Source organism: Gammaproteobacteria bacterium (assembly GCA_024235095.1).
Lineage (GTDB): Bacteria > Pseudomonadota > Gammaproteobacteria > Competibacterales > Competibacteraceae > UBA2383.
On sequence record JACKNC010000001.1, the window covers coordinates 2119564 to 2177234 of the forward strand.

The 57671-nt window shown below is 57.0% G+C and carries 49 protein-coding genes (2 of these 49 only partly in view); 37 read left to right on the forward strand and 12 right to left on the reverse strand.

Going from position 1 to position 57671, the window contains the following annotated elements; all coding sequences use genetic code 11:
• Both H6973_09380 and H6973_09385 read right to left on the reverse strand, forming a co-directional pair.
• Window positions 1–505, reverse strand: partial view of a wax ester/triacylglycerol synthase family O-acyltransferase gene (locus H6973_09380; protein MCP5125824.1) — the start only. Its footprint begins 932 nt before the window's first position; the window shows 505 of its 1437 coding nt (coding positions 1–505); the start codon lies at window positions 503–505; the stop codon falls past the left edge of the window.
• Window positions 489–2042 (reverse strand): wax ester/triacylglycerol synthase family O-acyltransferase, encoded by a 1554-nt coding sequence (locus tag H6973_09385; GenBank protein MCP5125825.1) that lies wholly within the window; start codon window positions 2040–2042, stop codon window positions 489–491. Before H6973_09385 ends, H6973_09380 begins: the two co-directional genes overlap by 17 nt.
• A 249-nt stretch (window positions 2043–2291) precedes the next feature.
• Here H6973_09385 and H6973_09390 point away from each other — a divergent pair, with 249 nt between their 5' ends.
• The 4 genes from H6973_09390 (at window position 2292) to H6973_09405 (ending at window position 8440) form a co-directional block, all read left to right on the forward strand.
• A complete protein-coding gene (locus H6973_09390) occupies window positions 2292–4277 on the forward strand; it encodes an SDR family oxidoreductase (protein MCP5125826.1) in 1986 nt (661 codons plus the stop codon).
• Between the two features lie 41 nt (window positions 4278–4318).
• Window positions 4319–4780: a peroxiredoxin gene (locus H6973_09395; protein ID MCP5125827.1), complete on the forward strand. Its 462-nt coding sequence runs from the start codon at window positions 4319–4321 to the stop codon at window positions 4778–4780.
• 66 nt (window positions 4781–4846) lie between these two features.
• Window positions 4847–5704 (forward strand): serine/threonine-protein phosphatase, encoded by an 858-nt coding sequence (locus H6973_09400; GenBank protein ID MCP5125828.1) that lies wholly within the window; start codon window positions 4847–4849, stop codon window positions 5702–5704.
• Window positions 5705–5752: 48 nt separating this feature from the next.
• Entirely contained in the window at window positions 5753–8440 is a 2688-nt protein-coding gene (locus H6973_09405) for an SUMF1/EgtB/PvdO family nonheme iron enzyme (protein MCP5125829.1), read from the forward strand.
• A gap of 1 nt (window position 8441) precedes the next feature.
• On the opposite strand, the gene H6973_09410 is transcribed toward H6973_09405, so the two are convergent.
• The gene (locus tag H6973_09410; protein ID MCP5125830.1) at window positions 8442–8900 is read right to left on the reverse strand and encodes a MaoC family dehydratase; all 459 of its coding nucleotides are present in this window, start codon (window positions 8898–8900) and stop codon (window positions 8442–8444) included.
• A 237-nt stretch (window positions 8901–9137) separates the two neighbouring features.
• Between H6973_09410 and H6973_09415 the strand changes: the two genes are divergently transcribed.
• The 3 genes from H6973_09415 to H6973_09425 all read left to right on the forward strand — a co-directional run bounded on the left by H6973_09415 (window position 9138) and on the right by H6973_09425 (window position 12753).
• Window positions 9138–9887, forward strand: coding sequence for an electron transfer flavoprotein subunit beta/FixA family protein (locus H6973_09415; protein MCP5125831.1), 750 nt, complete (start codon window positions 9138–9140; stop codon window positions 9885–9887).
• A gap of 18 nt (window positions 9888–9905) precedes the next feature.
• A complete protein-coding gene (locus H6973_09420; GenBank protein MCP5125832.1) occupies window positions 9906–10853 on the forward strand; it encodes an electron transfer flavoprotein subunit alpha/FixB family protein in 948 nt (315 codons plus the stop codon).
• Window positions 10854–10959: 106 nt separating this feature from the next.
• On the forward strand, window positions 10960–12753 hold the full coding sequence (locus tag H6973_09425) for an acyl-CoA dehydrogenase C-terminal domain-containing protein (protein MCP5125833.1): 1794 nt from the start codon (window positions 10960–10962) through the stop codon (window positions 12751–12753).
• 267 nt (window positions 12754–13020) lie between these two features.
• Here the strand turns inward: H6973_09425 and argH are convergent, their stop codons facing one another.
• From argH to H6973_09440, 3 genes are read right to left on the reverse strand one after another with little or no spacing between them, the layout of a single operon-like run.
• A complete protein-coding gene (gene argH, locus H6973_09430) occupies window positions 13021–14427 on the reverse strand; it encodes an argininosuccinate lyase (GenBank protein ID MCP5125834.1) in 1407 nt (468 codons plus the stop codon).
• Between the two features lie 23 nt (window positions 14428–14450).
• Window positions 14451–15623 carry a lipase family protein gene (locus H6973_09435; protein ID MCP5125835.1) on the reverse strand — a complete coding sequence of 391 codons (1173 nt, stop codon included), beginning with the start codon at window positions 15621–15623 and terminating at the stop codon, window positions 14451–14453.
• 27 nt (window positions 15624–15650) lie between these two features.
• On the reverse strand, window positions 15651–16040 hold the full coding sequence (locus tag H6973_09440; protein ID MCP5125836.1) for a carboxypeptidase regulatory-like domain-containing protein: 390 nt from the start codon (window positions 16038–16040) through the stop codon (window positions 15651–15653).
• A gap of 308 nt (window positions 16041–16348) precedes the next feature.
• On the opposite strand from H6973_09440, the gene H6973_09445 reads away from it, so the two are divergent.
• From H6973_09445 to H6973_09500, 12 genes are all read left to right on the forward strand, one after another.
• Window positions 16349–16594 (forward strand): type II toxin-antitoxin system CcdA family antitoxin, encoded by a 246-nt coding sequence (locus H6973_09445; GenBank protein MCP5125837.1) that lies wholly within the window; start codon window positions 16349–16351, stop codon window positions 16592–16594.
• A complete protein-coding gene (locus H6973_09450; GenBank protein ID MCP5125838.1) occupies window positions 16594–16911 on the forward strand; it encodes a CcdB family protein in 318 nt (105 codons plus the stop codon). The genes H6973_09445 and H6973_09450 overlap by 1 nt, the downstream gene beginning before the upstream one ends.
• Window positions 16912–16964: 53 nt before the next feature.
• The gene (gene hemC, locus H6973_09455; protein ID MCP5125839.1) at window positions 16965–17894 is read left to right on the forward strand and encodes a hydroxymethylbilane synthase; all 930 of its coding nucleotides are present in this window, start codon (window positions 16965–16967) and stop codon (window positions 17892–17894) included.
• Between the two features lie 2 nt (window positions 17895–17896).
• A complete protein-coding gene (locus H6973_09460; GenBank protein ID MCP5125840.1) occupies window positions 17897–18730 on the forward strand; it encodes a uroporphyrinogen-III synthase in 834 nt (277 codons plus the stop codon).
• Between the two features lie 6 nt (window positions 18731–18736).
• On the forward strand, window positions 18737–20296 hold the full coding sequence (locus H6973_09465) for a uroporphyrinogen-III C-methyltransferase (GenBank protein MCP5125841.1): 1560 nt from the start codon (window positions 18737–18739) through the stop codon (window positions 20294–20296).
• A complete protein-coding gene (locus H6973_09470; protein MCP5125842.1) occupies window positions 20293–21576 on the forward strand; it encodes a hypothetical protein in 1284 nt (427 codons plus the stop codon). The genes H6973_09465 and H6973_09470 overlap by 4 nt, the downstream gene beginning before the upstream one ends.
• Window positions 21577–21835: 259 nt before the next feature.
• Window positions 21836–22402 carry a hypothetical protein gene (locus H6973_09475; protein MCP5125843.1) on the forward strand — a complete coding sequence of 189 codons (567 nt, stop codon included), beginning with the start codon at window positions 21836–21838 and terminating at the stop codon, window positions 22400–22402.
• Window positions 22403–22473: 71 nt separating this feature from the next.
• Entirely contained in the window at window positions 22474–24036 is a 1563-nt protein-coding gene (locus H6973_09480) for an MCP four helix bundle domain-containing protein (protein MCP5125844.1), read from the forward strand.
• A gap of 187 nt (window positions 24037–24223) precedes the next feature.
• Entirely contained in the window at window positions 24224–24571 is a 348-nt protein-coding gene (gene yajC / locus H6973_09485; protein ID MCP5125845.1) for a preprotein translocase subunit YajC, read from the forward strand.
• Between the two features lie 58 nt (window positions 24572–24629).
• Window positions 24630–26483 (forward strand): protein translocase subunit SecD, encoded by a 1854-nt coding sequence (gene secD, locus H6973_09490; protein MCP5125846.1) that lies wholly within the window; start codon window positions 24630–24632, stop codon window positions 26481–26483.
• A 20-nt stretch (window positions 26484–26503) separates the two neighbouring features.
• Window positions 26504–27442, forward strand: a complete 939-nt coding sequence (secF, locus tag H6973_09495; GenBank protein MCP5125847.1) for a protein translocase subunit SecF — start codon at window positions 26504–26506, stop codon at window positions 27440–27442.
• An 83-nt stretch (window positions 27443–27525) separates the two neighbouring features.
• A complete protein-coding gene (locus H6973_09500; GenBank protein ID MCP5125848.1) occupies window positions 27526–28737 on the forward strand; it encodes a response regulator in 1212 nt (403 codons plus the stop codon).
• Window positions 28738–28941: 204 nt separating this feature from the next.
• Here the strand turns inward: H6973_09500 and H6973_09505 are convergent, their stop codons facing one another.
• On the reverse strand, window positions 28942–29553 hold the full coding sequence (locus H6973_09505) for an NUDIX domain-containing protein (protein ID MCP5125849.1): 612 nt from the start codon (window positions 29551–29553) through the stop codon (window positions 28942–28944).
• Between the two features lie 108 nt (window positions 29554–29661).
• Between H6973_09505 and H6973_09510 the strand changes: the two genes are divergently transcribed.
• From H6973_09510 to lipA, 8 genes are all read left to right on the forward strand, one after another.
• Entirely contained in the window at window positions 29662–30108 is a 447-nt protein-coding gene (locus H6973_09510; GenBank protein MCP5125850.1) for a hypothetical protein, read from the forward strand.
• 15 nt (window positions 30109–30123) lie between these two features.
• Window positions 30124–32379, forward strand: a complete 2256-nt coding sequence (locus H6973_09515) for a copper-translocating P-type ATPase (protein MCP5125851.1) — start codon at window positions 30124–30126, stop codon at window positions 32377–32379.
• Between the two features lie 73 nt (window positions 32380–32452).
• Window positions 32453–32800: a hypothetical protein gene (locus H6973_09520; protein MCP5125852.1), complete on the forward strand. Its 348-nt coding sequence runs from the start codon at window positions 32453–32455 to the stop codon at window positions 32798–32800.
• A 94-nt stretch (window positions 32801–32894) separates the two neighbouring features.
• Window positions 32895–34286, forward strand: coding sequence for a hypothetical protein (locus tag H6973_09525; GenBank protein ID MCP5125853.1), 1392 nt, complete (start codon window positions 32895–32897; stop codon window positions 34284–34286).
• 12 nt (window positions 34287–34298) lie between these two features.
• Window positions 34299–35915, forward strand: a complete 1617-nt coding sequence (locus H6973_09530; GenBank protein ID MCP5125854.1) for a PAS domain-containing protein — start codon at window positions 34299–34301, stop codon at window positions 35913–35915.
• Window positions 35884–36504 (forward strand): response regulator transcription factor, encoded by a 621-nt coding sequence (locus tag H6973_09535; GenBank protein MCP5125855.1) that lies wholly within the window; start codon window positions 35884–35886, stop codon window positions 36502–36504. Before H6973_09530 ends, H6973_09535 begins: the two co-directional genes overlap by 32 nt.
• A gap of 62 nt (window positions 36505–36566) precedes the next feature.
• Window positions 36567–37904 (forward strand): nicotinate phosphoribosyltransferase, encoded by a 1338-nt coding sequence (locus H6973_09540; protein ID MCP5125856.1) that lies wholly within the window; start codon window positions 36567–36569, stop codon window positions 37902–37904.
• A 31-nt stretch (window positions 37905–37935) separates the two neighbouring features.
• Window positions 37936–38937: a lipoyl synthase gene (lipA, locus tag H6973_09545; GenBank protein ID MCP5125857.1), complete on the forward strand. Its 1002-nt coding sequence runs from the start codon at window positions 37936–37938 to the stop codon at window positions 38935–38937.
• A 68-nt stretch (window positions 38938–39005) separates the two neighbouring features.
• Here the strand turns inward: lipA and H6973_09550 are convergent, their stop codons facing one another.
• From H6973_09550 to H6973_09560, 3 genes are read right to left on the reverse strand one after another with little or no spacing between them, the layout of a single operon-like run.
• Window positions 39006–39593, reverse strand: coding sequence for a BON domain-containing protein (locus H6973_09550; protein ID MCP5125858.1), 588 nt, complete (start codon window positions 39591–39593; stop codon window positions 39006–39008).
• Entirely contained in the window at window positions 39584–40189 is a 606-nt protein-coding gene (locus H6973_09555; protein MCP5125859.1) for a phosphoheptose isomerase, read from the reverse strand. The genes H6973_09550 and H6973_09555 overlap by 10 nt, the downstream gene beginning before the upstream one ends.
• Window positions 40190–40225: 36 nt before the next feature.
• A complete protein-coding gene (locus H6973_09560) occupies window positions 40226–40924 on the reverse strand; it encodes an electron transport complex subunit E (GenBank protein ID MCP5125860.1) in 699 nt (232 codons plus the stop codon).
• Between the two features lie 303 nt (window positions 40925–41227).
• Here H6973_09560 and argE point away from each other — a divergent pair, with 303 nt between their 5' ends.
• The 4 genes from argE (at window position 41228) to pbpC (ending at window position 49617) form a co-directional block, all read left to right on the forward strand.
• Entirely contained in the window at window positions 41228–42379 is a 1152-nt protein-coding gene (gene argE, locus H6973_09565; protein ID MCP5125861.1) for an acetylornithine deacetylase, read from the forward strand.
• A gap of 111 nt (window positions 42380–42490) precedes the next feature.
• Complete coding sequence (locus H6973_09570) at window positions 42491–43804, forward strand: aminotransferase class I/II-fold pyridoxal phosphate-dependent enzyme (GenBank protein ID MCP5125862.1); 1314 nt, start codon at window positions 42491–42493, stop codon at window positions 43802–43804.
• Between the two features lie 115 nt (window positions 43805–43919).
• Window positions 43920–47432 (forward strand): PAS domain-containing protein, encoded by a 3513-nt coding sequence (locus H6973_09575; protein MCP5125863.1) that lies wholly within the window; start codon window positions 43920–43922, stop codon window positions 47430–47432.
• Between the two features lie 85 nt (window positions 47433–47517).
• A complete protein-coding gene (gene pbpC, locus H6973_09580) occupies window positions 47518–49617 on the forward strand; it encodes a penicillin-binding protein 1C (GenBank protein MCP5125864.1) in 2100 nt (699 codons plus the stop codon).
• Between the two features lie 122 nt (window positions 49618–49739).
• Here the strand turns inward: pbpC and H6973_09585 are convergent, their stop codons facing one another.
• Entirely contained in the window at window positions 49740–50021 is a 282-nt protein-coding gene (locus tag H6973_09585) for a hypothetical protein (GenBank protein ID MCP5125865.1), read from the reverse strand.
• Between H6973_09585 and H6973_09590 the strand changes: the two genes are divergently transcribed.
• The 6 genes from H6973_09590 to H6973_09615 all read left to right on the forward strand — a co-directional run bounded on the left by H6973_09590 (window position 50011) and on the right by H6973_09615 (window position 57268).
• Window positions 50011–50796, forward strand: coding sequence for a GGDEF domain-containing protein (locus tag H6973_09590; GenBank protein MCP5125866.1), 786 nt, complete (start codon window positions 50011–50013; stop codon window positions 50794–50796). The two genes, H6973_09585 and H6973_09590, sit on opposite strands and share 11 nt — an antisense overlap.
• Window positions 50797–50914: 118 nt before the next feature.
• A complete protein-coding gene (locus tag H6973_09595) occupies window positions 50915–52360 on the forward strand; it encodes a nodulation protein NfeD (GenBank protein ID MCP5125867.1) in 1446 nt (481 codons plus the stop codon).
• Window positions 52357–53112 carry a slipin family protein gene (locus tag H6973_09600; GenBank protein MCP5125868.1) on the forward strand — a complete coding sequence of 252 codons (756 nt, stop codon included), beginning with the start codon at window positions 52357–52359 and terminating at the stop codon, window positions 53110–53112. Before H6973_09595 ends, H6973_09600 begins: the two co-directional genes overlap by 4 nt.
• A gap of 239 nt (window positions 53113–53351) precedes the next feature.
• Window positions 53352–54200, forward strand: coding sequence for an NYN domain-containing protein (locus tag H6973_09605; protein ID MCP5125869.1), 849 nt, complete (start codon window positions 53352–53354; stop codon window positions 54198–54200).
• A 67-nt stretch (window positions 54201–54267) separates the two neighbouring features.
• The gene (locus tag H6973_09610) at window positions 54268–56370 is read left to right on the forward strand and encodes a carboxy terminal-processing peptidase (protein ID MCP5125870.1); all 2103 of its coding nucleotides are present in this window, start codon (window positions 54268–54270) and stop codon (window positions 56368–56370) included.
• Window positions 56371–56395: 25 nt separating this feature from the next.
• Window positions 56396–57268, forward strand: a complete 873-nt coding sequence (locus H6973_09615; protein ID MCP5125871.1) for an ATP-binding protein — start codon at window positions 56396–56398, stop codon at window positions 57266–57268.
• On the opposite strand, the gene H6973_09620 is transcribed toward H6973_09615, so the two are convergent.
• On the reverse strand, window positions 57250–57671 hold the 3' portion of the coding sequence (locus H6973_09620; protein MCP5125872.1) for a TIGR00645 family protein. Its footprint extends 109 nt past the window's final position; the window shows 422 of its 531 coding nt (coding positions 110–531); its start codon lies off the right edge, out of view — the gene reads right to left on this strand; it ends in the stop codon at window positions 57250–57252. The genes H6973_09615 and H6973_09620 overlap by 19 nt on opposite strands.

Here is a 57671-nt window from a genome sequence, read left to right on the forward strand (position 1 = left end):
TGCCGTCAGCGATGCAGTGATGGACCTGGAACACCACCGCGCCTCCCGCGCCGGCGTTGTCCACAGCGACGCAACGCCACAGTGGCCGGTTGAAATCCAAAGGCTGGCTGGCCAGTTCGCCGATCAGCGCCTCCAAAGTCCTTGCATCGCCCATCTTCGGCAACTGCCGCCATTCCAGATGGTTATGGAGATCGAACGTTGCATCCTCGACCCAGGCATAACGAACACCGCGCTGGACCAGGCGTTGTCGAAACCGGTCAAAGGGAAGTAGTCGATCCCGCAGAATCGCCTTGAACTGTTCCGGCTCCAGCGGCGCGTCCAGCAACAGCATGACGGTGACCACCATCGGCTGGTTCGGCGTATCCATTCGCGCCCAGGTCACATCGCTCCAGGCGGTCCATTCCCAGGCAGAACCACGGTCGGACAGATCATGGACCATGGGTAACCGTTCAGTCCCCCCCTTTGGCAAAGGGGGGTGAGGGGGGATTTTAGCCTCGTTGCCCATGCGGAATCCCCCCCGGTCCCCCTTTTTCAAAGGGGGGAGGTGAATGCTTACGGCCATGGGAGCTTGACTCAGCGCCGCGATCCCGTCCATACCACGCCGTGAAAGACTGCTCAACCTGGCGCGCATCCAGTTCCTGATCCCAGGGACTCATCAGGGTCACGAAGAGCAGTTTCTCGAACTCCCCGGCAAAGCGACTGATCACGGCGCCAGGATCGTCGATCAGTTTACGGTCGGCCACCAATCCGAAATGCACGCGGTTATGGTAACTGAGGATGCTGACGCCCATGCCGATCTGACCGGATTGCGGCACCCAGAACATCATCTCGGCCAAGCGCGCTCCGCCCAGATAAATCGCCTCCCGCGGACCGGGCACGTTGGTCATCACCGCCGAGGCTTTTTTGCTCAAAATCTCCAGCAACGACTGTTGCAACAAATTGGGACCCATACCCGCGGCTCCCAGTAAACCCAGGGCGAGAATCGGCTGATAAGAATCCTTTAGTGCGTTCATCCGCCGCCGCACCTCGTACACCCGCTCCAGCGGATTGGCGATGCCCACCGGCATCGCCAGGAACACCAGCCCGAAGAAATTACCCAGATTAGCGGCTTTCTCTAGCGGCCGCAGATTGACCGGAATCACCGCCCGCACTTCCAGGTTTCCGGGAACCGGATCGCCCTGTTCTAGCAGGTAGTCGCGCAAGGCGCCAGCGACACAGGCCAGCAACACATCATTGACCGAGCCGCCGAGCGCTCTGGCGACCGCCTTGACTTCAGGCAGGTTCAGCGGTTCAGCCCAGGCGACCCGCTTGGTCACGCCTAGCTTGCCCTTGAAGCGGGTGGGGGAATCGTCGTTCATTAAGGCCAGTCGGGCGATTTCCGCCGCCAGTTGTGCGCCGTTGCGGGCATAATCCAGCGCTTGCGTGGGATGCCGGACTAGGTCAAAACCCTCGCCAACCAGTCCGCGCCCCACTTTCAGAGCGCTCATCAATTTATCGACCGGTTCAAAAAAACGCCGGAAAATCCCATCCTCTTCGATACGCTCGACTGCTTCGGCAGGTGAAGATTGCGCATCGGGCGCGGGATCGGTGAGGGATAACAAGACGTGAATCAGGGCGATGCCATCGGCGTAGCAATGATGGATGCGCAGGATGATAGCGCTGCCGCCCTGATAGTCTTCAACCAGGTGGAACTGCCATAGCGGTTTGGAGAAATCCAGCGGCGTACTCATCAGATCGCTGGCCAGGTATTGCAATTCCGCCTGGTCAGCCCGACCAGGCAGCGCGGTGCGCAGCAAATGCCGGCGGATATCAAAGTAGGGGTCGCTTTCCCAGAAAGCGCCGGCGCTCTTCTGAACCGCCCGTTGGGTGAAGCGGCGATATTTGAGAAATCGGTTTTCGATGACCGTTCGCAACCGCTCATAATCCAGTCGCTCGGCGAAGATCATCACTCCGGTGATCATCATTAGATTGGTCGGCTGCTCCATGCGTAACCAGGCCGTGTCAATCCCGGAGATGCGTTCGCTTTCTTCTTTCCTGGGCATGAGGAAATCTACCCTTGGTGGGAGCTGGGTTGATGCCATCCGGTCACCGGATAAACATGTATTCTAAGCCTATAGTTTACCGAGAGCTTTGCTGAATTGGCCGCTGATTGTATCGATAGAGAGGTTGCTTATGCGCATTGGCGCCGGGCTATTCTGCAGGCGACTTGCATAGTTAAAGATTTTCGGCATCGTAAAATCTATAATTGTAAAACCATTAAAAAAACGCCACCCCCGTGGAGCTGCAACGACATGAATTACTTTGTTACCGGCGCTTCCGGCTTTATCGGCCGACGTCTTGTCGAAAAATTACTGCAACGTCAAGATAGTACGGTTTATTATCTGATTCTGGAGCGTGAGCTGCCTATCGTAGAAACATTGCGTGAGCGCTGGGGCCAGAACGCCGACCGCACCGTGCCGATCCTTGGCGATCTCACGCAACCGCGCCTGGGGGTGGCGGACAGCGATGTCGCCCGGCTTAAGGGCCAAATCGATCACCTCTTTCATCTGGCGGCGATTTACGATCTCAAGGCCAGCGCCGAAGTCCAGGAAAAGGTCAATATCCAGGGTACCCGTCATGTCGTTGCCTTCGCCGAAACGGTCGAGGTGGGCTGTTTTCATCTGACTAGCTCGATCGCCGCCGCTGGCCTGTATGAAGGCGTATTCCGCGAGGATATGTTCGACGAAGCCGAGGCGCTCGATAATCCTTACTATCGCACCAAGCATGAATCGGAGGGGATTGTACGCCGCGAATGCTCCCAGCCCTGGCGGGTCTACCGGCCCGGTGCAGTGGTGGGCGATTCCCGCACGGGCGAAATGGACAAGATTGACGGCCCGTACTACTTTTTCAAGCTGATTCAGAAAGTGCGCAATCTGTTGCCGCCCTGGATGCCCATGATTGGCATCGAAGGCGGTCGGCTGAACCTGGTGCCGGTCAATTTCATTGTGGACGCCCTGGACCACATCGCGCATCAACCGGGTCTCGATAGCCAATGCTTCCATCTGGTCGACCCAAAACCGCACCGGGTCGGCGATATCCTTAATCTGTTCGCCCGTTCCGCCCATGCCCCGGAAATGACGCTGCGGTTTAACGCCTTGATGTTCGCCTTTGTGCCCGAGATCATCAAAACTGGACTGTCGCAACTGAAACCGGTGCGGCGGATCAAGAACCAAATTCTCAAGGATCTCGGCATTCCCGCCGATGTGTTGGGGTTGATCAATTACCCAACTCGCTTCGACTGTCGTCAGACCCTGAAGGCGCTCGAAGGGACGGATATCGCCGTGCCTCCGCTGGAAACATACGCCTGGAAATTGTGGGATTACTGGGAGCGTCATCTCGATCCCGATCTGTTCGTCGACCGCACGCTGAGCGGAGCGGTGAAGAACAAAGTCGTGCTGATTACCGGCGCATCCTCCGGCATCGGCAAGGCCGCCGCGCTGAAGGTGGCGGAAGCGGGCGCTAAAACCCTGATTGTCGCTCGCACCGAAGAAAAGTTGCTGGATACCCAGCGGGAAATTCAGGAACGTGGGGGGATTGCCCACGTTTACACGGCGGATGTCGCTGATATTGCGTCCTGTGATGCGCTGATTCAGCAGGTGCTGGCCGAGCATGGCAGGGTGGATATCCTGGTTAATAATGCCGGTCGCTCGATTCGCCGGGCCATTGAGAATTCGCTGGATCGCTTCCACGATTACGAACGCACCATGCAACTCAACTATTTCGGGGCGCTGCGGCTGATTATGGGTTTCATCCCGAGCATGATGGCGAAAAAACATGGGCACGTCATCAACATTTCCTCAATTGGCGTACTGAGCAACGCGCCGCGTTTCTCGGCTTATGTTGCCTCCAAGGCGGCGCTGGACGCTTTCGCCCGCTGTGCAGCCGCCGAATTCTCCGATAGCGGCATCGAGTTCACGACCATCAACATGCCCTTGGTGCGCACCCCGATGATCGCGCCGACGAAAATTTATCAGCATGTGCCGACGCTCAGTCCGGACGAAGCCGCCGATTTGATTGTTCAAGCCATTATTGACCGACCGGAGCGCATCGCGACCCGGATCGGCGTGTTTGCCCAGGTGCTCCATGCCCTGGCGCCTAAGGTGTACGCGGTTATCATGAACACGGCCTTTCGGCTGTTCCCCGAATCAGCAGCCGCTAAAGCGCCGAACCCTGAATCCCAGGAACCCTCGCTGGAACAAATTTCCTTTGCGCAGTTCACACGAGGTATTTACTGGTAATCCGCGTCCATTTAGTCACAACGACCCGTGAGAGAAGAGCCATGAAATTAAAAATTGGCGACCCCGCCCCCCAGTTCACCGCGACGACCACCGATAACAGTGCTGTCAAATTGTCCGATTATTTTGGCCGCAAACTGGTGCTGTATTTCTACCCCATGGACGATACTCCTGGTTGCGCCAAACAGGCTTGCTCCCTGCGCGACCATTACCAGGAAATTCAGGACAAGGACGCTGCGATTCTGGGCGTTTCCACCCAGGATGTGGGTTCCCACCAGCGCTTCACCGAAAAGTACAATATCAGCTTCCCGCTGATTGCCGATACCGATGGCGCGGTCAGTCGCGCCTATGGCGCCATGGGCGGCGGAGTGATGGGAACAGCCGCCAGCCTGTTTGGCGTGGCGAACCGCATTACTTACCTGATCGACGAGAGCGGTCATATTGCCCATATCATCGACAAGCCGAATTGCGCGAACCATGCGGAGGAAGTGCTTAAGCTGTTGTAAGTTTTTCTTACGTTTGTTCTGTTCGGTTGCAGACGAATCCATGCCACCATAGTGATCATAAAACGAATGACTACCGGCGCTACCCCATCCTTACAGCCGTCCATCCAGGAATCCGCTCCTACTCTCCCATGGGAGAATGGCGCGGCCAGCCAACAGGGAGGTCGCCATGAACAACAGGATCGCTGGGGACTTTTCCAGCTACACAACCAGGAAGGACTGCTGGCGATTGTGGCCGATGGCATGGGCGGGCATCGGGAGGGCGCGCTGGGGGCGCAAATCGTTATCGACACCGCCCGGGATTTCATTCTGCATCCGCCGTTGTCCCTGGAAACGGATCCTCCCGCCGCGCTCAACCAGTTGAGCCGGCGCATGCATGAAATAATCAACAGCCGGTCGGAAACCGCTCGCAGTACGCTGGTCATGGTCTGGCTGGCGGGCGGGCGGGCCTACTGGCTGAATATCGGCGACAGCCGCCTCTATCATTTCCGGCAGGGCCATCGCTTGATGCGCACTCGCGATCATTCCGTGGTCCAATTGCTGACCGATCTTGGTGAAATCCAGGAGTCCGAGATGGGCGCGCATCCAGCGCAAAACCGGCTTTACCGCTGCCTGGGCGGCGAAGAATTGCCGCGACCGGACCAGGGTAACTTGGCCATCGAAGCCGGTGATCTGTTGGCGCTCTGCTCAGATGGCGTCTGGGAGCATGTGACCGAAAGCGAGTTTTGGATGACCACCCGGGATCATGGCCTGGCAGTCGCCGCTCATCGATTGATTGAGATGGCTGTGCAGCGCGGTGGCGCGGATGCTGATAACGCAACGCTGGTGCTGTTGCGCATGGATCCAGGCGCCGCGAGCGATGCTCCGCGCTGGCTGCGCTGGCTATCGGCGGGGTTCAGCTCGTTGCTCAACCGCGACCGGCGCTAGGCAGGTCCACCGATTGCGCCAACAACGTCCACTGCAAAGGGCAGCTCGATGACTGAAGAAACCAACGCCCTGCCCAATGGCTATAACCTGCACCGCTATCAGATCGAAGGGGTGTTGGGCGCCGGCGGTTTTGGCATCACCTATCGGGCCATCCACGAAGCCCTGCAAAACGAGGTCGCGATCAAGGAGTATTTCCCGGCGGAATGGGCCTATCGCGATCACAATGGCGTCAATGTCCGCCCGAATGCCCAAGGACAAATCCCCGCCCGGCAGAGCGAGCCTCCCTGCTACCAGTGGGGCCTGGAACGCTTCCTGGATGAAGCCAAGATTCTGGTGCAAGTTAATCATCCCGGCGTGGTGCGGGTGCGCGATTACTTTGCAGCGAACGGCAGCGCTTATATCGTGATGGAATATGAGGATGGCGAATCGCTGAGCGCTATGTTGCAACGTGGCGGTATTCTCCCCGAGCATGAATTGCACCGCCTATTGAACGACGTTATGCCGGCGCTGGAAGCCGTGCATAGTCAGAATTATCTGCACCGGGATCTCAAGCCGAGCAATCTTTACATTCGCAGTCGCGACGGCCATGTCATGCTGCTCGACTTCGGCGCCGCCCGACAAGCGTTGGGGCGGCGCACCCGTAGCGTTACCAGCGTCGTGACGCCGGGTTACTCACCCATCGAGCAATATGTGACCGTTGGCGAGGATTACGGTCCCTGGACCGATATCTATGCCCTTGGCGCGGTCATGTACCGCTGCATCACCGGCGCACCACCTATTGAAGCGCCAGGCCGGGTACTGAAGGACCCTGTCCAGCCGGCCATGGAAGTTGGTGCGGGTCTTTATTCGCGTGGATTGTTGCAAGTCGTCGACCAAGCGCTGGCGGTTCGACCCGAAGACCGTTTTCAGAGCGTGGCCGCCATGCGGCAGGCGTTGCTGCAAGCGACTGACCAATCGAACAGTCAGGTTGATTTCTCTCCGGTGCCGCCCATCCGGTCCGATTTGCTGGATTTACCCTCATCAACTTCTCTGCGCTTCGAACCCCTTACACCGCCGCGGCCGGGATCGGCGCCGCCAGCGCCCCATTGGCCTGATAAGCAAACGCCGCCAGCGCCCAAGCGACCTTCTACCCCTTCGCATCCTTTAGCGCCCATCCATGAACCGCCTGAGTATGAGTCGCTCTCCCCGACCGTTGAATCGCTGCCTGACTTGACACTGGATCAGATCGAACCGCGCGCGCCATCACGAGCGATTGACAGCGAACCCTCCTCTGCGCCGCTTCAGTCTACGGAGAGTGATCTTTCTTTGCCGATGCTGGAGAACATTTGGGAGCATCTGGACGAGGGCCAATCTGAAGTTTCTCCGGCAAAACCGGCCATGCAAGCCCCTCAGCAACCGCCCCTGGAACCGTCGAAGTCTTTGCTCAAGCGATCGCCTAAATCGGCGCTGGAACATCTTAAAAAAGTCTCGGCCAAGCGGGGAAACTCGATGAGCATCCCTGTCGAGCAGGTAGAACCTCTTTCATCGCCGCGATCGCGAACCCATCCTATCGCAGAAGAAGCGGTTGCTCAGCAAGCGCTGGCGGCGGCTCCGCAGATCGCGCCTGAGCCAGGTAAACCGGCGCCTGACACCCAAAGGATCAATTGGAAACGAGCGTTATTGGTTGCATTTGGTATCTCGGCATTTCTTGGAGTCGGTTTGCTTTCCTATGAGTACTACCAGGCTATCCAGGCGCGGCAGCAGCTTGAAGCCGCCGCCCTGAAAAAACAGGAGGAGGAAGAAGCAGCCCGTCGCGCTCAGGAAGAAGCCCGACAACGCGAAGCGAAACTCACGGGTTATATCAATCAGGCTCGTGAATTCATCGCCAAACGGGAGTGGCGTCAGGCTCACAGCGCCCTGGAGCAAGCAGCAGCGATCGATCGCCAGTATCCAGCGCTAATAGCGGCTCAAAGTGAATTGATCACGGCGGAACGCTCGGTGCCTCCCCCCCGGACATTCACCGATCCTATCACTGGCATCGAGTTGAACTGGGTTGAAGGCGGCTGTTTCAACATGGGCAGCCCATCGATCGAACGAGATCGCGGTAGCGACGAATCCCTTCATCAGGTCTGTGTAGCGGGTTTCTGGATCGGCAAAACCGAAGTGACTAACAGCCAATTTCGCCGTTTTAAACCCAGGCATGATAGCGGCTCTTTCCAGGGGCGTTCCCTGGATACGGACCTGCAACCGGTAGTCAACTTAAACTGGGACGACGCGCAGGCTTTCACCGAGTGGTTGACCTGGGAATCGGGCGCAGGCAAACGATTTCGACTGCCGACCGAAGCAGAATGGGAATACGCGACCCGGGCTGGAACCGATACCCGGTATTATTGGGGCAACACCATTGATCCTCGCTATGCCAACTTCTCCGACCGTAACGATCCAACTGGCGCGTCCATCGGCAATTTGGACGATGGCCAGTCGGTCAGCGCGCAGGTGGGGAGTTATCTACCGAACGCCCTCGGGTTGCATGATGTGGCGGGGAATGTCTGGGAATGGACTTGTTCTGAATATTACTCAAATTACTCAGGCGAGGAGCAACGCTGTTCCGCCAAACGGTCCGGCCAGGGTCAACGGGTTGCGCGGGGAGGATCCTGGAATAATGGCGCGGGCGATTTGCGCTCGGCCAAACGTTTGCCCCGAAAACCGGGCGACCGCGATGCGCTGACCGGTTTCCGGGTGATCATGGAGGAATGAGCTAGGCTTTGGGGCGGCGGCTAACCAGGAAAGTAGCGGTTCCCTCGACCACCACCTTGTCGCCGACCGTGCAGACCGTGCTCATGACAACGCGCCGGCGTTCCTGGACAATCTCCTGAACGGTGCAAAGCGCGGTGACAGTGTCTCCGATGCGCACCGGGGCCTTGAAACGCAATTGTTGATCCACGTAGACCGCGCCAGGGCCGGGCAGGCGGGTGCCCGCCACGCAGGAAATCAGGCCAGCGCAGAACATGCCGTGGGCGATACGGCTTTTAAACTGGGTCTGAGTAGCAAACACTTCATTGCAGTGGATGGGGTTATTATCGCCGGTCAATCCCGCAAACAGGACAACATCGGTTTCAGTAACGGTTTTAGCGTGAGAAGCACCCATGCCAACCGCAAGGTCTTCCAGATAATAACCATGCAAGGTATCGTTATAACCTTCATGAGTGGGATACATGTTTTCATCATCTCCGAATGGATTGAATGTTCCACTGGCCAGTCGCCGAACGGGAAACGCATGGCCTACACGTAAACGTGTGGATTCAGGCGAAATACCGAACTTGCGCACCGACCGCCTAACCAATAATCAATAAAGACATTGCATTGCCGGGGGCGACTAAATACCATAACTTAAAAACGCTTAACCCGATGGGTTCATTTCAAAATCACGAGCAACCCCAAGCAAAGGTCAACAATGAAAATTTTAGTCGCCGTAAAACGGGTCGTAGACTACAACGTCAAGGTTCGAGCTAAAGCCGATGGTTCCGGCGTGGAAACCGCTAACGTCAAAATGTCCATGAATCCCTTCGATGAAATCGCCGTGGAAGAAGCCGTGCGCCTGCAGGAAGCTGGCAAGATCAAGGAGATCGTCGCCGTATCGCTGGGCGTCCCCACCTGCCAGGACACCATCCGCACTGCGCTGGCCATGGGCGCTGATCGGGGCATTCTGGTGGAAACCGATGTCGAACTGCAACCGCTGGCGGTCGCCAAGCTGCTCAAGGCTGTGGTGGAAAAGGAAAAGCCGGACATGATCATTCTCGGCAAGCAGGCCATCGATGACGACGCCAATCAGACCGGCCAGATGCTGGCCGCGTTGCTGGGGTGGCCACAGGGCGCGTTCGCCTCCAAGGTTGAAGTAGGCGAAGGAACGGTCAACGTGACCCGTGAAGTGGACGGCGGTCTGGAAACCGTAGCTTTGAAACTGCCTGCCGTGATTACGACCGACCTGCGTTTGAATGAACCGCGTTTCGTCAAGCTGCCCAATATCATGAAGGCTAAGAAGAAGCCCCTGGAAGTGCTGAAGCCGGCGGATCTGGGCGTGGACCCTGCACCGCGTCTGACCACCCTCAAGGTGCAGGAACCGCCCAAGCGCCAGGCCGGCATCAAGGTCGACAGCGTTGCCGCGCTGGTCGACAAGCTGCACAAAGAAGCCCACGTCATCTAAGGCCCGCGAGTACCGATCATGAGCATTCTGGTTATTGCCGAACACGATAACGCCGTCCTCAAGGCGGCGACGCTGAATACCATTACCGCCGCGGCGCAATTAGGCGACGATATCCACGTCCTGGTCGCGGGTCAGAGCTGTGGCGCGGTCGCCGAGGCCGCCGCCCAGGTCGTGGGGGTCAAAAAAGTCCTGGTGGCCGACGCCGCGCACTATGCCCATCAACTGGCCGAGAATGTCGCAGCGCTGGTGGTCAGCCTGGCAAGCGGTTACAGCCATATCCTGGCCCCGGCCACCGCCGCAGGCAAAAACATGCTGCCGCGCGTGGCCGCCCTGCTGGACGTGGCGCAAATCTCCGACATTATCAAGGTCGAGAGCGCTGATACGTTCATCCGTCCCATTTACGCCGGCAACGTGCTGGCCACCGTTCAAACCAGCGATGCGGTCAAGGTGATCACCGTGCGCGGCACGGCGTTCCCAGCGGCGGCAACGGGCGGTTCAGCGAGCGTTGAATCAGTCAACCTAGCGGCGGATGCCGGCGTCTCCAGTTTTGTCGGTCAGCAACTCACCCAGTCCGACCGGCCGGAATTGACCGCCGCGCGCATTATCATCTCGGGTGGACGCGGCATGGGCAACGGCGAGAATTTCAAGTTGTTGGAGGATGTAGCCGACAAACTCGGCGCGGCGGTGGGCGCTTCCCGCGCCGCCGTGGACTCCGGTTTCGTGCCTAATGATTACCAGGTGGGCCAAACCGGCAAGGTGGTCGCTCCAGAACTGTACATTGCGGTCGGCATCTCCGGCGCCATTCAGCATTTGGCCGGCATGAAGGACAGCAAGGTTATTGCCGCCATTAACAAGGACGAGGAGGCGCCGATCTTCCAGGTCGCTGATTATGGTCTGGTGGCTGACTTGTTTACCGCCGTGCCTGAATTATCCACAGAGTTGGACAAGCTAAAAGCGGCGGGTTAAAACCACTGTCGTTCCCTGTCATCCCTTCCCCGGCCCCTCTCCCTTTCTATCAGGGGGAGGATGCTAACCCCCTTCCCCGAATCTCCAGAAATTTTAAGGAGGCGTTATGACCGCCTATTTCGCCCCAACCCGCGACATGCAGTTTGTGATCAATGAACTTGCTGGACTGAACGAGGTTACGGCATTGCCAGCTTTCGCTGAACAGGAAGTGAATCCTGAACTGGTGGAAGCCGTGCTGGAAGAAGCCGCCAAGCTGGCCACTGAAGTGCTGGCGCCGCTGAACAAGACCGGCGATATTCTGGGCGCGCGCCTGGATCCACAGAAAGGCGTCATTCCTGCGGATGGCTTCGCCGAGGCTTATCAGAAATTCATCGATGGCGGTTGGAACGGCTTGGCCAGTTCAGTCGAACACGGCGGCCAGAGTTTGCCGGAATTGATCAACACCGCGACTCAGGAGATGTGGAATTCCGCCAACATGTCTTTTGCCCTGTGTCCGATGTTGAATGGCGGCGCGATCGAGGCGATCAGCCGCGTCGGTTCCGCCGAGCAAAAGGCGCTCTATCTGCAGCAATTAGTTAGCGGCGAGTGGACTGGCACCATGAACCTGACCGAATCGCAGGCCGGCTCCGATCTGTCGGCGGTGCGCACCCGCGCCGTGCCGGAGGGTGATCATTACCGGATTTTCGGCCAGAAAATTTTTATCACCTGGGGCGAGCACAACATGGCGCCCAACACCATTCATCTGGTGCTGGCCCGCACCCCGGACGCGCCCGAAGGCGTGAAGGGCATCTCACTGTTTATTGTCCCCAAGTTTCTGGTGAACGCCGACGGTTCGCTGGGCGCGCGTAATGATGTCCACGCCGTATCCCTGGAACACAAGCTGGGCATTCACGCCAGTCCAACCTGTGTCATGGCGTTTGGCGACCAGGATGGCGCAATCGGCTATCTGGTCGGCGAGGAGAACAAGGGCCTGGCCTATATGTTCATTATGATGAACGAAGCGCGCTTCAAGGTCGGTTTGCAGGGCCTGGCGATTGGCGAGCGCGCTTATCAGGGTGCGCGGGAATACGCCAAGGATCGGGCGCAGGGCCGTCCGGTCGGGGTCAGGAGCGGTGACCGGGTCACTATCATTCATCATCCGGATGTGCGGCGGATGCTGATGACTATGAAGGCGCAGAATGAAGCGATGCGAGCGCTGGCCTATGTCACCGCGCAGCACATGGATCTAGCCCGTCATCATCCCGATCCGGCGGTGCGCCAGACACATCAAGCGCGGGTGGATCTGTTGATCCCGGTGGTGAAGGGCTGGGAGACTGAGTTGGGTATTGAGATTGCCTCGCTGGGCGTGCAGGTGCATGGCGGCATGGGTTTTGTCGAGGAAACCGGCGCCTGTCAACACTTGCGCGATTCGCGCATCGCCACCATTTATGAAGGCACCACCGGTATCCAGGCTGCCGATCTGGCGGGGCGCAAGCTAAGCATGGATCAGGGTGCGGCGATGCGGGCGCTGATTGCCGAGATGGACACAATCGCCAAAGAGCTAGGTTCAGCCTCAGGCGATGATCTGGCGACGATCCGCGCGGGTTTGGACGAAGGCGTCCGATCGCTGACCGAAGCGACCCAGTGGATGCTGGCCAGCCGGGACCCGAACGCCGTGATGGCGGTGTCGGTGGATTACCTGATGCTGGTCGGCTACGTCTGCGGCGGCTGGCAAATGGCCCGCGCGGCTCAGGTGGCGCAAAACAAGCTGATGACTGGGCAAGATCCGGTGTTTCATGAAGCCAAGTTGATCACTTCCCGCTTCTACATGGAACATGTGCTGCCCAAAGCCAGCGCGCTGTTGCGTTCGGTCCAGCAGGGCGGCGTTTCGATCATGGCGTTGACCGAGGAGCAGTTTTAGGAGCTTTCCCGACTTGCCGAAAGGGGAGACCGAAGAACATTCAGTGTTCTCGGTATAGGGCATCGTACTCTCTACAGAGAAATCCCCAGTCTAAAGGCCCAGGGCCGTTAAGTTCTGCTGATTCTGATGGGTAGGGCGGGTTAGCGTAGCGTAACCCGCCACCGCCGAAGTCCAGCAAAATCGGCGGGTTACGAGCTGACGCTCTAACCCGCCCTACACAGAATTTAACAGCCCTGTGGTCTAAAGGCCGGGGAGGATGTCAAAAAATCACCTCTGCGCCACCCAGGTCAGCGCCGCCGCCGCCGCTTCCCGAACCCGGTTGGAGGCCGTGCCGCCCAGCACATCGCGGGCCGCCACGGAACCTTCTAAAGTCAGCACTGCAAACACATCTTCCTCGATCAACGGTGAAAAGCGTTGCAGTTCCGCCAGCGTCATTTCCGCCAGATCCCGTCCGGTCTTCACGCCAAGCCGCACTGTCTGACCCACGACTTCATGGGCGTCGCGGAACGGCAACCCCTTGCGCACCAGATAATCCGCCAGGTCGGTAGCGGTCGCAAAACCGCGCCGGGCGGATTGCAACATCTTCTCGCGTTTCGGGCGCAAGGCTGGAATCAGATCGGCAAACGCCCGCAGGCAACCGAGAACCGTGTCCACTGTATCGAATAACGGTTCCTTGTCTTCCTGATTATCCTTGTTATAAGCCAATGGCTGACTTTTCATCAGGGTCAGCAACGCGATCAAATGCCCGTTTACCCGCCCGACCTTGCCGCGCACCAGCTCCGGCACATCGGGATTTTTCTTCTGCGGCATGATCGAGGAGCCGGTGCAGAACCGATCCGGCAGTTCCACAAAATCGAATTGCGCCGAGGACCACAGCACCAACTCCTCGGCCATCCGTGAGAGATGGGTCAGCAGAATCGCCGCAACAGCCGTGAATTCAATGGCGAAATCCCGGTCGCTGACCGCATCCAGCGAATTGGCGCAGGGCGCAGCGAACCCAAGCAGTTCGGCAGTGTAGGCGCGATCCAGCGGATAACTGGTTCCCGCCAGCGCTGCTGCGCCCAGCGGCATGATGTTCACTCGCTTGCGGCAATCCATCAACCGTTCGTAATCTCGCTTCACCATCTCGAACCAGGCCAGCAGGTGATGGCCGAAGGTCACCGGCTGGGCGACTTGCAAATGGGTGAATCCCGGCATGATGGTCTCCGCTTCGCGCATCGCCAGTTCCGCCAGCCCGCCCAGAAACCGCTTCATCTCAGCCAGAATCGCGTCGATGACGTCGCGCAGGTAGAGGCGAATGTCGGTCGCAACCTGGTCATTGCGCGAACGTCCAGTATGCAGGCGCTTACCAGCGTCGCCAATCCGCTCGGTCAGGCGCGCTTCAATGTTCATGTGGACATCTTCCAGCGCAGTGGACCAGGCGAACTCGCCGCGTTCGATCTCGCCGCGAATCGCCTCCAGTCCCTCGACAATCGCTGCGCAATCCGCCTCGGACAGGACGCCAATCCGCGCCAGCATCCGGGCATGGGCAATGGAGCCTTGAATATCCTGCCGGTACATGCGGCGGTCAAAATCCACCGAGGCGGTGAACGCTGCGACGAAGGCATCGGTGCTCTCGGTGAATCGCCCACCCCAGGTCTGATTGGTTTGTTGATTAGTTTGTTGGTCGCTCATGGCATCGCCTGTGTTTGCGATAATTATCGACCGACCAGGGCGACTGCGCCCAAAGCAGCGCTCCGCAGTCTCTGGAATAGCAAATCGAGCACAAAGCTAATAAAAACCAGGGTCAAGGACATGCCCTTGACCAGTGGACGGCCAAGAAATTTGAAGATAACGACAATCAGATTCTCGACATAGCCAGCGACTTCCTTGGAAAATTGCGCCGCTTGATGCAGCATCCAGGCCAGATGGTCAAGCAGGGTGGCGGTTGCTGTCAGCACCAAGCCGACCGTCCCCACGACCAGCGCGCCGACTTTCGAGAGAATCCAGTAGATCGCCTTGCCAATCATTTTCAGCACAAAGGCGCTGCCGACGATCACTGGGTTGCCGCCAGCCGCAGCCGAGTTCAACCAGGATTCGATTTTTCCCGGCGACAGTTCTGCTTCCCGTGACGCCGCTTCCAGGCCCGACCAACTGAGCGAAGCGACAGCGCTGGTGTAGCTAGGCATCAAATGAGCATCGATGCTGATCAGACCGCGATTGCCATTTCTGACCGACAGTCCCTGCTTGCCGACAGGCGCATGTTGAAAAGGGAAAACCGGAATCATGGGCACCGGATCGGAGGTGTGATAGGCGCGGAACATGTTGTCAACGCCAACCCGTGATGACAGGCTTTCGGCGAACAGCCCTATCCCGGTGCGGGGAGCGCCGAAAGTATAGAGCTTAACGGCGCCGGCCTGAGCAGCCGAAAGGCAGTCGGCGCCAAGATTGGCGAGCGCGCCGCCCAGGCTGTGGCCTACGCAATGAATGAGGGTCGGATTGCGGTTGCGGAGGAACGTCATGATGTCCGGCGCAAAGGATTTCCACACCTCATTGAAGCCCGCATGCACCGGGTAGCCGCCAGGTCCTAGTTGCAGTCCAATATTCAGGTTGCTCAACCAGTCGGGTTTGCTTTGCGTGCCGCGCGTCGCGAGCAACACCTCGCCTTGGTAGTTTCCCTGGCCGGCAGCGATATAGCCAAAGCCGGTAATTTCTTTCCAGGCAATCAGACCGCCTGATTTACCGGTAAAACGTGATGAGTCATCAATGGCAAACATATCCTCGCAACCCAGTTCGCCACCGCGAGCCTGTAATTCCGATATGGAGCGACTCATCAAGCGATAGACGCCTGTCGCAATAGCCGCCGCCTGTTGCGGATTCAAAGTACTCATGATTTCTCCTGTTGGACTTTTGGCAATTCAACGAATATCGCAAATGCCATAAATCTCGCCTTTGCGGCTCGGCTCGTTTTCAAGGCGGCAGACCAGGGAAATCGGTTTACCCTGAAGTTCGCCATTCTCCTCATAGTTCATCTTATCGAACATCCATGCCTTGTATTCCTTACCCTGGTGCAGGATGAGCAAGGTCTGTTCAATAAATGGTTGGTGGGGCAGAAATGAACCGAGCAAAGAACTCCTGAAAATAGCAGGCAGGCGGAATTCGCCATTTGCATCAGTCACGGCCTCATCGCTGCCGGTTTCCTTGCCCCAGGCCCAGATGAATTTGCGACTAATAACCGCGCCGGCGACTGGCTGATTCTGGCTAAGGACGACCCCTTGAACTGCCGAAAATATACAAAGCTTACCCATCGCGTTGGCCTTTTCGATCACGGTAAAGAATAACAGGGCGAAAATCAGACTTCCCCCCAAGCATTGAAGCATGACCTGCTTTTTCATAGAACCCCTGGATTCTTCAAATAACCATAGCGGCGCTGTCGGTGAATCGTCCGCCGCGGATTTGCCTGGTTGGTCGCGCATGGCGTCGCCCGTGTATTGAAAACAGAAGGGATGCTACACAAGACTATGGAGGCCAGCAACGACCTGCGGCGCGTCAATCCATTGCTTGCGCCTGCTAATGCGCATATTCTTTGCGCATGACCGACCCAAGAGTATTCACCATGTTTGCCCTCTATGATCCATCTGCCCCGAAAAAACCGACTAATCTGAGCATTAACAGTGATCTGCTCAAAAAAGCCCGAGAACAGGAAGTCAATCTGTCCGCGACTCTGGAACAGGCGCTGGCGGAACAACTTCGACAGCGTCAGAAGGCGCACTGGCTGGCTCAGAACCATGAGGCGATCACGGCTTACAATGACTATGTCGATCAACAGGGGGTCTTCAGCGACGGGTTGCGGAGCTTCTGATGGCCCAATTCACGGTCTACCGCAACGCCAACCGCCGCACCCGTAACACCATCCCTTATCTGCTCGATGTACAAAGCGACCTGCTAGCCGATCTGCGTACGCGAGTGGTGATCCCGCTCGCGCTTTCCGCCCATCTCAACGATCGGTCGATGACAACGCTAACGCCGACCTTTGAACTGAAAGGTCAAACCCTCGTGCTGCTGACCCCGCAGCTGGCCGGTATTCCCCTCCAGGAACTGGGTGAACCCATCACCGATTGGACAACTCATCGCGACCGGATTATTGCTGCTCTGGATTTTCTACTCACCGGCATTTAACGCCGACCTGCTCTATGCTGTTATATAGATAACCCTACGATCCATATCAGATCATGCTCACCGATACCCTGCGCATTGCCACCCGTAAAAGTCCTCTCGCCCTCTGGCAGGCTGAACACGTTGCCGAGCGTCTCCGCCAGGCCCATCCTGGTTTATCCGTGAAACTGGTGGGCATGGTGACCCAGGGCGATAGAATTCTCGACAGCCCGCTGGCCCGGATCGGCGGCAAGGGCTTGTTCGTCAAAGAGCTGGAGCAGGGATTGCTGGACGGTCGCGCCGATATCGCCGTGCATTCCATGAAGGATGTGCCGGTCGCCTTCCCGGAGAAGCTGGGTCTACCCGTCATTCTGGCCCGCGAAGATCCCCGCGATGCTTTCGTATCGCGCCATTATTCCCATCCCGACGCCTTGCCCATCCATGCCCGGATCGGCACTTCCAGCCTGCGCCGTCAGTGCCAGTTCACCGCCCGCTATCCCGGTTGGGAAATTCGCAGCTTGCGCGGTAATGTCGGCAGCCGGCTGGCCAAACTAGATGCCGGTGAGTTTGACGCCATTCTGCTGGCCGCCGCCGGTTTAAAACGACTGGGTCTGGAAGAGCGCATCACGCTGGCGCTGGCGCCGGAATTCAGTCTGCCAGCCATTGGCCAGGGTGCGATTGGCGTGGAATGCCGGCTGGATGATGGCCGAACCCGGGAACTGATTGCCGCGCTAGATGATCCCGCCACTCACATTCGGGTTGCGGCGGAACGCGCCTTTAATGCCCGCTTGCAGGGTGGTTGCCAGGTTCCCATCGCTGGCCATGCGGTGCTGAACCAGGAACGCATCTGGTTAAGGGGTCTGGTGGGCGAACCGGATGGCAGTCGAATCGTTGTCGGCGAACGGGAAGGTCCGGCAACGGCGGCGGAAGCGCTGGGGGTGGAACTGGCCGAGGAACTGCTCGAACGCGGGGCTGGGGCTATTTTGCGCCGGTTAATGGCGACATGATCATGGATGCGCCCTCTCCCTCAACTCCTCTCCCGCTTGCAGGTGAAGGGGGACGATGCCTGAACGGCTTGCGGGTGCTGGTCACTCGCCCGGAACATCAGGCTGATCCGTTGTGCCGACTGATCGAGCAACACGGTGGCGTCGCCATTCGTTATCCGACGCTGGTTATCGCGGAACCGCGCGACTGGAAGCCGACGCTGGCGATTCTAGACCGATTGGCCGATTACGACCTGGCGATTTTCACCAGTGTGAATGCCGTGGATCGCGCACTACCGCTGATTCAGGAACGTGGGGGCTTCCCGGCTCGGCTCGACATCGCCGCTATTGGCCAGGCGACTGCGCGGGCGCTGGAACGGCAAGGCGTTACCCGCTGTTTGCGACCCGAACAGAGTTTTACCAGTGAAGCCCTGCTGGCGCTGCCTCGTCTGCGCCAGGTCAACGCACAAAACATGGTCATCGTTTGCGGCGAAGGGGGCCGGGAATATCTGGCTGACACCCTGACCGCGCGCGGCGCGCAAGTCGATCGGGCTGAGGTTTACCGCCGCGAACCGCCTGCTACAGATACCAAATCGTTTATGGATTCCTGGGCGCGCGATGGAATCGGCGTCATTGTCATCACCAGCACCGAGAGCCTGCGCAATCTTTTTGATATGCTAAAGACCGTCGGGCAAAACAAATTGCGTGACACGCCTCTGGTCGTGGTCAGCGCCCGCATCCGGCAAATCGCTGTGGAATATGGCTGCCGCTATCTCCTGCTTGCCCAGGAAGCCAGCGATGAGGCCCTCCTTGCCGCTCTGTTCGGCCTGACGACGAATCCACCACCACCTCTTTGGTAACGCGACATGACAGATCAAAAATCCGACACTGACAGCACACCAACCAGTCCAACGCTCGACAAACCCACACAGCCTGCAAGCTCAGTGACTGCATCAAGCACACCGGCGGCGCCCCCTTCTCCACCTGCGCCTAAAAGCGGCCGGGGATTAGCGGCGTTCTCCTTGCTCATCGCCTTGGGTGCGGCGGGCGGCAGTGGCTATCTCTGGTATTTGTGGCAACAGGAACAGGCGACTCAGACCAGCAAACTGGATCAGGCGGTCAAGCAGGCGATCGCGCAGCGCGACACGGAATTTCAAGCGCTCAAAACTACGATCGGCGAACTACAGGCGCTCAAGGGTCCGATTGACCAGAACAAGGAGGCTGTGGGGCAATTACGCACCGAAGACCAAAATCTCAGGGAAAAATTGCTGGGGTTGACCGGCGACCTGCAACCTTTGAAAAACGCTCTTGAGCTGCAAAAAGGCGAAGCGGAAGTCGTCAACAACGAGATCAAACTGTTGCGAGAGAGCCATGAGGCGCACAAGAGTTCAACGCAAAAGGAACGGCGGACGCTTGACGAGAAAATCCAGGAACAGCAAACCCTCCTGGCCCAATTGAGCGAGCATCTGCAAAATCTGCAACTCAGCCATAACGGCCTGACAGACCATCTGGAAACCGTCAAAATGATCGCTTCCAAGGGCGGCGACATCAATGCTTTCCCCTTGGCGGAGGTTGATTATCTGCTGCGTCTGGCCGACACCAAGCTCAAGCTGGAGCGGAATGTGGATGCCGCTCGCCTCGCATTGAGCGCTGCTCAACAACAATTGCAGACGGTGGACGAAAAAGGGCTGGCGCCGGTGCAGACCATGGTCGGCGAAGCCATCGCCAGCCTGCGCGGCGTGCGACTACCCAATATTACCGCGCTCGCCCACAAACTGGTCGAGATGGAAACGCAAGTTAACGGCTTGCCATTAAAACTCAATTCGGATACGCCGGATATCAAGGATCGCGTGAAGCCTGCCAACACGGTCGCTTTAAGCGATGATGCCGAACGCTCCCAGTGGGATCGCATCAGCGAGGCGGTCTGGAATCAGTTCAAGGACATCGTCGTCATTCGCCACCAGCGCACCGAAGCGCCGCCGCTGATTGCTCCCGAAGACGAATTTTTCCTGCGCCAGAATTTACGGTTGGAATTGGAAACCTTGCGCACTGCTCTGTTGCGGGGCGATGCCCAGACCTTCCAGGATTCGTATAATCAGGTGCGCGACTGGACAGAGCGCTACTTTGATGTCGATGACCAAAAGGTCGGTGCATTCCTGGCTGAGTTGCAAGGTTTGCAAGCCGTGCAATTTAATCCCTATATTCCCGATTTAGCCGGTCTCAGAAAAGCATTCCAGGAGTTTATCACCCAACGATTGCCCATTCGCGCCATGCGCCCGGCATCGGCGGCTTCCGTTACCGCACAACCCGCGCCAGAAGCGGCGCAACCTGTCACAGCATCCACCGAGTCCGCGCCGGGAGCGGCGCAACCTGCCATGGAGTCGACTGAATCGCCGACGATGAAGAATGAGGAGGCGCAACCATGAGATTATTGCTCGGCATCATTATTACGTTATTCATCTCGGTGTGGATGGCGCTCTCGCTGCGGGAAGATCCCGGTTATGCCATGTTTAGCATGGGAGAATGGACGGTTGAAACCAGCCTGACTTTTTTTGTGATCTTCCTGGTTTTCGCCTTTTTTATCTTCTACTTGCTCGTGCGTTTGGCCATCCGGCTTTGGCAAACGCCCACCCAGACGCTGGAAGCCAATCAGCGACGGTTACAGAAAAGAGCACGCCGATTGTTTGATCTCGGCATTCGGCAACTCTCCGCCGGTCAATGGGCGGCGGCTGAGAAAACCTTGCTTAAAGGCGCAGATTCCAGCGAAAGCCCGGCTCTACACTACTTGGGCGCGGCGCGGGCCGCCCATCATCTCCACGATGTCAAGTGGCGGCGCGATTTGCATCTGCGCCGGGCCGAGGACTTGCCGGAATCTGACAAAACCACCGTGCAACTAACCCGTGCAGAATTCCTGTTGGAAGATGGAGATGCCGAACAGGCCCGCGCTATTTTGGAATCGTTGTACACCCTTAACCCTCGCCATCCCGGCATCCTGCAATGGCTGGCCAAGACCTATCAATCTCTGAAAGCCTGGGAACCGCTGCAAAAACTGTTGCCGGAAGTGCAGAAACAGAAGGCGCTAGGCGCTGAACTGTTCGCGGAGCTACAGGCCCAAACCTATCATGCGTTGTTGGAGATTACCGCTGCTGGCGGTTCCCTGGAAGCGTTGCGCGCATTGTGGAAACAAGCGCCGGTTGTGCTGCGCGAAGAGGATGAAGCCTTTCTGGTTGCTTACGCCACGGCTCTGTGCGAATGCCAGGCTATTGAGGATGCCGAGGCGCTGTTGCGCGAAGCGATTGATCGGCGCTGGAACGCGAAACTGGTGGTGGGCTATGGCATGCTGGGAAGGGGCAACGCCACGGCGCAACTGGCGACTGCCGAAGGCTGGCTGGAACGGCATGGCGACGATCCGTATTTGCTGCTGACCTTGGGCCGACTAGCCAAGCGTTGCCAGCAAAACGCCAAGGCGCGCAACTATCTGGAACGCAGCATTCAGATTATGCCCACGCCGGATGCTTACCAGGAACTGGGCGATTTGCTGGAGTCTTTGCACGAACTGACTTATGCTGGCCAGTGCTTCCACGCTGGGTTGCGGTTGCTGGTTGGCAAGCCGCGGGAACAGCATGGCGCAATGTTGCCCGCGACTGATCAGGCGCAGCTTGAAGGGCCAGATCAGGCTCCTGCAACGGCAGCGGCGGCGGCCTGACGCCATACCATACCGGCGAGTCGTCGGCGAGTCGTTGAAAAAGCGGGTCGCCGGATTTTTTTTGGTTCTTCGAGGGTTCTTGTGGAACCTACACCATAGGTCGGGCATAAGCGCCGCGTTGCCCGACAACGCGCATGTCGGGTACGTCCTGTATCCGACTTACCGACTGACCCTTAGGTCAGGGAATGCGTGTGTCTGGAGCAAGCCAAGCAAGAATCTGAACGAAAATTAATGACTATTAGTCACAGAGGAGGTAATTATGCGGTATTCAAGAGTTTTTTTTGGAGCAATCGTCCTGCTGGCCTCTATCGTGGCGTGGGCGGCTTTCGAAGTAACCCCTGCGGTACAGAAGGAACTCGATCAAGCGGCTGAGGCTGTAAAAGGGTGGGCAGCCGATCCCGTCATTGTCAACGCCGTGGCGGCGCAAAACCAGAAAGGACCTATTTCTGGTATGGACAATGCCAAGTGGAAATCGGTGCGTCGCAGCGATGCTCTGATCAAGGAGTTTCAAAGCAACGACGCAGCTCAATGGCTCAAGCAAAAACTCGATGCCTCGCAAGGTTTGTACAGCGAAGCTTTCCTCAACGCCAACCAAGGCGAAAAAGTCGCGTTTGTGGCAAAGACCAGCTCTTATCTTCACAAAGGCAGCGCCAAGTTCGAGAAACCTTTCACCACAGGTCAAACCTGGCAAGGTGAACCTGAATTTGATGAAAGCTCGCAGACTCACCAAATTCAGATATCGGCTCCGGTGCTGGCCGACGGCAAACCCATTGGCGTCCTGGTTGTCGGCGTCAACTTGACCAAATTAGCCGAGCTGTCCAAGTAATGGGCAAGTGACCTCGCTTGCGCCCGGCCAGCGAGGCTGGGCGTTATCTATGGACTAGAGGTAAAGATGCTATGCGTCTGAAAATGAAAGTATGGGGAATAAAAGCCCGCCTGGTTTCTGCCTGTGCGCTGATCGTATTGCTGGGAAGCGGGATGGGTCTTTGGAATCTGAGCAATTTCCGCTGGGCAGGCGCCATGTTCCAGGTCGCCAGCCACGAAGCTCTACCTGCTGTTGACTACCTCACTGAGGCGGATCGTGACATGCAGCAGGCGCTGGTCGCCGAACGCAGCCTGATGTTTGTGCGGCAGGCATCTGAGAACGCGACCAAGTTGCGTAAGTCGCATGAGGAAAACCTGCAACAGGTAAAAAGTCGCTGGCAAAAATATCAGGCCATTCCGGCAAACGCCGAGGAGCGCCAATTCTGGCCCGAATTCGAGAGCGCTTTGGCTGAATGGGAGCAGACATCCAAGGAAATTCTGTCGCTCTTAGCTCAGGATTCGCCGGCCGAACGGCTGGACGCCATCGATATTTCACTCAGCGAAGGCGCCGCCAAGTTCGAGGCGGCGCGGGATATTCTAAGCAAGCTGACGGAATTGCGCTTGCAGAAAGCCCATACCTTTGCTGAACAAGTCCAAGCAGCGATCACGCGGACCACTCGCTGGACGCTGGGATTGGTCGCGGCCTTGCTGATAGCAGGCGGATTACTCGGATTTCTGCCGGCCCGCTCGATCGTTCGCACCCTTAATCAAATGGTGGCGGGAACCGAACAGGCGGCAACCGGTGATTTAACCGTGCAAGTGTTGGTGAAAAAAAAGGATGAACTCGGCCAGATGGGGGAAGCCATAAACCAGATGATGTCTCGTTTTCGTGATAGCATGATGCAAATTCAACAGGCGGCTCGCCGGACAACCGAGGCTTCTCATCAGTTAGCGCAGGGTAGCGAACAACTCGCCGATGGCGCTCAGCAACAAGCCGCCTCCCTGGAGCAAACCGCAGCCTCTCTGGAAGAAATAACCAGCACGATCAAACAGAGCGCGGATAACGCCCATCAGGCAAACCAGATGGCGGTAACCACTCAATCGAGCGTAGAGCGGAGTGGCGTAGTCGTACTGGAGGTAGTCGAAGCGATGACGGCCATCCGTCAAAGCAACCAAAAAATTAACGATATCGTGGGGGTCATCGACGAATTTGCCTTTCAGACCAACCTGCTGGCGCTCAACGCCGCTGTAGAAGCAGCGCGCGCCGGCGAGCAGGGGCGGGGTTTTGCCGTCGTCGCCGGGGAAGTGCGCAAGCTGGCTCAGCGCAGCGCCGATGCCGCAAAAGAGATCAGGGCACTGATTGTGGATACCACCGCCAAGATCAAAACCGGCTCGGACATGGCGAATCAGGCGGGCGCAGTGTTAAACGAAATCATGGATGGTGTGAGAAAGGTCGTTGACCTCATTGGTGAAATCAGCATTGCCGCTCAAGAGCAGGCCCAAGGGATCGAACAGATCAACCGGACCATGATTCAGGTCGATTCCATCACTCAAAAAAATGCAACACAAACAAATCATTTTGCCGCCATTGCCAAGACACTGTCGACCCAGGCGAGTGAGTTTGAAAATCAAGTCGATCATTTTAAGCTGTGTTAGGGCAATGTCTGATGACGTCGTTTGACCAAAAATACGGTCAAACGCTTTTGCCCGTGTATAATGACGCGCTTTGAAACTGTCTCAAATAACAACTTTCGCCCCTTGCCGACCATCCGGCGCCGACCGATGGGCTTTTTTTACCGTAAGTACGGGACGAAGGCTGAAAAGCAATCAATGAGGAATCTCCATGGAAAGCATTTTGAACCTGCTGATCCCCCCAGCTTCAGCCCAGGCCGCCGGTGGCGCTGGCGGAGGAATGGGCCTGTTGAATCTATTATTCCCGATTATTCTGATTGGCGCCTTTTACTTCCTGCTCATTCGTCCGCAGACCAAGCGCGCCAAGGAACACAAACAGATGGTCGACGCGCTCAAGAAAGGCGATGAGATCGTGAGCGGCGGCGGTATGCTGGGCCGGATTACCGAAGTCGGCGAGAACTTTGTACAAGTCGAACTCGCCGAGAATGTCCAGATCAGGATCCAGAAGCAGGCGATCAGTTCCCTGATGCCCAAAGGCACCTACAAGGGCAGCCTGTAGATCGATCATCGCCCTCTGCGGCCTTCACGGAAACCGCTGTTTCATGTCTACCTATACTTTGAATCAATATCCCTGGTGGAAATACCTGCTGATCGGGCTGGTCATGCTCTGGGGATTTATCTTTGCCCTCCCCAACCTGTTTGGCGAAGATCCCGCTGTACAGATTTCCGGGGCGCGAGAGCACGTCACTATCGATGCGTCGCTGCAAAACCGGGTCGTGGGGCTGCTCAGCGCTGAGAACTTACCTTACAAACGACTGGAACTAGAAGACAGCCGTTTGCTCGTCCGCTTTACCGATCCTGATGAACAACTCAAGGCCGCCGATATCCTGAAGGACCGGCTGGGCCGCGACTACATTGTCGCGCTCAATCTGGCTTCCTCCGAGCCGGGGTTCCTGCGGGCGCTGGGGTTAAGTCCCATGTATCTCGGTCTCGACCTGCGCGGCGGGGTGCATTTCCTGATGCAGGTCGACATGGACGCGACGCTCAAGCAGGTCGAAGAAAGTTATGTCGAGGAAATCCGCGCCCAGTTACGCAGTGAGAAAATCTTCTACGCTTCGGTCGGTCGCGCCGCGAGTGGCGGAGTGTTGGTGGAATTCAAAGACACCGGTGAACGCGACAAAGCAGCGCAGGCGTTGCACAAGAATCTCCCGTCTCTGCAACAGGACGAACCAGGTCCGCTGAGCCTGAAATTGACGCTTGGCGAGCCGGAAATCCGTGAAAAACGCGACTTTGCCCTGCAACAAAACATCACCACTCTGCGCAACCGGGTCAATGAACTCGGCGTGGCTGAACCGATTATTCAGCAACAAGGCAACGACCGCATCGTCGTTCAACTGCCCGGCGTGCAGGATACCGCTCGCGCCAAGGAAATTCTCGGCGCAACGGCAACCCTGGAATTCCGGCTGGCCGACGAGGAAAACGACTGGTATCAGGCCGAGTCCACCAAACGCATCCCGCTGAACTCCCGGTTATACAAGGACCGCGAAGGCCGCCCGGTGCTGCTGCAAAAACGAGTGATGCTGACCGGCGATTCCATCGTCGACGCCGCCTCCGGCCTGGACTCGCAAAGCGGTAGCCCGGCAGTATTCGTCACCCTGGATGGAAAAGGCGCCAAACGTTTTGAAGACGCCACCAAGGACAACATTGGCAAACGCATGGGGGTGGTGTTCATCGAGAACAAGACCGAAACCAAGCGAGTCGATGGCGAATTAAAGAAAACGTCTTATACCGTTGAGGAAGTCATCAACGTCGCCACCATCCGCGACCGACTCAGCCGCCGTTTCCAGATCACCGGCCTGGACAGCACCCGCGAAGCTCGCGATCTGGCGCTGCTGCTAAGAGCCGGCGCGCTGGCCAGTCCGATTGAGATTATCGAAGAACGCACGGTGGGTCCCAGCGCCGGCAAGGAAAACATCGACCAGGGTTTCCGCGCGGCGATGCTCTCGCTGGTAGTGATCGCCGCTTTCATGATTGGACGCTACAAATGGTTCGGCGGCATTGCGACCGCCGCCCTGGCTGCCAATGTGGTGCTGATTGTCGCCGCGCTGTCGATGTTGCAAGCCACTTTAACCTTGCCGGGCATTGCCGGCATCGTGCTGACCATGGGCATGGCGGTGGACGCCAATGTGCTGATCTACGAGCGCATCCGCGAAGAATTGCGGAATGGCAACACCCCACAGGCCGCGATTCACGCCGGTTTTGACCGGGCTTTTGATACGATTATCGACTCCAACCTGACCACGCTGATTGCCGCGATCATGTTATTCGGCTTTGGCACTGGCCCGATCAAGGGCTTTGCAGTCACGCTGAGCATCGGCATCCTGACATCCATGTTCACCGCGGTTACCGGCTCGCGGGCCTTGGTCAACTTCTTCTATGGCGGCCGCAAGCTGCAAGCACTGTCGGTCTGAACCAGGCTAGGAAAACCGTCATGTGGCGTTTCGACTTCTATAATACGAATATTGACTTTCTGCGTTGGGGCAAACTGGCGATTGGCGGATCCATCATGGTGCTGCTGATCGCCATTGGCTCGCTGGTCTTTCGGGGTATGAACCTCGGACTGGATTTCACCGGCGGTACGGTGATTGAAGTGCAATATTCTGAGCCAGTGGATATCCCCAAAGTCCGCGAGACCTTGCGCCAGGCCGGTTTCGGCGACGCTCAGACGCAGCATTTCGGTACTTCCCGCGATGTGTTGATCCGTATCCCGCCGCGTGAAGAGACGAATTCAGCAACCCTGAGCAACGATGTGTTGCATGTCCTGCAAGGTGCAGAGGGTGGATCTGGTGCAACGATGGCGCGCGCCGAATTTGTGGGACCCCAGGTTGGCGCGGAATTAGTAGAGCAAGGGGGACTGGCGGCACTAGGCGCGTTGATCGGCATCCTGGTCTACGTGATGTTCCGTTTTGAATGGCGCCTGGCGGTCGGCACCATTGCCGCTACCGTTCACGATGTTATTTTTACCGTCGGCTGGTTCTCGCTGTTCCAGATTGAGTTTGATCTGACCGTGTTGGCGGCGGTGCTGGCGGTAATTGGTTATTCGGTCAATGACACGGTCGTGGTGCTGGACCGCATTCGCGAGAATTTCCGCAAGCGGCGCAAAGGTTCCACTCTGGAGGTCATGAACCGTTCGATCAATGAAACGCTGTCGCGCACGATCATGACCAGTGTAGCCACCCTGTTATCCGTCATCGTGCTATATTTTCTGGGCGGCGCGGTAATGCGTGGATTTTCGATTGCCATGATCGTTGGCATCCTGGTCGGCACTTACTCATCCATTTACATCGCCAGCGCCAGCGCGCTCTATCTGGGGATCAGCCGCGAGGATTTGTTGCCGCGCCCCAAAGAAACCGCAGATGAACGGCCATGATGGGATGAAAAAACTGCATTTCTCGCATAATATCGGATGATTGCTCTAACGCATCAAAAGTTCTCATGCCGTAGGAGGCTCGCATGGACATAAAGAAGGCGCTGGTAGTGGATGACTCCAAGGTCGCCCACCTGACTTTACGCAAGCTGCTGCTTGAACGCAGTATCGAAGTCGACTGGGTCGGGTCGGGCGAAGACTGCATTAAATACCTGGATGGCAAGAAACCCGATATCATCTTCATGGACGTGATGATGCCTGGTATGGATGGTTTCGAAACCAGTCGAACTATCACGAGCCAGCACCCTCATGATTCAGCGCCGATCATTATGTGTTCCGCTAACGCCACGGAAGAGGACAAGCGAGATGCTCAGCAAAGCGGCGCAATCAGCTTTCTTTCCAAGCCCTATACGCCCGATCAACTGGATAGCATCCTGAAATCCGTTAGCGAAGGCACCGCCGCTATTTCCATTGGTGAACAACCTCTCGCAGGCGAGCCAGTCGCTCCTCTACCTCAAGTGGTCGAAAAAGAACCATCGATTGCCCCTCCATTAACCCCAATCGAGATTACCCCGGCCCCGGCCCCGGCGATGACCGAAACTCCGATGGCGCCGCCACGTGTGGAAATCGAAAAAGGTGCGGTTCTTTCAGTAGGCGATGTCGAGCAAATCGCCGAACGCGCTGCCTGGGCGTCGGCGGAAAAAGTGGCCCGCGACATCATTCAGGAGCTGGTGCCCAACTTGGCGCGGGAAGCCGCGGTCCAGGCGGCGCGCGGGGTCGCCGAGGATTTGGGGCGGCGCGCGGCGCATGCGGCGGTTCGCGCAGCGCAGGAAGCCGCCAAGCAGGTTGCCACCGAAATTGCCCGAGGTACCGCCGAACGCACAGCGCGCACCGCTGCTCAGGAAAGCGCGCGCTCAGTGGCTGAACAGGCGGCGCGCGAGGTCAGCGAGGGCGTTTCGCAGCGCAACATCGCCCGAGGTCTGGAAATGAACCGGGATGATCTGTTGAAGGAAATCGAAACCCAGGTCAGCCGCCAAAGTCAGGAAGCGTTGGTCATGGCTACCAGCGCGCCGGAGTTCAAGCAGCAGCTGGTGCAGATGGTGCGTTCAGGCATACAACCCGTTATCGAAACCATTGCTCGGGAAACCTCAGAACGTTCGGTTCAACAGGCGGCAGCCAATCTGGCCCAGGGTGGCAGACCCGCCGAGTCACGCGCTACTATTGCGCTGATCGTCGGCATCGTTGCTATTTTGGTTTCAGGCGCCGCGATTATCGGTTCGATCCTCAAGTTGTTCTGAGGGTTGACCCTGCCAGAGATGCGCGCTAAAGCAATCATGATCGCCTGTCTCTGGCAACAATCCAACGCGCATTTACGCGCTAAATAGCCTACCCCTTTAGCTAGAGTTATTGAGTGAAGGCGATCTGCTGTCTCTGCTGGCCAAGAGGCTGTGCGAAAACCACTTTTTATCAAATGCTTGTTGCTTCGAGTTTTGTATAGCATCTTAAGTCACAGTCAGTCCCCAGCGTTCCAGCAACCGCGCCCGGTTCAGCTCCAGCCATTGCAGGGCGATAATCGGCGCGGCGGAATTAATGCGTCCGGCGTCGCGTAGCGCGAAAGCTTCGGCGCGGGAGACGATATGCAGGCGGATATCCTCGTGCTCCTCCGCCACACCTTGTAAGCCACCGATCCGGGACGTATCAACCCGGCCGCAAAATAGGGTAATACTCTCGGAAGTCCCGCCGGGACTGACCAGATAATGGCAGATGGGAATGAGGTCCAGCAACTCACACCCGGCTTCCTCATGCGTTTCGCGGTGCGCTACCTCCTCGGTCGTTTCATGCGGATTGTCCATGATTCCGGCCACGATTTCCAACAACCAGGGACCTCCCGGAAACTCCAGCGCGCCTACCCGGAACTGCTCCAGTAAAACCACTTGGTCATGATCGGGGTCGTATAAAAGAACGGCAACCGCGTGGCCGCGCTCCAAACATTCGCGCGTGATTTCAGGACTCCATCCACCCGCAAACAGCTCATGGCGCAGCCGGTATTTCTCCATGCGGAAGAAACCGCTGTAGCTTATTTTTTTTTCAGTTACTTCAAATTGATAGTTCATATAGGGAGCGCCCATGTTGGCAGGGTCAAATCGAATCAGCAGATATTGTAACCTGGGGTCAGCGCGATGCGTGGGTTGAACCGATGCAGGATGAAGGGAAGGTGGCTGATGTTAGCTCTGGTTCTGGCGTTGACGGCCTGTGACGGTTCTTCAGACTCACCCGAAACGGAAATTCGCGCATTGGTTGCCAAGGCGCAGACCGCCGCCGAGGAACGCAACGCCCGCGAACTCCGTTCATTGATTGCCGAGGATTATATCGATGCCCACAGCAATGACCATAAGGCCATTGAGCGCCTGATCCGATTGCATGTTTTCCGGAATCAGTCGATTCATGTATTCACCCGGATTCAAACCATCGAATTCCCCGAGCCGGAACGGGCGCTAGTCATTGTCATGGCCGCGCTGGCCGGTCGTCTGGTGGCCAACGCCGATGATCTGGCCGGCCTGAACGCTGATTTATACCGGTTTGATCTTGAACTGATTCGGCAGGGCCAGGATGGCTGGCTGGTAAAACATGCCGCTTGGGAACGGGTACAACTGGCTGATTTTTGGTAGCTTGCGAGAAATGTAATGACAATGTCACCCCTCCTTTCCCGTCGGCTGGCGGTAACTGGCATGAGTTGCGCCGGTTGCGTGGCCGCGGTGGAAAACGCCTTGCGCAATGCGCCCGGCGTCACGACCGCCAACGTCAACTTTGCCGAGCGCACCGCTCAGGTTAGTGGCGATACGCCCCTGGCGACTCTGATTCAAGCCGTGCGTGATGCGGGTTATGACGCCTCTGAACTCAGGGATGCCGCCGCTGAAGCGGAACGCGATGCTGCCGAACAGGCGCATTACCGGCGATTGATTCGCAACACGGTCGTCGCCGGCGCATTGGCCGCGCCCTTGATGATTGCAGAAATGGCCGGTTGGTTGCCGGTGCTGGCAACCTCAAGAGGTCAGGTCTTTTGGATTGGCATCGGCTTGTTGACCCTGGCGGCGATGATGTACAGCGGCGGCCATTTCTTCACTGGCGCCTGGAAGCAGTTTCGCCACCACAACGCGAACATGGATACCCTGATTACTCTGGGCACCGGCGCAGCGTGGTTTTATTCGATGCTGGTTGCGTTGTTTCCAACCAGTGTGCCCAGCCTGGCGCAACATGCCTATTTTGAGGCGGCGGTGATGATTATTGCCTTGATCAACCTGGGTTCCGCCCTGGAAACCCGGGCGCGTGGCAAGGCGTCCGCCGCGATTCAACGTCTTCTCGGTCTACAACCGAAAACCGCCCGGCTGGTCGAGGGCGATCAGGAACGGGATGTCCCGATTGAAACCCTGCAACCCGGTGCGCTGATCCGAGTGCGGCCTGGCGAGAAAATTCCCGTTGACGGTGAGGTGATTAGCGGTCAGTCCACGGTGGACGAATCCATGCTGACCGGCGAGCCGCTACCCGTTGCCAAACAGGTGGGCGATCCGGTCACCGGCGGTGCTTTCAACAAAGTCGGCGCGTTCCTGTTCCGCGCCACCCGGGTCGGCGAGGACACGGTGCTCGCGCATATCGTCGCCAGCGTGCGCCAAGCGCAGAATAGCAAACCGCCGATTGGCCGACTTGCCGACCGGGTTGCATCAGTGTTCGTTCCCTCGGTGCTCATTATCGCCGTGCTGACGGCGTTGACCTGGTTCAACTTCGGCCCCGAACCCCGGATCGGCTATATGCTGGTCACCACTCTGACCGTGCTGATCATCGCCTGTCCCTGCGCCCTCGGGCTGGCTACGCCGATTTCCATTATGGTTGGAGTCGGCAAGGCCGCGGAATACGGCATTCTGATTCGTGACGGTGAAGCGTTGCAACGGGTAGGGCAATTGACGACGGTGGTGCTCGACAAGACCGGCACCATAACCACGGGTCGTCCGACAGTGACTGCTGTGGTCGCCGCCGCTGGCTTCGACGAGGACGCACTATTTGCGGTGACCGCCGGACTGGAAGCCGGCTCCGAACACCCTTTGGCCCAGGCCATTCTCGACGCTGCCCGCGAGCGTGGCCTGGTCATTCCCACCGTGGAACAGTTTGAAGCAATTGCCGGTCACGGCGCTCAGGGCATAATCAACGGTCGCGCTGTGCTGGCCGGCCAGCGCCGCTGGCTGGATGGGCAGGGGATTGACACCACTCTGCTCCAGGCGAAAGCGGAATGCCTGGCCGCGGCGGGACAGACGCCGATTTTCGTCGCCGTGGATGGGCAAGCCGCCGGTATTGTTGCGGTGGCCGATTCGCTGAAACCGGATTCCGCCGCCGCAATCGCCCGTTTGCGGCAACTGGGTTTGAACGTTGTGCTTCTGACCGGCGATCATGCAGCAACCGCCCAGGCTATCGCCGCACAAGCCGGGATTGAGCAAGTTCACGCCGAAGTGTTGCCAACCGACAAGGCCAGCGTCATTGCCAAATTGCAGGCCCAAGGCGAAGCAGTCGGCATGGTTGGCGATGGCATTAACGACGCGCCAGCGCTGGCCCAGGCGGATGTCGGACTGGCCATGGGCACGGGAACCGATATCGCTATTGAAAGCGCCGGCATGACCTTGGTGCGCGGTTCGCTGCATGGCGTCGCCGATGCCATCGCCCTGTCGCGGGCCGCCCTGCGCAACATTCGACAGAATCTATTCGGCGCTTTCATTTACAATACCTTGGGTATTCCGCTAGCGGCCGGTGTGCTTTATCCGGTCAGCGGGCTATTATTGAACCCGATGCTGGCCGGCGCGGCCATGGCGCTGTCATCCTTCACTGTTGTCAGTAACGCCAATCGGTTGCGCGGGTTTCGTCCGCCGAATCTTCCTGGAGGTAATCCACAATGACCACGCTCATCGTCAATCTGGCCGGATTGAGCCTGATCGGCCTCATTGTCTGGTGGTTCTGGGGCGCTCGTTCATGAACGCGCTGCCCCCACCCAAAACGCCCTGGCTGGGACGCATCGGCGTTGGCTTAGCCACTGTCGCCACTGTGGTCATCGGCTTTATCGCAGCTTCGTTTCTATTCGCTATCTTGCTGACCGCTGGATTGATCTTTACGGGCTTCCTGTGGTGGCAATTCCGCCGACTGGCGCGTGCGGCGCAGGCAATGCAACCACAGGACCTCGAAGGCGAATATACCGTCGAGTCCACGCAGCTGATGCTGGAAGATCAGAGTGCATTCGAAGAGGAGGAATCGCATCCTGATTCGCCACCGCGTCGCTCCAAGCCCCATAAAAATCGCCGCGCCTCCCAATCCCACTATTAAAATGCATTTTTGTACAGCGGCTGGCGAGCTAAAAACGCTCTCTCCCTCAACCCCTCTCTCACTGGGGGAGGGAGGTTTTGCCCAGCAAGCGCGGTTGCTCTACACCCAATTTCCACTGGACGCCATCGCCGGTTTACTGATTGCGCCTGCACTGGCGTTGATGGTTTGGAACACGGTTCCCCAAAAAATACTATTGATTTGGCTCGCTTTTATTGAAGCGACCGTAGTGATTCGTCTGGCGTTGATTTTCGTTTTCCAGCGCCGCGTCCATCCAGAGGAGAGGGACGCAACGCGCTGGATCAATCGCTACGCCTGGGCTTGTCTGGCCAGTGGGCTGGGTTGGGGGAGTACCGTGACGCTGTTGAACCACCCGACTTCTCTGATGTATGACCTACTGATCGTTCTAGCGCTGGGCAGTATTCTGATCAGTGGGTTATTAGCGCTGACCCCGGTATTGAAGGTCTATCTTGCCCAGGCCCTACCGCTGTCCCTGCCGCCGATTCTCTGGTTGTTATGGCAAGGCGATCCGACCCACATCGTCCTGGGACTTGCGGGCCTGCTATATCTGTTGCTGGCGGTGAGGTTGGCGCGTTGTCACCATCAAACCCTGGCGCAATCACTGCAACTGAGCTTGAAAAACAAGGCATTGTTTCAGTCTTGCGCCGAAGCCAGGGAGGCAGTGGAACAGCATGACCGGCGACAGGCGCGTATGGCCCTGGTTTTACAACGACAGCAAACTCTGTTGGCCCATGCCTCGCGTCTCAACACGCTGGGCGAAATGGCCTCCGGGTTGGTTCATGAAATCAACCAGCCGATAACCGCCATTACCCTCTATACCGAAGCCGGTTTGGCGCAACTGCGCGATTGTGAGAGCAACGCGGATAAGTTGCGTGAGACACTGGAGAAAATCGCTGCCCAAAGCGCCCGGGCCAGCGCCATCATCCAGCGGATTCGCCATTTTGCCCGTTGCGACAAACTTCAGTACGCTCCAGTGCGCATCCATGACCTGCTGGATGAAATCGCCGATTTCCTTAATCTCGAAGCCGAGCGCCATACCATTCGCATTCGTTATGACGCCCCATCGACCTTGCCGCCGGTGCTGGCCGACGCGCTACAGATCCAGCAGGTGATTCTCAATCTGGTGCGCAACGCCATTGACGCCATGAGCAGTAGCGAGAGCGTTGGCAGGATCGTTCTCGCCGCCCATCTCGACCAAAAAGTAGTAGAAATCACGGTTCAGGACACCGGTCCCGGTCTGGAGCCAGGGATTGCCAGTCAGTTGTTGCATCCCTTTTTCACCACCAAACCCTATGGCCTTGGGCTGGGTCTGCCAATCAGCCAAACGATCATCGAAGCCCATGGCGGTCGATTGTGGGTGACCGCTAATTCTGGTCCTGGAGTGACTTTCCACTTCACCTTGCCGGTGGCGAGCAAAATGGACCGTTCAGAAAATGCGCCCGCCAACCTGTCCATCGAAACGGGATAGCGAGGTCAAGTCTTGGATTTTCGGCCCTCGCTTTCCACCCTGCTCCGGTCGGTAGAGGAAAGTTATGAACGATGGCTCATTAACCGGATGCCCCGCCGCTGGCTCGAAAGTCTGCGTCGCTACGATTCCCCAGCTGTTCTTAGTCTGCTCTATATCATCCTGGGTCTGCTCTGGCTGACGACGGATCATCTGCTCTTCGCCCTCGGGTGGGGCGACGCTCCCGCATCGTGGACCAATCTGGTGAAAAATGCAGCAGGCGTCGTCATCAGCGGTGGTCTGCTGTATGGGTTGCTGCTGGCCCATGCCCGCCAGGCGCAGCGTGCCCGCCGTATGCATGAATATACTGAGGAGCGCTTGCGTAGCGCGCGCGATGAACTGGAAAACCGGGTCGAGGAACGCACGGCGGAATTGCAGGCGATCAACCATGCCTTGGAGCGGCAAATCGCTGCCCGTGTCCAGGTCGAGATTGCTCTGCGCGACAGTGAAGAGCGATTTCGTCAGTTGGCCGAACATGTTCGAGAGGTATTTTGGGTCTATGGCATTGCCGAAGAACGCCTTTTGTATATCAGTCCGGCCTACGAAGAAATCTGGGGGCGATCCATCGCCAACCTTCACGAACGGCCTTTCGACTGGTTGGAAGCCGTTCATTCCGATGACCGGCCGCGTATCCAGGCAGCGCATATCGCCAAGGTTCAGTGGGGCTATTTCGACGAAGAATATCGAGTGGTGCGGCCAGATGGCGCGGTGCGCTGGGTGTGGGATCGCGGTTTTCCAGTGCGCGATGAGAACGGCTATATCTATCGCGTCGCTGGCCTGGCGGAAGATATTACCACCCGTAGACTGGCGGACGACCAATTGCGCCGGCAACAGATCGAATTGGCACGAACCTCGCGGCTCAGCCTGGCGGTGGAGCTGGCGTCCAATCTGGCCCATAACCTGAACCAGCCACTCGCGGCCATCGTTGCCTATACTCAGGCATGTCTGACCCTGTTGCGGCAGGATAAAACCGATCCCCGCGAAGTCACCAGCACCCTTGAGGAAGTCGTCAATCAGGGTCTGCGCGCCGGCGAGATTATTCGCCACCTACGGGAAGTGGTGCGACGCCACACGGTTGACCAGACCGCACTTGACCTCAACGCGCTGATTCATGCAGTCATTAGTTATGCACAACTGGAATTGCGCCAAGCCAGGCTGAATCTGAAACTGGAGCTGGCGGAATCGTTGCCTGCCGTGCTGGCGGATGATTTACAAATTCAATTGGTGGTGCTGTACCTGATGCGCAACGCTATTGAGGCCATGCAGAAACCGGATCATGAACCGCATGAGTTGATGATTCAAACCAGCGTACTCAATTCAAACGCGGCGCTGGTGACGATCCGCGACACCGGTCATGGCTTCAGCGAGGAAACTGTTGATCGCTTGTTTCAACCGTTTTTTACCACCAAACCTGGTGGTATGGGCCTGGGGCTATCAGTCAGCCGCTCGATCATCGAAACCCAGGGCGGACAACTTTGGGCAACGCCCAATCCTGATCGTGGTGTTTCCTTCCACTTTACCTTGCCGATTCCAGTGACGGCTTATCCTTTGCACGCCAGACATGAACCCAACGCCGACCGTTTTTCTTATTGACGATGACCAGGCCATTCGCGATGCCGTGGGATTGCTGTTGCGCGCCCATGGACTAGCCGTGGAAACCTTTGCCAACGCCGTCGACTTTCTGGAGTCCGACGCGATTCAGCGGCCCGGTTGCCTGTTGCTGGATGTGCGAATGCCCGGTATGAGCGGTCTGGACTTGCAAAAGCATCTGCGCGCGAGGAATCAGCAAGTTCCGATTATCTTCATCACTGGCCACGGCGATGTGCCGATGGCGATTCGAGCCATGAAGGCCGGCGCTTTTGACTTCGTGGAAAAACCATTTCAGGCGGAAACGCTATTGGGGCGGGTTCATGACGCACTGGCATTCGACGCCCAAGAGCGTTGCCGACAGGCGCAGCGTGACGAAGCGGCGGCGCGAATGGCCCTGCTGTCGCCACGGGAGCGGGAAGTGCTAGAGCGAGTGGTGGCCGGCCAATACAACAAAGTGATTGCCGCCGAGCTGGATATCAGCATTTCCACCGTGGAGATCCATCGCAAGCGGGTCATGAAGAAACTGGAGGCCGAATCGCTGTCGGATTTGATCCGGTTGCGGGCGCTGAGTAATGGCGAGAATCCGGAGTAACGACTTATGAGCTATAAAAATAGCATTGTCTTTTTGTTCGCCACTTCGACCGGAATTACGCTATGCCCATCACTCAAAGCGCGCTGCTGACCGACTTGTATCAGCTCACCATGCTCCAGACCTACCATGCCGAACGCATGCAGGAAACAGCGGTTTTCGATCTGTTCGTTCGCCGGTTGCCGGACTGCCGTAGCTTCCTACTGGCCATCGGGCTGGAACAGGCACTGGATTACCTGGAAACCTTGCGCTTTACCGCAGAAGAATTGGACTGGCTGGCCGGTTGCGGCCGTTTTACCCCCCAGTTCGTGGCTTCCCTGGAAAATTTCCGTTTCACCGGGGAGGTGCATGCCCTGCCGGAGGGAACGGTGTTTTTCCCGAATGAACCGATTCTGCGGGTTACCGCGCCCTTGCCCCAGGCGCAACTGGTGGAAAGCCGACTGATCAACCTGATGCAATTTCAGACGCTGGTTGCCACCAAGGCCGCTCGTTGCGTACTGGCGGCGCCGGGCAAACTGCTGGTGGACTTCGGCATGCGGCGTGCGCACGGCGCGGAAGCAGCGTTGTTAGCCGCTCGCGCGAGCTGGCTGGCGGGCTTTGCCGGTACAGCGACCGTAGTAGCCGGGATGCGCTTTGGCATCCCGATCTTCGGCACCATGGCCCATTCGTTGGTGGAAGCTCACGACCGGGAAGAAGACGCATTCGAGCATTTCGCCGCTGCGCAACCAGGCAATGTGGTGTTGCTGATCGACACTTACAACACCGAAGCCGCCGCCCGCAAGCTGTTGGAAATGGCGCCGCGCTTCGCCGAGCGCGGCATTCAGATCAAGAGCGTGCGCATTGACAGTGGTGATCTGGCTGAACACGCCCGGCAGGTGCGGCGCATTCTTGACGAAGGCGATCTTAAAGAGGTTACTCTGTTTGGCAGCGGCGATCTCGATGAGTATCGACTAGCCGAGTTGAAGGAGGGTGGCGCGCCCTACGATGGTTATGGAATCGGCACCCGGCTAGATGCGTCCACCGATGCGCCGACGCTGGATATGGTCTACAAACTGCAAGAGTATGCGGATAAGCCCCGGCGCAAACGTTCCGAAGGCAAGGCGACCTGGCCGGGTCGCAAACAGATCTATCGACGAACGGATAAGAACGGAATTCTGGTTAGCGACTGTCTGGGGTTAGAGAATGCCCCCCAGTCAGGCGAACCGCTGCTACGTCCGGTGATGCGCGAAGGTAAGCGGTTGGAGCCGCCGGAACCGTCCGCCAGAATCCGGGAACGGGTTCAAAGGCAACTGGCGGCGTTGCCAGAAGCCCTGGGCTCCAATCAGACCGAAGCTGTTTATCCGGTGGATATCGCTCCGGAATTGCAGGAATTGACGGCGCAACTGGATCGGCAGACACATTAAGCGCCTACATGCACCCTTTAAGGAAACGACTATGCTCGAACCAACGGTTATTGATAAGTCCGCTACGAACGCTGCGCAATCTACTCCCCACCTAGCCGGTGAGAAATTGCGTGGTGCGGAAAAGGTGGCGCGTATTCCGATCAAGGTTGCGCCCACGGATCCGAAGCAACGCGCCCGCAAACCGGCCTGGATTCGCGCGCCGTTCCCTGGTACGCCGGAAGTACAGCGCTTGAAGCAAATCCTGCGCGACCATCACCTGCACACGGTCTGCGAGGAGGCCAGTTGCCCGAATCTCGGGGAATGTTTTGGCCACGGTACGGCGACGTTCATGATCATGGGCGCTATTTGCACCCGCCGCTGCCCCTTCTGCGACGTTGGCCATGGCCGGCCCAATCCGCTCGATTCCGAGGAACCGGCGAATCTGGCATGCACTGTGGCGGCGATGGGTTTGAAATATGTGGTGATTACCTCGGTGGATCGGGACGACCTGCGCGATGGCGGCGCACAGCATTTTGCTGACTGCATTCGCGCGGTGCGCACGGCGCAACCCGGCATCGTCATCGAAGCATTAACGCCTGATTTCCGGGGACGGATGGAGGTGGCTTTGGACATTCTGGAGCGGGAGCCGCCGGATGTATTCAACCACAATCTGGAAACCGCGCCGCGCTTGTACCGACAAGCCCGACCTGGCGCGGATTACCGGTTCTCACTGGAATTGCTTCAACGCTTCAAGGCGCGCCATCCCGGTATCCCGACCAAATCGGGGCTGATGCTGGGGCTGGGGGAAACCCTGGAGGAAATCCGCGAGGTTATGCGCGATTTGCGCGCTCATGATGTAGAGATGTTAACGCTCGGTCAGTATCTGCAACCCAGCGTGCATCATTTGCCAGTCGTCCGCTATGCGCCGCCCGAGGAGTTTGAGCAGTTGCGCGTGGAGGGCGAGGCGATGGGCTTTACCCATGTCGCCTCCGCGCCGCTGGTGCGTTCCTCCTATCACGCCGATTTACAGGCCATGGGCGCCGGGGTGGCGTAAAACCGTTCATATCCGGATAAGGAAATCCAATGTAGAAATGGCCTTCAGCGCTGGATCCGAGTCGACTTTTAGTCAATCAGTTCAAACAACGTCACAACCTGCCGCACTTCGCCAATCTGGCTGGCGACATCGGCGGCGGCGTCCGCCTCGTTCGTTCGCACCAGCCCCATTAAATAGACCACGCCCTGGCTGGTCACCACTTTGACCCGCGTCGGATCGAAACCGGGAATATGACTGATTTGAAATAGCGCGGTCTTGACCTTTGTGGTCAACAAGGCATCGTTACTCTGCACGGAAAGGGAAATAGGCGACCCAACGACCAGTTCGTTATGCACCATTCGCACCAGCGGTTTGCCAAGATGGCGCGCAATGTTTTCGGCCTGCCATCGCGTCGTTTCGGACACGACTTCACCAGTCAGGAGTACGGTTCCGTTGTAGCTGGTGACGCTGATGCGATTACCCTGCGGTAATTTTTTGTTAAGTGCGTCATACAACTTGAATTCGATAGTCTGATCATCAACCACCATGCCGGTAGTTCGTCGATCATGCGCTACACTGACCGCCATTGCTGTGCCGCCAACCAGCAGGCCCGCGCAACCGTTCAGGGACAGCGCCAGCAGCACCACGCTGATGAGTTGAAACCACTTCATACGCATACCTGTCCTTTGTCGCCGAACAGTATTTGGTCTATCAGATCGCACAGGCAGTGGATCGTCAAGATATGCACTTCCTGAATGCGCGCCGTCGCCAGGGCGCTGGCCCGGATTTCCAGGTCGTGTTCACCCAGTTGACTCGCTATGAATCCGCCATCGCGCCCCGTCAACGTCACGGTGATCATCCCCAGCTCCCGCGCCGCAGTCATCGCCGCCAAGATATTATTCGAATGGCCACTGGTGGAAATCGCTAACAGCAGATCGCCAGGGCGGCCCAGAGCGCGCACCTGCCGGGCGAATACCTGCTCGAAGGCGTAATCATTGGCAATGGAGGTCAAAGCTGAGCTGTCCGTGGTCAGGGCAATGGCTGCCAACCCTGGGCGCTCCATTTCAAACCGGTTAACCAGTTCGGCGGCAAAATGCTGGGCGTCGGCGGCAGAACCGCCATTGCCGCAAGCCAGTATCTTATGCCCCTGGCGCAGGCCCTCCGCCAAGCGCTCAGCGGCCAGAACGATGCGCGACCCCATCGCTTCCAGGGTGCGCTGCTTGGCTTCAAGACTGGCGGTGAAATGTTGTTCAATACGGGTAAGCAGTTCCATACCATGATCCAATTCTAAACTCTTTATCGGTCCACTTCATGTCTGCAATGGCTTGGCTTCGGTAAGCACCGTTGTCGGTCGAGCAGCGGTGCGACGCTGGCCGCGCGAATCAATAACATTCTTCAGCGCAATCAGACAACCCAGGCCAATAAACGCTCCCGGCGGCAGAATCGCTAACAGGAAACCGCGATAATCGTTCATCAGATGCAGCGTCAATCCCCGGCCAAATTCGCCGAACAGGAGATCCGCCTGACTGAACAATGTTCCCTGTCCCACCGCTTCGCGCAACGCCCCCAGCAACGTCAACGCCAGCATGAAGCCTAGTCCGGTGGCAACGCCATCCATCGCCGATTTAGCAACTTTGTGCTTAAAAGCAAACGCCTCGGCGCGACCGATCACGCAACAATTGGTGACGATCAACGGAATAAAAATACCCAACACCGTGTACAGCCCCGGCAGGAAAGCGTGCATTGCTAATTCCACCGCAGTCACCACGCAGGCGATCACCAGCACAAACACGGGGATTCGCACCTCAGGGCGGATCAGATTGCGGATCAGCGACACTGCAATGTTGGAAATAAGCAATACCAGCAGCGTCGCTAACCCAAGCCCCAGTCCGTTGACCACTGAATTCGACACTGCCAGCAATGGACATAAACCCAATAGCGCCACGAATCCGGTGTTTTGGGTCCATACGCCTTCTTTGAGAATCTTTAGATAGCCGGTTTCATTCATGGGTGTGCCTATAAGAGTAAGTTTGTTGATGCCTCGTCGAGCAAAGATCATCCACAACCGGGGCATGAATTGAGTGCGCAGGGTCATAAGCGCGCAAAGACGACCAGGAAAGACTGCGGATCCAGCGTAGTTGTCAGGGAATCATGTTAGACTCGATATTATTTACATTTTTTTAGAAAGCAAGTCGAGGCGAAATTGTATGCCAATTTAATACAAGACTCAGGATAAGTATATGAATATAAAAATATTAAAAAAACAAACATCCCCGGACAGAGTCGGGGTCTGCCCAACGTAATAATCATCATGCCCCCTTCATCCCACCTTGTAGAACACATTCGACAGCTGATTGCTGTCCCTTCAGTCAGCAGCGTGTCGCCGCAGTTCGACCAAAGCAACCGGCCGGTCATTGACCTGCTGGCTGGCTGGCTGGAGGACCTCGGGTTTGCTATCCGGATTGAGCCGTTGCCGGAACGACCAGACAAAGCGAATCTGATTGCAACGCTCGGCAGTGGATCAGGCGGACTGGTGCTGGCCGGACACACCGATACGGTGCCGTTTGATGCCGACCGCTGGCGTTTCGATCCCTTCGGCGGCGTGATCGCTGATGAACGAATTTACGGGCTGGGTTCGACGGATATGAAGTCTTTTCTGGCGCTGGCGATTGAAGCAGCGCGGGAGTTCGCCACACGCGAATTATCTCAACCGCTAGTCATTCTGGCTACAGCAGATGAGGAAAGCAGCATGCATGGCGCGCAGGCGCTGGCGGCGGCGGGGCAGCCATTGGGAAGGCATGCAGTCATCGGCGAACCGACTGAACTGAAACCGGTGCGAATGCATAAGGGCATTTTAATGGAGGCGATTCGCCTGGAAGGCCGTTCCGGACATTCCAGCAATCCGGCGCTGGGCGTGAATGCGCTCGAAGGAATGCATGGGGTCATCGGCGAATTATTGCGCTGGCGGGCGGAACTGCAGGCGCGTTATCGCAATCCCTTGTTCGAGGTGGCCGTGCCGACCCTGAATCTGGGCCATATTCACGGTGGCGATAATCCAAACCGGATTTGCGGCGACTGTGAGTTACATATCGACATCCGGCCCTTGCCCGGTATGACGCTGGATGGATTACGCGAGGAACTGCATGCGCGGCTAGGTCAGCGGTTAGCCGACAGTCAACTCAAACTGAGCTTTCTACCATTGTTTCCGGGAGTCGAGGCGCTGGAAACGCCGGCGACGGCGGCGATTGTGCAGGCAGCCGAAGCCTTGACCGGCGCGCCAGCCGGTGTGGTCAGTTTTGGCACCGAGGGGCCGTATCTGAATGCGCTGGGCATGGAAACGGTGATTCTCGGTCCCGGCAGCGTGGATTGCGCCCATCAGCCCGATGAGTTTTTGCCGCTGGCGACGATTCAGCCAATGCTGGAAATCTTGCGGGGATTGATGACCCGGTTTTGTTTAAGCTGACCCGACGTTCGCCGGTTTCCATTTGCACTAAGCCAATCATGGGAAAAAGGTCTATCATTTCCCTGATCTCCATTGAATTCATTGACTCCATCGATCCAGGCGCTGTCTCCCATGTCCAAACGTCCTAATCTATCCAGCGCGCCCGACGTTCACCTGAATCTGAATGTGCGCGGCCTCAAGCCTTCCGCAACGTTGGCTATTAATGAACGCAGCGCCCAGTTGATTCGCGAGGGCCGGAAAATCTACCGGTTTGGTCTTGGCCAATCGCCTTTTCCCGTACCGCAACCTGTGGTTGAGGAATTGCGCACCCACGCCCATCAAAAGGACTACCTGGCGGTGCGCGGCTTATGGCCCCTGCGCGAAGCCGTGGCCGGTTACCATCATCGATTGCATGGCGTCGAACGCAGCGGCGAGGATGTATTAATTGGACCCGGCTCCAAGGAATTGATGTTCATTCTGCAACTGGTCTATTACGGCGATCTGGTTATTCCTACCCCAAGCTGGGTTTCCTACGCGCCACAGGCAAAAATTATTGGTCGGCAGATTCATTGGGCCTCGACCCACCCGGAAAACGACTGGCGGCTCATGCCCGAAGAACTGGACCGTCTGTGCCGCGATGATCCGCAGCGCCCGCGTATCGTCATTCTGAATTATCCAGGCAATCCGACCGGCGATACTTACACCGTGGACGAACTCAAGGCGCTCGCTCGCGTCGCTAAAAAATATAAAGTGATCCTGGTCTCTGACGAGATTTACGGTGAATTGCATTTCCGGGGTCAACACGTCTCCATTGCTCGTTTCTATCCCGAAGGCACGATTATCAGCGGCGGGCTTTCCAAATGGTGTGGCGCGGGCGGTTGGCGGTTAGGGACCTTCACGTTTCCTCGCAACCTGCGCTGGCTGCTGGATGCAATGGCTGTGGTGGCCAGCGAAACCTTCACCGCGACCAGCGCGCCGATTCAGTACGCCGCAGTGCGCGCCTTTGAAGGCGGCATAGAAATCGAGCAGTATCTGGCGCAGTCACGCCGTATCCTGCGCCACCTGGGCCGGCACGTCTGGCGGCGGCTTAAAGCCAGCGGCGCCCGGGTTTCCGAACCGGTCGGCGCGTTCTATCTGTTCCCGGATTTCAGTCCGGTGCGCGAACGGTTAGCCGTCCGGAACATTCATGACAGCGCCACTTTGTCCGAGCGGTTGCTGGAAGAGGCCGGGGTAGCGACGCTGCCGGGCGCTGACTTTGGCCGCCCACCCGAAGAACTTACGCTGCGTCTGGCTTATGTGGATTTTGATGGATCACGCGCGCTGATTGCGGCCCAGCAAACGCCAATCGACCAGGAGCTGGACAAAAGTTTTCTGGAACTGTATTGCCCGAATGTCGTGCATGCGATGGACGCCATGGTCAAATGGTTGAAAGAACCTGTGGCTTGAAGCAATCGCCCGCCCTCTCCTCCAACCCCTCTCCTCCAACCCCTCTCCCGCCTGCGGGCGAGGGGAGTCAATGATTATCGCTGCGAAAGACTCACCAATATGAGTATATAATTTCATGAAAGATCATGAGCTTGATTCTGAATTGAAGCCTGTGGATGAATCAAAGCCGATTTTCTATGTAGGGGTCGGCGCTTCGGCAGGCGGTCTGGAGGCGTTAGAGGCGTTTTTCACGCACATGTCTGCCGACAGTAACATGGCTTTCATTGTGATCCAGCATCTCTCGCCCAATTATAAAAGCATGATGGTCGAGCTGCTGTCCAAGCGCACTGCGATGACCGTGCGACGTGCTGAGGAAGGGATGTTGGTCGAAGCAAACTCGGTCTATTTGATTCCCCCGAAAAAGAATCTGTCGATCTTTCATGGCAAGCTGCTATTGAGCGAATCGGATCACTCACGCGGGCTGAATTTGCCCATCGACGTGTTCCTGCATTCGCTGGCGGATGACCAAGCGGAAAAAGCGATCGGCGTCATTCTATCGGGCACGGGCAGCGATGGCGTACGCGGCATCCGGGCAATTAAGGAAGCCGGCGGTATGGTCATGGTGCAAAGCGAAGAATCCGCCAAGTTTGATGGGATGCCGCGCGCCGCCATTGCCACCGGCTTGGCTGACTTCATTTTGCCACCTGAGGAAATGCCGGCTAATTTGCTATCGTTTATTCGCCACCCTTATGCACGCAAGACTGATCGTCCACCCATACTACTATCAGATGAAGACGGCATGGCGCGCATTTTCGCGCTGTTGCGCGAGCGTACCCGGGTGGATTTCGCATTCTACAAACCCAGCACCGTGGTCCGGCGTATTGAGCGGCGTATGACTGTCAATCAAGTCAACGATCTGCGCGATTATGTAAAATTGATGGAGAGTTACTCCAGCGAAGTGATGGCGCTTTATCGCGAGCTATTGATTGGCGTAACCAATTTTTTTCGTGATCGCGAAGTATTCGAGGATCTTGAAACCCATCATTTACCCCAATTGTTCGCTCGCCTGCAAACTCGTGAGGCGCGGTTCTGGATTGCAGGCTGTTCGACCGGTGAAGAGGCATATTCGTTTGCCATTTTGGGCCGCGAGATTCTGGAGCAGATGGGTAAACGGATTGATATCAAAATTTTCGCCACGGATATCGACCGTGACGCGATCCTGCGCGCTAGCAACGGCCTTTATCCTGAAAGCATCGCGGTTGACCTGCCGCCAGGACTACTCGCCAAGTATTTTCATCGCAAGGAAGATCACTATCGCATTGACCGTTCCATTCGCGAGATGGTGGTCTTCGCCCAGCACAATTTGATCAAGGACCCACCCTTTACCAACATCGAATTGGTCAGTTGCCGCAATTTACTGATCTATCTGCAACCCGTGCTGCAGCGCAAGGCATTGGAATTGATAAATTTCTCACTCAATCCCCAAGGGATATTACTCTTGGGCAACAGTGAGACAACGGGGGATATGGCTGACTTCTTTGAACCACTCAATCAAAAATTCCGGATCTACACGGCCAGAGGCAAGCGGCGCCCGATGAGCAATTCCAATTTTTCAGGCGTCCCTGAAGTCGTTCCTTGGCAAACCCGCTCTCGGCCCGCCAGTGGATCATGGCGCAGCAATGACGAAGAGCGATTATTGGAACGCCTGCTGCAGTTACTGGCTAAAGACTATATTCCTCTGGTCGTGGTGGTCAACGAGCAGATGGAGCCGCTACACATCCTGGGAAACTCGGATGGTTACTTTATACGCCCTTCTGGTCGGCAAACGAACGACATTACCAAGAACATCTTAAAAGACCTGGCGATTCCTGTGGCAACCGGCTTGCAAAAAGTATTCAAGACCGGGGAGGAAATGAGATACACCAATATCCGCATCCACTGGCGTGACGAAGTAAAAACGGTACAGGTTTACATTCGGCCTCTGCCCGGTAAAAAAGGCCAGGAATCATTAGCAGCGGTGTTTATTGAAGAAGTCGCCTTATCGAAAGAGCCTGCCTTAAGCGGCGCCCCGGTCTACGATGTCAATCTGGAGGCTGAACAACGGATTCACGATCTGGAGCAAGAACTGCAATTTTCACGGGAAAATCTGCAAGCGACCATCGAAGAACTGGAAACTTCTAATGAAGAATTACAGGCCACGAATGAAGAGCTTCTGGCTAGCAATGAGGAATTACAAAGCACAAATGAGGAGTTGCAATCGGTCAACGAAGAATTGCATACGGTGAATGCCGAACATCAAAGCAAAATCATAGAACTGACTGAATTGAATAATGATCTGGATAATCTGATGGCCAGCACCCGGATTGCCACGCTTATCCTTGACGAAAACTTGAGCGTTCGCCGCTTTACTCCGGAAATCCGGCGCGTTTTTAATATTCTTGATGGCGATATTGGCCGCCCAATCAAGCATCTGACTCATAACTTACCAGATGAGGATCTACTGGATCTGGTACAGGAAGTAGCGCTCCAGAATATGGAAAAGGTGCGTGAAGTTTGCACTCGTAGCAATGAATGGTTTCAAATGCGGATTTTGCCGTACCATATTAGCATGAATACTGTTTCTGGCGTGGTGCTTACTTTTATTGACATTGGCTTTCTTAAAACCGTTCAAGATATGCTGTCCGACCGTGAGACTCTGATTGCCAGCCTTTATCGCGCTGCGCCCGTTGGGGTCAGTCGGGTCGTGAACCGGACCCTTCTTGAAGTCAATAATCAACTTTGCCAGACATTGGGTTATTCACGAGAGGAGTTAGTCGGACAAAGCGCTCTCATACTGTACCCATCGACCGAAGAGTTCGAAGCAGTTGGCAAGGACCTGTACGAACAGATTCGCAAGCACAGCGTGGGTACAATGGAAACGCGCTGGCGGCGCAAGGATGGCACGGTTTTTCCCGTTCTCCTCAACGCCTCATCGTTGCATCCAGCTAATCCTGACGACGGCGCTACTTTCACCGCACTCGACCTGTCCATCCGCAAACAGGAGAGCGCCCGCATTGAGGCCAGCGAGGATCGCTATCACCAACTGCACAACGCTATCATGGAAGGGGTGATTTACCAGAGCGCCAACGGCGATATTATCTCAGCCAACCCGGTTGCCGAGCGTCTACTCGGATTATCGCACGGTCCAATAACAGGACAAATGGACGCTGATCCAGACTGGCAGGCGCTTCGTGAAGATGGAACGGAGTGGCCGGCTGGGCAGTATCCGTGGCAGATCGTCCTACACACGGGTTTGCCGATGAAAGGCGTGGTGATGGGCTGGTTGCATCGCCAATCCGGTGAAAAGCGCTGGCTGCGGGTCAGCGCTATCCCGCTGTTTGAATCCAGCCAGAAACAGCCCAACCAGATTTGCTCGCTTTTTTACGACATCACTGAGAGCCGAGAAGCTGCAGATAAGCTGGCGCGGCTTGAACAGATAGTGCGGGAATTGTCCCATCGTGCGCAACCGGTGCTGGGCATGTTGACCTCACGTATCGCAACGCCGAATCAAAGCAGCGAGACCGCTAGCGAAGATTTGCAAGCCTGGCGCAATTGCGTCCGGGAAAGCCTGAAGATCCTTGAAAGTTTGGTTACGGTGGACGCTTCCTGAAATCGAACGGTTGAAACAATTGTATCGCATACCGTTTCTCGATAAGTTCACGCCCGGAAGCTACCTTTCTTCTTTCCAAAGCCGTTTGCATTGTTACCGCCGTCCTGGCTGTGGATTGCTGCTGCTGGTCCTACTGGGCGGCTCCCTGGCGCTACTCGACCAAGGGTTGCCGCCGCCTGTCGAGCGCGCCAGACAAACCTCTGCGCAAGTGCTGGATAGTCAGGATCGGATGTTGCGGATCTTTACCGTCCCGCCAGGCTATTGGCGACTGCCCGCCCGCCCCGGGGATGTCGATCCGCTGTTTATCAGAATGCTCATGGCCTACGAAGACCAACGTTTTCCGGACCATTCAGGCGTTGACCCACTGGCGGTAATGCGGGCGCTGGGACAATGGTTATGGCATGGCCGGATCGTGTCGGGCGCTTCAACGCTGACCATGCAGACCGCTCGCCTGCTGGAGCCGCACCCACGCGATTTGATCGGCAAGATTGGCGAAATGCTGCGCGCCCTGCAATTGGAACGGCGTTATACCAAAGATGAAATTCTCGGCTTTTATCTGACCCTGGCCCCTTATGGCGGCAACCTGGAAGGCGTGCGCGTTGCAGCGCTGGCCTGGTTTGGCAAGGAGCCTACGCGGCTCACTGCGGCGGAAGCAGCGCTGCTGGTGGTGTTGCCGCAAGCGCCGTCACGCTTGCGCCCGGACCGCTATCCCGAACGGGCGCGGGCGGCGCGCGACAAAGTGTTGGCGCGCATGGAGCAACTGGGAATGCTTACCTCGCGCCAAGCGGCTGAAGCCCGGGAGGAGCCGGTACCGATCCGACGTCATCCCCTGCCCTTTCTGGCCCCCCATCTGGCGGACCGGTTACACGCCGCCCAACCCGGAATGACCCGGCATCGCACTTATATCGACCGCGATTTGCAGCAGACCCTGGAAACGCTGGTTCGTCAACAACACAGCACCCTGGAATCGCACAGCAGCATCGCCATGCTGGTCGTGGCGAATCACGACCGGCGAGTGCTGGCCTATGTCGGCGCCAGCGATTTTTTCGACACGCGCCGAGCTGGACAAGTCGACTTGGCTCAGGCGATCCGCTCGCCAGGTTCCACGCTCAAACCATTGATTTATGGGCTTGGTTTTGATGATTTGTTAATTCATCCTGAAACATTAATTGAAGACGTGCCGACCCGATTCGGCGATTATGCGCCCACTAATTTCGGCCACACCTACGCCGGTCAACTGACTGTGCGCGAGGCGCTGCAACAGTCGCTGAACATCCTGGCGGTGGCGGTGCTGGAGCAGGTGGGACCGGCGCGAGTGGCGGCTCGACTGCGCGAGGTGGGGTTGCCGCTGCACTGGAACGCAGCCAATCCGCAACCCGGATTGCCGCTGGCGCTAGGTGGAGTAGGCGCAACCCTGGAAAAACTGGTGACCTTATATGCCAGCTTTGCTAGCGGCGGCGTGGTCGCACCGTTACACCTGGGTCCCGACGACCCGGAAAGTCCGGGTCAACCCCTGCTGTCAGCCACCGCCTGCTGGTATCTGAGCGAGATTTTGCGCGGGTCGCCGACTCCACAACATATTGCGCCCCTAGCCAGCGCCGCCCGGCCTCGGTTGATCGCGCATAAAACCGGTACTTCCTATGGCTTTCGCGACGCCTGGGCCTTGGGTTTCGATGCGGACTACACCGTAGGCGTCTGGGTCGGGCGGCCGGATGGTTCGCCCAGTCCCGGTCACTATGGACGTAATACTGCTGCGCCGCTGCTGTTCCGAATCTTCGATCTGTTGCCGGAATCTGTCAATCCGCCACTGCCGCCGCCCGATCAGGCATTGCGCGTTGTGAGTCGCATGCAACTGCCGGAACGGTTGCGCTATTTTCGCACCCGACCGGCGTTGCAAATGCGCAGTGCTTTACCGCTCAGCATTACCTTTCCCGTAAACGGCGCGACGGTGGAATTGCCTGATCAGGATGGTGCGTTGGCTGCATTGCCGCTGGCGGCGAAGGGAGGAATCCGGCCCTTGCGCTGGCTCGTGAACGGTCGACCGCTCCCCGCGGACCCCTGGCAACGCGAAACATTTTGGCTACCCGATGGCGAAGGACAAGTACGAATTACCGTACTGGACCAGTCGGGTCAGACCGCCAGCGCCGAGGTATGGCTCAGCCGGATGCCGACACGGCATTGGTAGTTTGTCCTTTGGAATCGAGCAGCGTCAATGGATTGACGGCTTGAACCGCCTTCAAGACCCCAAAAGAAAAGTCAAAATATTGACAACCATCATATCCCATAATATATTGTTTTTAATTATATTTAATAAATGGCATCTATTTTGCCTAGATTCAGTATGCGATCTCCAATAGGCCAGATCGGCTTTTTGGGTGGCAACTGATACGCAAAAGTATGCTCTCGAACTTCTACATGATGTGCTGAAAGCGGTCGATCGAACCCAGTTGATAAATCATCAATGACAGCAGCGAATGACTGAGAAGGGTTAAAAACAATGGACACAAAGTGGATACGCTTCATTGAGATATCGGCACAAATATTCGCATTGATCAGTGTCTGGCGCGGCGCTTCAGCAATGGTCGCCAATAGCGCGATAGCGGAACCGCTGTTACTGCAAACGCTTGAGCCGTTTGCTATTCCCGCAACCGTGCTGGCGGTTATCGGTTCAGTCGCTGCGACGCAACTTCGGTTACGCAGTCGGCGGAAACTGCATAAGATAGCCCATGACAAACATTCTGAACCTGTACAATCCATCGATAAATCCGCGCACGCCAAACAGAGTGAGTTGCTGATCGCGGAATTGCAGAATCAGATCGCCGCACTGAATAAAGAGAAGGAGCGTCTCATCCACCTGCTTCATGAAAAGAGCACCCGTCTCCGGGAAGATCCATTGACTGGAATTCCCAACCGTTTGGCATACGAAGAACAATTTCAGCAGGAATTTCAACGCTGGAAACGCTTTGGCAATCCCTTGTCATTTTTGATCTGGGATATTGATCACTTTAAGAAGATCAACGATCACTATGGTCATGCTGCAGGTGACGAAGTTCTCCGCATGGTTGCTCAGCAAATAAACAAGCGGTTGCGTTGCACGGATTTCCTGGCTCGTTACGGCGGCGAGGAATTCGCCATGCTGTTGCCAGGCGCTGATATTGAAGCCGCCCGGCAGGTGGCCGATCAGATTCGGCTGCATATCGCTGAATGTGGATTCAAGCATGGAGATGCGAATATTCCCGTTACGATCTCCTGCGGTTTGTCGAATTTTAAACCGGGAGATAGCGTGCAAAGCGTCTTTCAACGCGCTGACCAGGCGCTGTATCAGGCGAAAAGCGCGGGGCGGAATTGTTGCCGAGCTTATTAGCTTATTGCCCTCCGTGATCGTGGGAGAAAGGGAGGCCCTCCTTACAAAGCAGAATCTTGTATCGCTGCTGACGGTCTACACTATAAATTGATCTCTCACGATCAAGGCGAGAACCGGTATGCGGGCATTCAAGATTCTGATCATACTGCTAATGTGGACAGGGTTGAGTGGGGCTGCGCCCACGCCACAGTCATCATCTTCCAGTCAGGCGCTACTCTTGGAAATACGGGGCGCCATCGGTCCAGCCAGTCGCGATTTCATTCTAAGCGGTCTGGAGCAGGCGCGGGAACGCAAAGCCGCCGCTGTGATCCTGCAAATTGACACGCCCGGCGGTCTGGACAGCTCAATGCGCGATATTATCCAGGCCATTCTAGCTTCACCGGTCCCTGTGATCGGCTATGTCGCCCCAGAAGGCGCGCGCGCGGCCAGCGCCGGTACTTACATTCTTTACGCCTGCCATGTCGCCGCCATGGCTCCGGCTACCAATTTGGGCGCGGCTACGCCAGTGCAAATAGGTGGCTTGCCAATGCCAGGACGGCCCTCCGATTCGGATCAAACCAGTAAACCGTCCAGGCCACCCTCCAGCGCGTCCTCGAAGGACCAATCCAGCTCTTCCGAAACCGATCAACCCGCTGAGAAATCCCTGACTCCCACCGGATCCACCATGGAGCGTAAATTGGTCAACGATGCGCGCGCTTACTTGCGTTCTCTGGCGCAGTTGCGCGGACGCAATGTCGAATGGGCCGAACAGGCGGTCACCGAAGGCGCCAGTCTCAGCGCCCAGGATGCCTTGCAGCAAAATGTGATCGATGCGGTTGCCGCCAATGTTGCCGAATTATTGATGCAAGTCGATGGCCGCTTAGTGACAATCGCAGGTGAAACCCGCTCGCTGGCAACTCAGGGATTAACCGTCGAAGCTCTTAAACCCGATTGGCGCAACCAATTGTTGGCCTTGATCGCCCATCCAATGGTCGCATACGTGTTGATGCTGATTGGCGTCTATGGATTATTTTTCGAGTTATCCAATCCAGGCGCGGTGGCGCCAGGCGTACTGGGAGGAATTTGCCTGCTGTTGGCCCTGTTCGCGTTTCAGGTGCTCCCGGTCAATTATGCCGGACTGGCGCTCTTACTGTTGGGATTAACCTTCATGGTCGCTGAAGCGTTCGCCCCCAGTTTCGGCATACTCGGCCTGGGGGGCATGGTCGCCTTTGTCGCTGGCTCGCTGCTGCTATGGGACGAAACCGGTCCCGGTTATGAAGTCCCACTGGGCCTGATCGTTGGCTTTGCCCTGGCGAGCGCTGTGGTCTTGATCGGGCTGGCGACCTTGATGCTTCGCCAACGCCAGCGTCCCATCGTCAGTGGCCAGGAGCAATTGCTGGGCGCAATCGGTGTGGTGACCGACGAAGAAGTTGGCTGGGCCAGGATTCACAGTGAATCCTGGCGAATCTGCGCTCAGCAGCCCTTGCTTCGGGGTGAACGGGTGCGGGTTGTCGGCCGCAAGGGACTCACCCTGTTCGTGCAACCACTGGATTCCGCATCCATAAAAGAGGAACTGCCGTCATGATCTTTTTCCATCCGTTCATCATTGCCTTGCTGGTGTTGTTGGCGTTGGTCTTCGCCTCGATCAAAATGCTCTACGAATACGAGCGCGGCGTGGTGTTTTTTCTGGGCCGCTTTCAGGCCGTCAAGGGACCTGGACTGATCATCGTGGTTCCGGTCATTCAGCAAATAAAGCGTGTCGATCTGCGCACGGTGGTCATGGACGTGCCCAGTCAGGATGTGATTTCTCGCGATAATGTGTCGGTCAAGGTCAATGCAGTCGTTTACTTTCGGGTCATTGAACCGGAACGGGCGATTATCCAGGTCGAGGACTACTTCGCCGCCACCAGCCAGTTGGCGCAAACCACGCTGCGTTCGGTGCTGGGCCAGCACGAATTAGACGAAATGCTGGCCGGACGGGAAAAGCTGAACCAGGATATTCAGACGATTCTGGATGCTGAGACCGATGCCTGGGGCATCAAAGTAACCAATGTGGAAGTGAAGCATGTGGACATCGACGAAAGCATGATCCGTGCGATTGCCCGCCAGGCGGAAGCTGAACGAGAGCGACGCGCCAAGATCATCAACGCTGAGGGAGAATTTCAGGCGGCTGAACGCATCCGCCAGGCTGCCCAAATCATCGCCTCGCAACCCCAAGCCCTGCAATTGCGCTATTTGCAGACCCTCGCTGATATCGGCGTTCATAACAACACGACCGTGGTGTTTCCAGTGCCGCTGGATTTGATCAAACCATTGCTGGACATGGAGCACAGCTAAACGGAACGACCATCGGCTGTGGCCAGCGGGCGATTTCGCCGACTGGCCTTCATCGTCCGCCCCACTAACATCGATCAATGCGTCATGGCAAGAACTGTATCAGTAAAGCCGCCAAAACAGGTAAAATGCTAGACTTTGTAAAAAGGAGCGGCATTCAAGCGCGCTCCAAACTGTCTCTGAAAAAATACAGTTTATTTTTCTAACATCATTCCAGCAATTCAACGAGTTTTAGAACAAGTATGACTACTATCGATTTCAAATCCCATGCCAAGGTGGGTGTTTATGTAGACGCCTCCAATATTTCCCGTAACGGCGGCCAGCGTATGCAATACGACATACTGCGCGAATTCGCCTGCCGCGATTATGCTGAACCCCTGCGCTTGAATGTCTATCTCTCTTACGATGAGGAACGCGCCGAAACCAACATGGTCTATCGAGACAAGGCTCGTGCTTATCAATCGGCTCTTCGTGAACTGGGTTATAAAGTCATCGAAAAACGGGTCAAGTGGTTCCAGGATGAAGCTGGGAACCGTTACGGAAAGGCGAACGCCGATCTCGACATGGCGGTCGATGTCCTGCTGCAGTCGGAGAATCTGGATCGGGTGCTGCTGGCCACCGGCGATGGGGACTTCGTACAGGTGGTGCGCGCCTTGCAAAATAAAGGCTGTCGGGTAGAAACCCTGGCTTTCGACAATGTTTCCGAGGAACTGCGCAGAGAATCCGACATGTTTGTCTCCGGTTATCTGGTGCCGGGACTGTTGCCTACCCGGGGCGATGATTATCTATCGCCGATCTGGGGAGCCATGGGATCCCGAGTCCGTGGTTATTGTTACCACCATGACGATAATAAAAGCTTTGGCTTCATGCGTTTTTTGGTCAAGCTGTCCCCGTATCTGTGGAAAACCGATTCGCGCGACTCCGAGTCCCCTTATCGAACGGCGTTCTTCCACGATTCCAGCCTGCCCGATGGCTTCAATGTTATGAAGTTGCCGTCTCGCAACCATATTTTTGAATTCACCCTGGCCGAACCGAACGGTAAGCAACCGGTCGCCACCGATATTGTCCTGGTGCATCCCGTCCCGTTCTGAGCGGGAGCGGCGCTGCGTTCACGGCCTCTCTCTATTGAGAAACATCATGCACTACCCTTTTCCAAGCCTGAAAATCCTGACGACCCTGCTACTGTCGCTGATCCTGACTCTGGAAGCGCCTGGCGTCTTCGCCAGACCGGATGACGCCAACCCGACTTTCCAAGTCAAAACCCTGACACCAACCTCTCGTCAGGATTCACTGGATCGGACCATCGCTAACCTGCTGTCGCAACATCATTATCGGCAAAGTCCATTGGATGATGCGCTATCGTCACTGGTGTTGAACGCCTATCTCGACAGTCTCGATTTCAGCCGTTCCTATTTTCTGGCCAGCGATATCGCCCGTTTCGAACCCTATCGCACGACTCTGGATGACGCGGTCAAGGAGGGCGACCTGCATCCGGCCTATGACATTTTCAATACCTATCTGCGCCGACTGACCGAGCGAACCGCCCGTATTCAGTCTCTGCTCAAACAGGAATTTCGCTTCGATGTCGACGAATCGCTGAACCTGGACCGCAAGGATGCGCCTTGGGCCAGGACGTCCGAAGAACTGGATGACTTGTGGCGCAAGCGGCTGAAGCATGAAATGCTGACCCTGATCCTGTCAGGCAAGGATCAGGCCGAGGCCCGCGAATTGCTGAGCAAGCGCTATGACAACCGCCTACGGCAAGCCCTGCAATCGACCAGCGACGATGTTTTTCAGTGGTATATGAATGCAGTGGCCCAGGCGTTCGACCCGCATACCGCTTACTTTTCGCCGCGCAACACCGAGAACTTCAACATTCAAATGCGTCTGTCGCTGGAGGGTATTGGTTGCGTATTACGCATGGAAGACGAACAGGTCACGGTTGTGGAGCTGGTGACGGGCGGTCCAGCGGATCTCAGTCAGCAGATTCGCCCTACCGACAAGATCGTCGCTGTTGCCCAGGGTGATGAGGATCCGTGGGTGGATGTCGTAGGCTGGCGACTTGACGATGTCGTCGAGAAAATCCGTGGCCCGCGCGGTACGGTGGTGCGCCTGAAAATCCTGCCAGGCAAAGCCGGAGCGACGGCGGCGGAAAAATCGGTGCGCCTGGTGCGTGACACCATCAAGCTGGAAAAACAGGCGGCCAAGAGTGAGATCAAAACCTTCAAGGACTCCGGTGGTCGTGAGCTGCGAGTGGGCGTCATTACCGTCCCGGCATTTTACAGCGATTTTGAAGCGGCTCGACGGGGCGTCAAGGATTACCGCAGCACCACCCGCGATGTTCGGCGATTGTTAAAAGAACTGCAAGGCCGAATTGATGGACTGGTGCTGGATTTACGCGAGAATGGCGGTGGCTCGCTGCAGGAAGCAGTCGATTTAACCGGGCTGTTCATCGACGAGGGGCCAGTGGTTCAGGTCAGAAATTCTGGTGGCCGCGTGGAAGTCGAGGAAGATAAGGACGAAGGCCAGGTGTATAATGGTCCTCTGGCGGTGCTGGTCGATCACGCCAGCGCCTCGGCTTCGGAAATCTTTGCCGGCGCCATTCAGGATTATGGGCGCGGCATCGTGATTGGCGATCCGACTTTCGGCAAGGGCACGGTGCAAACCCTAGTGGACCTGAGCCGGCTCACCCGGACCCGTGAACCACAGGGCCAGTTAAAAATCACCATCGCCAAATTCTATCGGGTCAGCGGCGGCAGCACCCAACATCGTGGCGTACTGCCGGATATCGCTATTCCGTCGATACTGGACAGCGATGACCTTGGCGAAAGCGCACAGAAAAACGCCTTGCCCTGGGACGAAATCCCCGCGACTCGTTATGAAGGGGAACGGCGCCTGGCAACGCTGGCGCCGGAGCTGGCCCGCCGGCATCAACGAAGAGTCGCTGACGATCCGGATTACCAGGCATTCCTGCACGATCTCGAATTTACCCGGCAACAACGGGACAAGACCACGGTTTCGTTGCTGGAAAAACAGCGCCGGACTGAGCAGGAACGGCTCGAAGCCTGGCAACGGGAGCGCGAAAATCGCTACCGGACTCTCAAGAAACTGCCGTTGCTCAAACCAGGTGACGAGATTCCAGAAGGCAAGGACAGTCTGATTCCGGACGTCGCGCTGGAGGAAAGTGCCCGTATCGTTGCTGATCTGATCCTGCTGGACAGCCCGAACCAGGGATCGAGCACACTGGTGATGAGTCGTTGACATCGTGGAATCAGTGACTCTGACGCTGGACATCGCGCTAGCTGAACAACTCAGTCGCGTGTTGACCCGCTGGGAGACGCTCTTGCCTACAGCGCTGGCGGTTCCAGACTGGGCGCAATACCGGGCGTTTCGCTGGCGACGCTTCGCCAAAAGCGGCGGATTGCAACCGGTGCGGCATCCTCACCGGTTGCGCTTGGCCGATCTGCAACGGATTGACCGTCAAAAAGCGGCGTTAGACTTGAATACGCGACAGTTCCTGACCGGACGTCCCTGTAACCATGTTTTGCTGTGGGGCGCGCGCGGTACGGGTAAATCCTCGTTGATCAAGGCGCTGCTCAATGAATATGCCGAACAGGGTCTGCGGCTCATCGAGGTAGACCGGCATGATTTGCTGGATTTACCGGACATCGTCGAACCCTTATTCGAGCGGCCCGAACGATTTCTGCTGTATTGCGATGATCTGTCATTCGAAGCCAACGATCCCAGTTACAAGGCGCTCAAAGCGATGTTGGACGGCTCCATTAACGCTGCGCCTGACAATGTCATGTTGTGCGCGACGTCAAATCGCCGCCACCTGCTGCCCGAATACCTGCGTGAGAATGAAGATGCTCGCCTGATAGATGGTGAGTTGCATCACGGCGAGGCTGTGGAGGAAAAAATCTCGCTATCAGAGCGTTTTGGGCTATGGTTGTCATTTCATCCCTTCAGTCAGGACGACTATCTGACGATTGTCGCCCACTGGCTGGAGCGTCTGGCATGGCCGACAGGATTGGATGAAGCCGCTCAGCAGGAGGCTCTGCGCTGGGCCTTGCAACGTGGGTCGCGTAGCGGTCGAGTCGCCTGGCAATTCGCCCGTGACTGGGTGGGTCGGCAGGGGCTTCAATGCGAGCGGTGCTGAGCGAAGGCTATCCGGTCAACGACTGCCATTCCCAGCGCCGACACGACAAAGGTCAGGTGGATGACCACCAGCCAGAACAAATGGTTATTCCATAGCAGCTGATCGCCATTCTGATGTGGAGCGGTCATAAACGCTTTAAGCAAGTGAATGGAGGAAATAGCAACGATGGCGACCGACAGCTTGATTTTGATCGTGGCAGCATCAATTTTGCCCAACCACGAGGGTTTTTCCTGATCACCGGTGGTATCCAGCGCGGAAACGAACGTTTCGTAGCTACTGAGAATGACCATCACCAGTAGATTGGCGACCAGCACCATATCGATCAGCCCTAGTACTGACAGAACCAGATCGGTTTCGCTGACGCCCAGGATGATTTGGAACAAATGCACCGCCTCCTGTACTG

What these genes read in the sequence shown, in the direction of transcription:
- H6973_09480 (MCP5125844.1), top strand. Translation starts at nt 22,474, where the DNA reads ATGCGTCTGAAAATGAAAGTATGGGGAATAAAAGCCCGCCTGGTTTCT.
- H6973_09405 (MCP5125829.1), top strand. Translation starts at nt 5,753, where the DNA reads ATGACTGAAGAAACCAACGCCCTGCCCAATGGCTATAACCTGCACCGC.
- H6973_09540 (MCP5125856.1), top strand. Translation starts at nt 36,567, where the DNA reads ATGCCCATCACTCAAAGCGCGCTGCTGACCGACTTGTATCAGCTCACC.
- H6973_09550 (MCP5125858.1), bottom strand. Translation starts at nt 39,593, where the DNA reads ATGCGTATGAAGTGGTTTCAACTCATCAGCGTGGTGCTGCTGGCGCTG.
- H6973_09535 (MCP5125855.1), top strand. Translation starts at nt 35,884, where the DNA reads ATGAACCCAACGCCGACCGTTTTTCTTATTGACGATGACCAGGCCATT.
- H6973_09415 (MCP5125831.1), top strand. Translation starts at nt 9,138, where the DNA reads ATGAAAATTTTAGTCGCCGTAAAACGGGTCGTAGACTACAACGTCAAG.
- H6973_09425 (MCP5125833.1), top strand. Translation starts at nt 10,960, where the DNA reads ATGACCGCCTATTTCGCCCCAACCCGCGACATGCAGTTTGTGATCAAT.
- H6973_09605 (MCP5125869.1), top strand. Translation starts at nt 53,352, where the DNA reads ATGACTACTATCGATTTCAAATCCCATGCCAAGGTGGGTGTTTATGTA.
- H6973_09595 (MCP5125867.1), top strand. Translation starts at nt 50,915, where the DNA reads ATGCGGGCATTCAAGATTCTGATCATACTGCTAATGTGGACAGGGTTG.
- H6973_09575 (MCP5125863.1), top strand. Translation starts at nt 43,920, where the DNA reads ATGAAAGATCATGAGCTTGATTCTGAATTGAAGCCTGTGGATGAATCA.
- H6973_09520 (MCP5125852.1), top strand. Translation starts at nt 32,453, where the DNA reads ATGAACGCGCTGCCCCCACCCAAAACGCCCTGGCTGGGACGCATCGGC.
- H6973_09465 (MCP5125841.1), top strand. Translation starts at nt 18,737, where the DNA reads ATGACAGATCAAAAATCCGACACTGACAGCACACCAACCAGTCCAACG.
- H6973_09510 (MCP5125850.1), top strand. Translation starts at nt 29,662, where the DNA reads ATGTTAGCTCTGGTTCTGGCGTTGACGGCCTGTGACGGTTCTTCAGAC.
- H6973_09460 (MCP5125840.1), top strand. Translation starts at nt 17,897, where the DNA reads ATGGATGCGCCCTCTCCCTCAACTCCTCTCCCGCTTGCAGGTGAAGGG.
- H6973_09420 (MCP5125832.1), top strand. Translation starts at nt 9,906, where the DNA reads ATGAGCATTCTGGTTATTGCCGAACACGATAACGCCGTCCTCAAGGCG.
- yajC (MCP5125845.1), top strand. Translation starts at nt 24,224, where the DNA reads ATGGAAAGCATTTTGAACCTGCTGATCCCCCCAGCTTCAGCCCAGGCC.
- H6973_09435 (MCP5125835.1), bottom strand. Translation starts at nt 15,623, where the DNA reads ATGAGTACTTTGAATCCGCAACAGGCGGCGGCTATTGCGACAGGCGTC.
- H6973_09500 (MCP5125848.1), top strand. Translation starts at nt 27,526, where the DNA reads ATGGACATAAAGAAGGCGCTGGTAGTGGATGACTCCAAGGTCGCCCAC.
- H6973_09505 (MCP5125849.1), bottom strand. Translation starts at nt 29,553, where the DNA reads ATGAACTATCAATTTGAAGTAACTGAAAAAAAAATAAGCTACAGCGGT.
- H6973_09515 (MCP5125851.1), top strand. Translation starts at nt 30,124, where the DNA reads ATGACAATGTCACCCCTCCTTTCCCGTCGGCTGGCGGTAACTGGCATG.
- H6973_09445 (MCP5125837.1), top strand. Translation starts at nt 16,349, where the DNA reads ATGTTTGCCCTCTATGATCCATCTGCCCCGAAAAAACCGACTAATCTG.
- H6973_09390 (MCP5125826.1), top strand. Translation starts at nt 2,292, where the DNA reads ATGAATTACTTTGTTACCGGCGCTTCCGGCTTTATCGGCCGACGTCTT.
- H6973_09400 (MCP5125828.1), top strand. Translation starts at nt 4,847, where the DNA reads ATGACTACCGGCGCTACCCCATCCTTACAGCCGTCCATCCAGGAATCC.
- secF (MCP5125847.1), top strand. Translation starts at nt 26,504, where the DNA reads ATGTGGCGTTTCGACTTCTATAATACGAATATTGACTTTCTGCGTTGG.
- H6973_09590 (MCP5125866.1), top strand. Translation starts at nt 50,011, where the DNA reads ATGGTCGCCAATAGCGCGATAGCGGAACCGCTGTTACTGCAAACGCTT.
- H6973_09570 (MCP5125862.1), top strand. Translation starts at nt 42,491, where the DNA reads ATGTCCAAACGTCCTAATCTATCCAGCGCGCCCGACGTTCACCTGAAT.
- hemC (MCP5125839.1), top strand. Translation starts at nt 16,965, where the DNA reads ATGCTCACCGATACCCTGCGCATTGCCACCCGTAAAAGTCCTCTCGCC.
- H6973_09475 (MCP5125843.1), top strand. Translation starts at nt 21,836, where the DNA reads ATGCGGTATTCAAGAGTTTTTTTTGGAGCAATCGTCCTGCTGGCCTCT.
- argE (MCP5125861.1), top strand. Translation starts at nt 41,228, where the DNA reads ATGCCCCCTTCATCCCACCTTGTAGAACACATTCGACAGCTGATTGCT.
- H6973_09410 (MCP5125830.1), bottom strand. Translation starts at nt 8,900, where the DNA reads ATGTATCCCACTCATGAAGGTTATAACGATACCTTGCATGGTTATTAT.
- H6973_09560 (MCP5125860.1), bottom strand. Translation starts at nt 40,924, where the DNA reads ATGAATGAAACCGGCTATCTAAAGATTCTCAAAGAAGGCGTATGGACC.
- H6973_09385 (MCP5125825.1), bottom strand. Translation starts at nt 2,042, where the DNA reads ATGCCCAGGAAAGAAGAAAGCGAACGCATCTCCGGGATTGACACGGCC.
- H6973_09555 (MCP5125859.1), bottom strand. Translation starts at nt 40,189, where the DNA reads ATGGAACTGCTTACCCGTATTGAACAACATTTCACCGCCAGTCTTGAA.
- lipA (MCP5125857.1), top strand. Translation starts at nt 37,936, where the DNA reads ATGCTCGAACCAACGGTTATTGATAAGTCCGCTACGAACGCTGCGCAA.
- H6973_09450 (MCP5125838.1), top strand. Translation starts at nt 16,594, where the DNA reads ATGGCCCAATTCACGGTCTACCGCAACGCCAACCGCCGCACCCGTAAC.
- H6973_09395 (MCP5125827.1), top strand. Translation starts at nt 4,319, where the DNA reads ATGAAATTAAAAATTGGCGACCCCGCCCCCCAGTTCACCGCGACGACC.
- H6973_09470 (MCP5125842.1), top strand. Translation starts at nt 20,293, where the DNA reads ATGAGATTATTGCTCGGCATCATTATTACGTTATTCATCTCGGTGTGG.
- argH (MCP5125834.1), bottom strand. Translation starts at nt 14,427, where the DNA reads ATGAGCGACCAACAAACTAATCAACAAACCAATCAGACCTGGGGTGGG.
- H6973_09600 (MCP5125868.1), top strand. Translation starts at nt 52,357, where the DNA reads ATGATCTTTTTCCATCCGTTCATCATTGCCTTGCTGGTGTTGTTGGCG.
- H6973_09440 (MCP5125836.1), bottom strand. Translation starts at nt 16,040, where the DNA reads ATGGGTAAGCTTTGTATATTTTCGGCAGTTCAAGGGGTCGTCCTTAGC.